The 57671-nt window shown below is 39.4% G+C and carries 54 protein-coding genes (1 of these 54 running past the window's edge); 6 read left to right on the top strand and 48 right to left on the bottom strand.

What is annotated here, in order from left to right:
- The 9 genes from LI149_RS06965 to LI149_RS06925 form a co-directional block, all read right to left on the bottom strand.
- Positions 1-140: the start of an N-acetylmuramoyl-L-alanine amidase family protein gene (locus LI149_RS06965; protein ID WP_117605862.1), read on the bottom strand. 625 nt of this gene lie to the left of the window's left edge; only the first 140 of its 765 coding nucleotides appear in the window; the start codon lies at positions 138-140; its stop codon lies off the left edge, out of view.
- Between the two features lie 164 nt (positions 141-304).
- Positions 305-1759 carry an IMP dehydrogenase gene (gene guaB / locus LI149_RS06960; protein ID WP_005331653.1) on the bottom strand — a complete coding sequence of 485 codons (1455 nt, stop codon included), beginning with the start codon at positions 1757-1759 and terminating at the stop codon, positions 305-307.
- 174 nt (positions 1760-1933) lie between these two features.
- Positions 1934-3559, bottom strand: coding sequence for a chaperonin GroEL (groL, locus tag LI149_RS06955; protein WP_005331654.1), 1626 nt, complete (start codon positions 3557-3559; stop codon positions 1934-1936).
- A gap of 68 nt (positions 3560-3627) precedes the next feature.
- Complete coding sequence (gene groES, locus LI149_RS06950) at positions 3628-3912, bottom strand: co-chaperone GroES (RefSeq protein WP_005337820.1); 285 nt, start codon at positions 3910-3912, stop codon at positions 3628-3630.
- A 120-nt stretch (positions 3913-4032) separates the two neighbouring features.
- Complete coding sequence (locus LI149_RS06945; RefSeq protein ID WP_040015344.1) at positions 4033-4347, bottom strand: hypothetical protein; 315 nt, start codon at positions 4345-4347, stop codon at positions 4033-4035.
- Positions 4348-4374: 27 nt separating this feature from the next.
- Positions 4375-5160: a GTP-sensing pleiotropic transcriptional regulator CodY gene (codY, locus tag LI149_RS06940; RefSeq protein WP_005337824.1), complete on the bottom strand. Its 786-nt coding sequence runs from the start codon at positions 5158-5160 to the stop codon at positions 4375-4377.
- A gap of 63 nt (positions 5161-5223) precedes the next feature.
- Positions 5224-7305, bottom strand: coding sequence for a type I DNA topoisomerase (gene topA / locus LI149_RS06935; protein WP_227143137.1), 2082 nt, complete (start codon positions 7303-7305; stop codon positions 5224-5226).
- A gap of 73 nt (positions 7306-7378) precedes the next feature.
- The gene (gene dprA / locus LI149_RS06930; protein WP_181972347.1) at positions 7379-8473 is read right to left on the bottom strand and encodes a DNA-processing protein DprA; all 1095 of its coding nucleotides are present in this window, start codon (positions 8471-8473) and stop codon (positions 7379-7381) included.
- Positions 8473-10026 (bottom strand): YifB family Mg chelatase-like AAA ATPase, encoded by a 1554-nt coding sequence (locus LI149_RS06925; protein WP_227143136.1) that lies wholly within the window; start codon positions 10024-10026, stop codon positions 8473-8475. Before LI149_RS06925 ends, dprA begins: the two co-directional genes overlap by 1 nt.
- 280 nt (positions 10027-10306) lie before the next feature.
- On the opposite strand from LI149_RS06925, the gene sigK reads away from it, so the two are divergent.
- The 4 genes from sigK to LI149_RS06905 all read left to right on the top strand — a co-directional run bounded on the left by sigK (position 10307) and on the right by LI149_RS06905 (position 14314).
- Entirely contained in the window at positions 10307-10924 is a 618-nt protein-coding gene (gene sigK / locus LI149_RS06920) for an RNA polymerase sporulation sigma factor SigK (protein ID WP_227143135.1), read from the top strand.
- Between the two features lie 58 nt (positions 10925-10982).
- On the top strand, positions 10983-12263 hold the full coding sequence (locus LI149_RS06915) for a HAMP domain-containing sensor histidine kinase (protein ID WP_227143134.1): 1281 nt from the start codon (positions 10983-10985) through the stop codon (positions 12261-12263).
- A complete protein-coding gene (locus LI149_RS06910) occupies positions 12260-13102 on the top strand; it encodes a response regulator (RefSeq protein ID WP_005331664.1) in 843 nt (280 codons plus the stop codon). Before LI149_RS06915 ends, LI149_RS06910 begins: the two co-directional genes overlap by 4 nt.
- Positions 13103-13249: 147 nt before the next feature.
- A complete protein-coding gene (locus LI149_RS06905) occupies positions 13250-14314 on the top strand; it encodes a PTS sugar transporter subunit IIC (RefSeq protein WP_227143133.1) in 1065 nt (354 codons plus the stop codon).
- 128 nt (positions 14315-14442) lie between these two features.
- Here the strand turns inward: LI149_RS06905 and LI149_RS06900 are convergent, their stop codons facing one another.
- From LI149_RS06900 to mtaB, 8 genes are all read right to left on the bottom strand, one after another.
- The gene (locus LI149_RS06900; protein ID WP_005331671.1) at positions 14443-15684 is read right to left on the bottom strand and encodes a U32 family peptidase; all 1242 of its coding nucleotides are present in this window, start codon (positions 15682-15684) and stop codon (positions 14443-14445) included.
- Positions 15685-15757: 73 nt separating this feature from the next.
- On the bottom strand, positions 15758-16408 hold the full coding sequence (locus LI149_RS06895) for an O-methyltransferase (RefSeq protein ID WP_005337843.1): 651 nt from the start codon (positions 16406-16408) through the stop codon (positions 15758-15760).
- Between the two features lie 121 nt (positions 16409-16529).
- A complete protein-coding gene (locus tag LI149_RS06890; protein WP_040015345.1) occupies positions 16530-18197 on the bottom strand; it encodes a ribonuclease J in 1668 nt (555 codons plus the stop codon).
- Between the two features lie 45 nt (positions 18198-18242).
- Positions 18243-18701, bottom strand: coding sequence for a Fur family transcriptional regulator (locus LI149_RS06885; protein ID WP_227143132.1), 459 nt, complete (start codon positions 18699-18701; stop codon positions 18243-18245).
- Positions 18701-18961, bottom strand: a complete 261-nt coding sequence (locus LI149_RS06880) for a DUF1292 domain-containing protein (RefSeq protein WP_005331675.1) — start codon at positions 18959-18961, stop codon at positions 18701-18703. Before LI149_RS06880 ends, LI149_RS06885 begins: the two co-directional genes overlap by 1 nt.
- Before the next feature lie 7 nt (positions 18962-18968).
- A complete protein-coding gene (ruvX, locus tag LI149_RS06875) occupies positions 18969-19403 on the bottom strand; it encodes a Holliday junction resolvase RuvX (protein WP_005331678.1) in 435 nt (144 codons plus the stop codon).
- Between the two features lie 5 nt (positions 19404-19408).
- Positions 19409-19672 carry an IreB family regulatory phosphoprotein gene (locus LI149_RS06870; RefSeq protein WP_227143131.1) on the bottom strand — a complete coding sequence of 88 codons (264 nt, stop codon included), beginning with the start codon at positions 19670-19672 and terminating at the stop codon, positions 19409-19411.
- A 93-nt stretch (positions 19673-19765) separates the two neighbouring features.
- A complete protein-coding gene (mtaB, locus tag LI149_RS06865; protein WP_173785573.1) occupies positions 19766-21052 on the bottom strand; it encodes a tRNA (N(6)-L-threonylcarbamoyladenosine(37)-C(2))-methylthiotransferase MtaB in 1287 nt (428 codons plus the stop codon).
- Positions 21053-21159: 107 nt separating this feature from the next.
- Between mtaB and LI149_RS06860 the strand changes: the two genes are divergently transcribed.
- Positions 21160-21408, top strand: a complete 249-nt coding sequence (locus LI149_RS06860) for an HPr family phosphocarrier protein (protein WP_005331686.1) — start codon at positions 21160-21162, stop codon at positions 21406-21408.
- A 95-nt stretch (positions 21409-21503) separates the two neighbouring features.
- Here the strand turns inward: LI149_RS06860 and thiI are convergent, their stop codons facing one another.
- From thiI to LI149_RS06705, 31 genes are all read right to left on the bottom strand, one after another.
- A complete protein-coding gene (gene thiI / locus LI149_RS06855) occupies positions 21504-22685 on the bottom strand; it encodes a tRNA uracil 4-sulfurtransferase ThiI (RefSeq protein ID WP_005331688.1) in 1182 nt (393 codons plus the stop codon).
- A 21-nt stretch (positions 22686-22706) separates the two neighbouring features.
- Complete coding sequence (locus tag LI149_RS06850) at positions 22707-23864, bottom strand: cysteine desulfurase family protein (protein ID WP_227143130.1); 1158 nt, start codon at positions 23862-23864, stop codon at positions 22707-22709.
- 80 nt (positions 23865-23944) lie between these two features.
- Positions 23945-24691: a 16S rRNA (uracil(1498)-N(3))-methyltransferase gene (locus LI149_RS06845; protein ID WP_227143129.1), complete on the bottom strand. Its 747-nt coding sequence runs from the start codon at positions 24689-24691 to the stop codon at positions 23945-23947.
- Between the two features lie 15 nt (positions 24692-24706).
- Positions 24707-25663 (bottom strand): 50S ribosomal protein L11 methyltransferase, encoded by a 957-nt coding sequence (gene prmA, locus LI149_RS06840; RefSeq protein WP_227143128.1) that lies wholly within the window; start codon positions 25661-25663, stop codon positions 24707-24709.
- 68 nt (positions 25664-25731) lie between these two features.
- Entirely contained in the window at positions 25732-26829 is a 1098-nt protein-coding gene (gene glf, locus LI149_RS06835; protein ID WP_227143127.1) for a UDP-galactopyranose mutase, read from the bottom strand.
- A gap of 91 nt (positions 26830-26920) precedes the next feature.
- Positions 26921-28537: a hypothetical protein gene (locus LI149_RS06830; RefSeq protein WP_227143126.1), complete on the bottom strand. Its 1617-nt coding sequence runs from the start codon at positions 28535-28537 to the stop codon at positions 26921-26923.
- Positions 28538-28588: 51 nt separating this feature from the next.
- A complete protein-coding gene (locus LI149_RS06825) occupies positions 28589-30016 on the bottom strand; it encodes an LCP family protein (RefSeq protein ID WP_227143125.1) in 1428 nt (475 codons plus the stop codon).
- 81 nt (positions 30017-30097) lie between these two features.
- Positions 30098-31015 (bottom strand): glycosyltransferase family 2 protein, encoded by a 918-nt coding sequence (locus LI149_RS06820; RefSeq protein WP_227143124.1) that lies wholly within the window; start codon positions 31013-31015, stop codon positions 30098-30100.
- Between the two features lie 13 nt (positions 31016-31028).
- Positions 31029-32177 (bottom strand): LCP family protein, encoded by a 1149-nt coding sequence (locus LI149_RS06815; protein ID WP_227143123.1) that lies wholly within the window; start codon positions 32175-32177, stop codon positions 31029-31031.
- A gap of 38 nt (positions 32178-32215) precedes the next feature.
- Positions 32216-33619, bottom strand: a complete 1404-nt coding sequence (locus LI149_RS06810) for an undecaprenyl-phosphate glucose phosphotransferase (protein WP_105309810.1) — start codon at positions 33617-33619, stop codon at positions 32216-32218.
- A gap of 104 nt (positions 33620-33723) precedes the next feature.
- Positions 33724-34602: a glycosyltransferase family 2 protein gene (locus LI149_RS06805; protein WP_227143122.1), complete on the bottom strand. Its 879-nt coding sequence runs from the start codon at positions 34600-34602 to the stop codon at positions 33724-33726.
- A 2-nt stretch (positions 34603-34604) separates the two neighbouring features.
- A complete protein-coding gene (locus LI149_RS06800; protein ID WP_227143121.1) occupies positions 34605-35819 on the bottom strand; it encodes a glycosyltransferase family 4 protein in 1215 nt (404 codons plus the stop codon).
- A 9-nt stretch (positions 35820-35828) separates the two neighbouring features.
- Positions 35829-37556, bottom strand: a complete 1728-nt coding sequence (locus LI149_RS06795) for a glycosyltransferase (protein ID WP_227143120.1) — start codon at positions 37554-37556, stop codon at positions 35829-35831.
- Positions 37543-39141, bottom strand: coding sequence for a glycosyltransferase (locus tag LI149_RS06790; RefSeq protein ID WP_227143119.1), 1599 nt, complete (start codon positions 39139-39141; stop codon positions 37543-37545). Before LI149_RS06790 ends, LI149_RS06795 begins: the two co-directional genes overlap by 14 nt.
- A 105-nt stretch (positions 39142-39246) precedes the next feature.
- Positions 39247-40218: a hypothetical protein gene (locus tag LI149_RS06785; RefSeq protein WP_005331708.1), complete on the bottom strand. Its 972-nt coding sequence runs from the start codon at positions 40216-40218 to the stop codon at positions 39247-39249.
- A complete protein-coding gene (locus tag LI149_RS06780) occupies positions 40205-41737 on the bottom strand; it encodes an MBOAT family protein (RefSeq protein WP_227143118.1) in 1533 nt (510 codons plus the stop codon). Before LI149_RS06780 ends, LI149_RS06785 begins: the two co-directional genes overlap by 14 nt.
- Before the next feature lie 16 nt (positions 41738-41753).
- Positions 41754-42362: a dTDP-4-dehydrorhamnose 3,5-epimerase gene (gene rfbC, locus LI149_RS06775; RefSeq protein ID WP_227143117.1), complete on the bottom strand. Its 609-nt coding sequence runs from the start codon at positions 42360-42362 to the stop codon at positions 41754-41756.
- 136 nt (positions 42363-42498) lie between these two features.
- A complete protein-coding gene (gene rfbD / locus LI149_RS06770; protein WP_173785585.1) occupies positions 42499-43449 on the bottom strand; it encodes a dTDP-4-dehydrorhamnose reductase in 951 nt (316 codons plus the stop codon).
- Positions 43449-44480, bottom strand: coding sequence for a dTDP-glucose 4,6-dehydratase (rfbB, locus tag LI149_RS06765; protein ID WP_005331716.1), 1032 nt, complete (start codon positions 44478-44480; stop codon positions 43449-43451). Before rfbB ends, rfbD begins: the two co-directional genes overlap by 1 nt.
- A 68-nt stretch (positions 44481-44548) precedes the next feature.
- Positions 44549-45445: a glucose-1-phosphate thymidylyltransferase RfbA gene (rfbA, locus tag LI149_RS06760; protein ID WP_005331718.1), complete on the bottom strand. Its 897-nt coding sequence runs from the start codon at positions 45443-45445 to the stop codon at positions 44549-44551.
- A 154-nt stretch (positions 45446-45599) separates the two neighbouring features.
- Positions 45600-46784, bottom strand: coding sequence for a methyltransferase domain-containing protein (locus LI149_RS06755; protein ID WP_227143116.1), 1185 nt, complete (start codon positions 46782-46784; stop codon positions 45600-45602).
- 18 nt (positions 46785-46802) lie between these two features.
- Complete coding sequence (locus LI149_RS06750; RefSeq protein WP_168933127.1) at positions 46803-46949, bottom strand: hypothetical protein; 147 nt, start codon at positions 46947-46949, stop codon at positions 46803-46805.
- Between the two features lie 53 nt (positions 46950-47002).
- Complete coding sequence (locus LI149_RS06745; RefSeq protein WP_168933126.1) at positions 47003-47278, bottom strand: AAA family ATPase; 276 nt, start codon at positions 47276-47278, stop codon at positions 47003-47005.
- Between the two features lie 102 nt (positions 47279-47380).
- Positions 47381-47986 (bottom strand): GerMN domain-containing protein, encoded by a 606-nt coding sequence (locus LI149_RS06740; RefSeq protein WP_173785587.1) that lies wholly within the window; start codon positions 47984-47986, stop codon positions 47381-47383.
- A 4-nt stretch (positions 47987-47990) separates the two neighbouring features.
- Positions 47991-49592, bottom strand: coding sequence for a glycosyltransferase (locus LI149_RS06735; protein ID WP_227143115.1), 1602 nt, complete (start codon positions 49590-49592; stop codon positions 47991-47993).
- A gap of 47 nt (positions 49593-49639) precedes the next feature.
- The gene (locus LI149_RS06730) at positions 49640-50245 is read right to left on the bottom strand and encodes a hypothetical protein (protein WP_227143114.1); all 606 of its coding nucleotides are present in this window, start codon (positions 50243-50245) and stop codon (positions 49640-49642) included.
- 16 nt (positions 50246-50261) lie between these two features.
- Entirely contained in the window at positions 50262-50996 is a 735-nt protein-coding gene (locus LI149_RS06725) for an ABC transporter ATP-binding protein (protein WP_005331726.1), read from the bottom strand.
- A gap of 11 nt (positions 50997-51007) precedes the next feature.
- The gene (locus LI149_RS06720) at positions 51008-51784 is read right to left on the bottom strand and encodes an ABC transporter permease (protein ID WP_105309143.1); all 777 of its coding nucleotides are present in this window, start codon (positions 51782-51784) and stop codon (positions 51008-51010) included.
- 83 nt (positions 51785-51867) lie between these two features.
- Positions 51868-54042 (bottom strand): glycosyltransferase, encoded by a 2175-nt coding sequence (locus tag LI149_RS06715; RefSeq protein ID WP_227143113.1) that lies wholly within the window; start codon positions 54040-54042, stop codon positions 51868-51870.
- Positions 54043-54050: 8 nt separating this feature from the next.
- Positions 54051-55757, bottom strand: coding sequence for a glycosyltransferase (locus LI149_RS06710; RefSeq protein ID WP_227143112.1), 1707 nt, complete (start codon positions 55755-55757; stop codon positions 54051-54053).
- Between the two features lie 68 nt (positions 55758-55825).
- Positions 55826-56779: an acyltransferase gene (locus tag LI149_RS06705; RefSeq protein WP_117613685.1), complete on the bottom strand. Its 954-nt coding sequence runs from the start codon at positions 56777-56779 to the stop codon at positions 55826-55828.
- Positions 56780-56947: 168 nt separating this feature from the next.
- On the opposite strand from LI149_RS06705, the gene LI149_RS06700 reads away from it, so the two are divergent.
- Positions 56948-57671: transposase (locus LI149_RS06700; protein WP_227143111.1), on the top strand; the 724-nt coding region annotated here is incomplete at its 3' end.

The raw sequence follows: 57671 nt of genomic DNA, 5'->3' as shown, positions 1-57671 counted from the left end.
AGCCGGATATTCCGCTGGGTCTTTCTTTTCTTCTTTGTCGTGCTTAGAGTTCTTCTTTTTCTGTTCCTCTTCATCTGCACGTTCTTTGCCCCGCCTTTTTCTGATCCAAGAATGCCCCAGGCATTCTTGCTGCCCGCCACCTATAGAGGTGGAGTCATCACTCATCTGATATATATTCTACATATTCCAGCGAAACATTTTATGAATGAATTCTTATTAATTTATGAATTTTATTATCTGCTGTTCACTCAGCCACAAATTCTATCTTTCAATGCAAAAGCAGCTCACCAGTGAATTACTGATCTTACTCGTCTACGCTGTAGTTCGGAGCTTCTTTTGTGATGTGGATGTCATGTGGGTGACTCTCTTTTAATGATGCAGAAGAAATCTTGACAAATCTTCCTTTTTCCTTCAAATCTTCGATTGTCGGTGCTCCACAGTAACCCATACCGGAACGAAGACCTCCCATTAACTGGAATACAGTATCTTCTACGCTTCCCTTGTAAGCGACACGTCCTTCGACACCTTCCGGTACCAGTTTCTTGGCATCTGTCTGGAAGTAACGGTCTTTACTTCCGTTCTCCATAGCGGAGATAGATCCCATACCACGGTAAACCTTGTATTTTCTTCCCTGATATAACTCAAATGTTCCAGGGCTCTCGTCACAACCTGCAAAGATACTTCCCATCATACATACATTTGCTCCGGCTGCAATTGCCTTTGTCATATCTCCTGAGTACTTGATTCCTCCATCAGCAATAATCGGAATTCCATATTTATCTGCTGCTTCATAGCAATCCATAACTGCTGAAATCTGAGGCACACCGATACCTGCGATGATACGTGTTGTACAGATGGATCCAGGTCCGATACCAACCTTAACTGCATCAGCTCCTGCTTTGATCAGATCCTCTGTAGCCGCTCCTGTTGCAACATTACCAGCAATAACCTGAAGATCCGGGAATTTAGACTTGATCATATCCACTGTGCGGATAACATTTGCTGAATGTCCGTGTGCAGAATCAAGAACAACAACATCAACCTTTGCATTGACAAGCTCCTGAGCTCTCTCAATACAGTTTGCTGTAATACCAATAGCAGCACCACAAAGAAGACGTCCCTGTGAATCCTTTGCTGCAAGAGGGTATTTGATCTGTTTTTCAATATCTTTAATTGTAATAAGTCCTTTTAAGTGAAAATCCTTATCTACAATTGGAAGTTTCTCTTTTCTTGCTTTTGCAAGGATCCGTTTCGCTTCCTCCAGTGTAATTCCTTCCGGTGCTGTGATGAGCCCCTCAGAAGTCATAGACTCTTTGATCTTCTTTGAGAAATCTTCCTCAAATTTCAGATCACGGTTCGTGATAATACCGACCAGCTTTCCGTTCTCTGTGATCGGCACACCTGAAATGCGGAATTTAGCCATTAATTCATTAGCATCTGCCAGTGTATGATCCGGTGAAAGATAAAATGGATCTGTAATAACACCATTCTCAGAACGCTTTACTCTGTCTACCTCTTCAGCCTGAGCCTCAATAGACATATTCTTATGAATGATACCGATTCCTCCCTGACGAGCCATAGCAATTGCCATACGATGCTCTGTAACCGTATCCATACCTGCACTCATCATCGGTATGTTAAGGTGGATCTTCTTTGTCAGATATGTTGACAGATCAACCTGATTCGGAATTACTTCTGAATAAGCTGGTACTAAAAGTACGTCATCAAATGTAATACCTTCTCCAATAATCTTTCCCATGATTATTATCCTCACTTTCCTTTGTAATATTTAAAAGCTATGATACAAAAAACAGTCGGCATTTGTCAACCATTTTCTCTATTTTACCACAAATTGTATTAAAAAGAAAACTCCCTAAAGGGGGAGTTTTCATAATACTAATCTATGATTATTAGAATTGCTAATACACTATTCTTACATCATTCCCATGCCTGCTCCGCCGCCTGCTGGCATTGCCGGAGTATCTTCTTTGATGTTCGCTACACAAGACTCTGTTGTCAGAAGCGTAGATGCTACACTTGTTGCGTTCTGAAGTGCACTTCTTGTTACTTTAGCCGGATCAAGGATTCCTGCCTCTACCATATCTACATACTCTTCTGTCAATGCGTTAAATCCTACGCCCGGTTCAGACTCAGATACTTTATTGATAATAACAGAGCCTTCCAGTCCTGCATTTGCAGCAATGTGGAATAATGGAGCCTCCAGTGCTTTGAGAACTACATTAGCTCCTGTCTTTTCATCACCTTCCAGTGTTGCAGCATATTTTGCTACTTCTTTTGCTGCATGGATATATGCAGAACCGCCACCAGAGATAATTCCTTCTTCTACTGCTGCTCTTGTTGCTGCCAGAGCATCTTCCATACGAAGTTTTGCTTCTTTCATCTCAACTTCTGTTGCTGCTCCGACACGGATTACTGCAACTCCGCCTGCCAGTTTTGCAAGTCTCTCCTGAAGTTTTTCTTTATCGAATTCAGATGTTGTATCCTCAATCTGAGCTTTGATCTGAGCAACTCTTGCCTGGATGGAATCTTTGTCTCCACAGCCGTCTACGATAACTGTATTCTCTTTCTGTACTTTGACTGATTTTGCACGTCCAAGCTGATCCATAGTAGTATCTTTCAGCTCTAATCCAAGCTCCTCAGAAATTACCTGTCCGCCTGTCAGAATAGCGATGTCTTTGAGCATCTCTTTTCTTCTGTCACCATATCCAGGTGCTTTTACAGCAACAACATTGAATGTTCCACGCAGTTTATTTACGATCAGGGTTGTAAGAGCTTCACCCTCAACATCCTCTGCAATGATCAGGAGTCTGGATCCTGACTGAACGATCTGCTCAAGTACTGGAAGGATTTCCTGAATGTTGCTGATTTTCTTATCTGTGATCAGAATATATGGATCCTCCAAATTAGCTTCCATCTTATCCATATCTGTTGCCATATATGCAGAAATGTATCCACGATCGAACTGCATTCCTTCTACAAGGTCAAGCTCTGTTTTCATTGTCTTAGATTCTTCGATTGTGATAACACCATCGTTAGAGACCTTCTCCATAGCATCTGCTACCATCTGGCCTACTTCCTCGCTTGCTGCTGAAATAGCTGCAACCTTAGCGATCTGGTCTTTACCGTTAACTTTGCTGGACATGTTCTTAATTGCCTCAACGGCTGCATCTGTAGCTTTCTGCATTCCTTTACGGAGAATAATCGGGTTAGCACCTGCTGCCAGGTTCTTCATTCCTTCATGTACCATAGCCTGTGCAAGTACAGTAGCTGTTGTTGTACCATCTCCTGCTACATCATTTGTTTTAGATGCAACTTCTTTGATGATCTGAGCTCCCATATTCTCAAATGGATCTTCTAACTCGATTTCTTTTGCGATTGTAACACCATCATTTGTAATCAGTGGTGCGCCAAATGATTTGTCAAGTACTACGTTACGTCCCTTTGGTCCAAGTGTCACTCTTACTGTATCTGCTAACTGATTTACTCCTGCTTCCAGGGCTGCTCTTGCTTCTGCTCCGTATTTAATTTCCTTTGCCATGATTAAACTGCCTCCTAAATTAGACTTTACTGATTTCGCACAAACTATTTAAAATCAACAAACATTCCTTATTCGATGATTGCTAAAATATCATCCTGTTTCACAACAATATATTCTTCGTCTTCAATCTCAACAGATGTTCCTGCATATTTAGAATAGATAACCTGCTGTCCTACTGTTACGTTCATCTTCACTTCTTTTCCATCAACAGTTCCGCCTGGTCCGACTGCCACAACTTCTGCCTGCTGTGGTTTTTCTTTAGACTGTCCAGGTAATACGATTCCTGACTTTGTAGTCTCCTCAGCCACGATCTGTTTCAATACGACTCTGTCTCCTAATGGTACTAATTTCATATTTATTCCTCCTTGCTTTAACATCTCTTTTATGTTGTTAGCACTCATAAAAAGAGAGTGCTATTAAAAACTCTAGGTATAAAATAGCACTCTCTTTCTCTTTTGTCAACACTCTTTTATTTATTTTATCTTGTTTATATTTTTTTCATAAAAGCCGTTTTGTACACGAAATACTAAGACTTTTCCGACTTTATTACAGTATCTTTCACGTATGACGCCCTGGCACCAGATTTCTTTTTTTTCACTATTGATCGTACATCTATATACTCCGTCCAGCAAAAAACTTGTGATATCTGATTTTCCTGCAATTAAGTATATGTTCTCTTCTTCCGGATCATACCGGATTACTTTACAATGATGAATGATTTCATCTTTTTCTCCATCTTCCAAAAACGTCCGCGTCATCTGAAGCAGCGCCGGACACTCTTCATACATGTTGTCCTTCCTCCGATTTTTCAAAGTTTAACCTCTGTTCTTTTCTTCCTTGATGTGCTCCAGTTCTGTAAATACATAATCATTTACAACTTTGATATAAGTTCCTTTCATTCCTGATGAACGAGATTCAATCACGCCTGCACTTTCAAACTTGCGCAGAGCATTTACAATTACAGAACGGGTGATTCCAACTCTGTCTGCAATCTTACTTGCAACCAGAATTCCCTCTGAGCCATCCAGCTCATCAAAAATATGAATGATCGCTTCAAGTTCTGAATAAGATAATGTACTAATCGCAGACTGTACAATGTGTTCTTTTCTTGTCTCCTCTGCACTTTCTTCGTTAACAGAACGGAGCATCTCCAGTCCTACAACTGTTGTTCCATACTCGCTGAGAATGATATCATCAATCTCATATGGTTTATCTACTTTGTAAATGAACAATGTTCCGAGACGCTCTCCTGCAATATTGATTGGCGTGATGATTGCCTGATATCCTCCGCTTGCCTCAGCAGAAAATCCCAGTGTCTGAAGATTTACATTCTCCTTTGTTGATAAGATACTAAGCAATCTCTCGTTCAACATACCATCAATATGCTCGCCAACCTCACAGGCAATCAGTTCTCCAATCGGCTGTACATTCAGGCACCGACTTTTTCCAAGCACCTTTCCTTTTTTACTGACTACCAGAACATTTGACTCCAGTATCTCAGTCAAGACATCACAAATGTCATTAAATACAACCTTGCTCGAATTATTGTTGTGTAGTAATTTGTTGATTTTTCTAGTTTTATCTAATAATTGTACGCCCATATGCAATTCCTCCATCTATGAGTGTATATTATCATACAATTCACGCTTATTCAATAAATTTCCTTAATTTTCTTTCTCTTTTTTTATACTTTCAGTGTAACCACATTGTTCATTGCTACAAAGAAGTTTATTTCCTTTTTCTACCATATAATTTCCACACTGAGGACACTTCTTTTCAGACGGTTTTTGCCAGGACATGAACTCACATTCCGGATTATTTTCACAACCGTAATAACGTCTTCCCTTCTTCGTTTTGCGAATTACTACATCTTTTCCGCACATCGGACATTTTACACCAATCTTTTCCAGATACGGCTTTGTATTCCGACATTCCGGGAATCCCGGACATGCCAGGAATTTTCCATGCGGACCGTATTTGATAACCATGTTTCTGCCACATTCTTCACAGATTACATCCGTTACTTCGTCCTCGATTTTTACCTCTTCCAGTTCTTCTTCCGCTTTTTTCACGGCTGCGTCCAAATCCGGATAGAAATTTTCAATAATCGTCTTCCATCTGACTTTTCCTTCCGCAACACCGTCCAGAAGACTTTCCATATTTGCCGTAAAACTGACATCCACAATACTTGGGAATGAATGCATCATTATATTATTAACAACTTCTCCAAGTTCTGTCATATAAAGGTTTTTATTTTCCTTCGCAACGTATCTTCTATTTATAATCAATGTAATTGTCGGTGCATAAGTACTTGGGCGTCCGATTCCCAGCTCCTCCAAAGTCTTTACAAGAGACGCCTCTGTGTAGTGTGCCGGCGGCTGTGTAAAATGCTGCTTACTGTCAAACTGTTCCAGAGAAAGTTCACTGTTCTCATCCAGTCCCTTTAAAAGCACACCCTTCTCATCTTTTTCTTCTCCCGCCTCCGTATAGATCAGACGGAATCCTTCAAATGCAATCTTTGATGTTGCAACATTGAAACGATATTTTCCTGCTGCGATTTTTACAGAAGTAGTCTCATAAACTGCAGGCATCATACGGCTTGCAACAAAACGTTTCCAGATCAGCTGATACAGGCGGAACTGGTCACGGGACAAGGAATCCTTCAACATAGCCGGAGTGCGGGTAACATCCGTCGGACGAATTGCCTCATGAGCATCCTGAATCTTCTGACTGCCACTTTTCCTGGCGCCTTCTGCTGCCACATACTGACTGCCATACTGCTCTCCAATATAGCTTCTTACATTCGCATCTGCCTCTTCGGAAATACGGGTAGAATCCGTACGAAGATATGTGATAATACCCACGGTTCCACTTCCCTTGACATCAACTCCTTCATAAAGCTGCTGCGCAATACGCATCGTCTTGGAGGTTGCAAAATTCAAAGCTTTGGAAGCTTCCTGCTGCAGTGTACTTGTCGTAAATGGGACCGGTGCCTTTTTTGTACGCTCTCCTTTTTTGATCTCACTCACTTCATAGTCCGCACCATCAAGCTCCTTTAAAATCTTATTCAAGTGTTCTTTCGACTCAATCGTCATCTTCTCTTTCTCTGTTCCGTAGAACTTCGCGATCAGAGGCTTTCTCTCACCTTTTACGTTCAGCTCTGCATCCAGAGTCCAGTATTCCTCTGGAATAAATGCATCGATTTCCGCCTCACGATCTGCTATAATGCGAAGCGCTACAGACTGCACACGACCGGCACTTAAACCTCTCTTTACTTTGGCCCAAAGAAGGGGACTGATGTGGTATCCAACCACACGGTCCAGCACACGTCTCGCCTGCTGTGCATCCACCAGATCCATATCGATATCCCGCGGGTTCTTAAGAGATGCCTTCACCGCATTCTTGGTGATCTCATTGAAGCTAATACGATAAACCTTCTTATCCTCCAGTTTCAATGCTTTACTCAGATGCCAGGAAATCGCCTCTCCTTCGCGGTCCGGGTCAGTTGCGAGATAAACTTTATCTGCTTTTTTCACTTCTTTTCTGAGATTTGCAAGGATCTCACCTTTTCCACGTATCGTAATATACTTCGGTTCGTAGTCATTCTCCACATCTACACCAAGCTGACTTTTCGGGAGATCTCTGACATGTCCATTTGACGCAGCCACCACATAATTACTTCCCAGAAACTTTTTGATTGTTTTCACCTTTGCCGGTGACTCCACTATCACGAGATATCGTGCCATATCTGTATCTAACCTCCATGTTATCTGTATCGGGCAAATTCCCGTACACTATTTTCGTTCAAATGCAAATGTTTCATCTCACATCTGACATTCTGACATAATAATTCTTTGCCGTTTCTTTTATATATCCTTCCATCTCCAGCGTCATAAGTGTCTCCATAAGAATCCGTGCATCAAGCCCGGTCTTCACCTGAATCTCACTTACATTTCTGGGGAACAAATCGAGACAACTATACACCACTTTTTCTGTTGTTTCAAGCATTTTTTCATTTTTTAATAATTCTGTAGAGTTTTCAGAAACCTCAATCTGCAGTTCTTTCAGGAATTCTTCCGGCGAGATTAATATGCCCGCACCTTGTCTGATCAGCCTGTGGCACCCCTGACTAAGAGTACTTGTGACAGGCCCTGGAAGAGCATATACGTCCCTCCCCTGTTCCAGTGCCATATCTGTAGTAATCAAAGATCCGCTTTTTTCTTTCGCTTCCATCACAAGCACTACATCTGCCAATCCACTGATGATACGATTTCTCAGTGGAAAATGATATGACATAGGTGGTTCTCCTGGTATTTGCTCCGAAATAATCCCTCCTTCTCTCTGAATATCCATATACAGACCGATATTTTCTCTCGGATAACAAATGTCCACACCGCAGCCTAACACGCCATAAGTTGTTCCCCCTCCATTTAGCGCACCCCGTTGTCCGGCCCCGTCAATACCAAGTGCAAGACCACTGATAATCTGTACCCCGGCTGATGCCAGACATTTTCCATATTCCAGCGCCTGCCCTTCCCCGTAATTACTACATCTTCTTGCTCCGATAATCGCTACCGAAGGCCGGTCTTCTTCCGGCAGTTTCCCTTTTACGTAAAGTGCATACGGTGCACCGTCAAGCTCCGACAACCGTTTCGGATATGTTTTTTGAAAATATGGCACAAAGTCAATTCCTTTTTCTTCCATATTATAATATTTTTCTTCTAAATCTTTCTGCTTTCTCGCCATTTTCAGCTGTTCTATATCCTTTTTTGTCAGGAAATTCTGTAATCTGAGTTGAGTTTCTTCTATATAATATATCTCTTTTGCAGAGCCATATGCCTCTCTTAGTTTTTTCTTCTTATTATCAGAGATATTTTTCATTCTGGCAAACCAGTATTCATAAATCACCCACATTACCTCCCCCAGTATTTTTTATCCAGCATACGGTATCCAAGCGCCTCTTTCAGATGACTGCATCCAATCTGTTCTTCCCCGTCCAGATCAGCGATCGTTCTGGCGACTTTCAATACTTTATGATAAGTCCGGGCAGTCAGATTCATCGTTGAAAATGCACATCGCATCAGTTTTTCTTCTTTTTCTCCAATTTGGCAAAATTCTTTCATCTGCCGTACTCCGATTCCGGAGTTTGTCCGGATATCGGTCCCCTCATAACGCTGCTCCTGGATTTTTCTCGCTGTGCAGACACGGTTACGTATTTCTGCTGATGTTTCCTCTTTTCCAGTCTTGTGTAATTCCCCATATTCTACCCTTGAAGCCTCTACACATAAATCCATACGATCTAAAAAAGGCTGGCTTACATGGCCCAGATATTTTTGAATCTGCGTTTTTGTACAATTACATTTGTTCAAATCCGGATAATTTCCACAAGGACACGGATTCATTGCCGCAATCAACATAAAATCAGCCGGATACTCATAACATCCACTGTTTCTGGAAATCCGGATTTTATGTTCCTCCAGAGGTTGTCTTAAAACTTCCAGCACTGGCTTATGGAATTCCGCCAGTTCATCTAGAAATAAGACACCTCCATGTGCAAGACTGATTTCCCCCGGATTCGGTATCACACCACCACCAATAAGTGCTGCTCTCGTTACCGTATGATGTACACTTCGAAATGGACGTTTTGTAATCAACGGATGTTCCCGGTCTACCATCCCTGCCACGCTGTAAATCTTTGTCACCTCCATACTCTCTTCCAACTGCATCGGCGGTAAAATGGTCGGGATTCGCTTTGCCACCATGGATTTTCCGCTTCCCGGCGGACCTACAAGCAACAGATTATGACCACCCGCTACTGCAACTTCAACCGCCCGCTTCACCATATCCTGTCCACAGATATCACTGTAATCCACATCATATAACATCTCCGGTTCCCATATCTGTTTAAACTCAGTGATTGCTTTCGTCTCTGATATTTTTTCCCCTAACCTTTCCTTCTTATTTAAATCCCGGCACAATTGTTCCAATGTCCCGGCACCTATAATACGGATTCCCGGAACAAGACGCCCTTCTCTTACATTTTTTTCAGGCAAAATACATGTGTGAAATCCCTGCAGCTTTGCCTCCAGAACGATTGGCAGAACTCCCTCTACTTCACGTACTTTCCCGTCCAGACTAAGTTCCCCGGCTACAAGAACTCTCTCCAGCGCTTTTGCAGGAATATTGCCAACAGCTTCTAATACAGATAATGCGATTGGAAGATCATAAGATGCTCCTTTCTTTTTCACCGTTGCCGGCGACAGATTTACTACGATTTTCTTAGGTGGAAGCGAAAATCCACTGTTACGGATTGCAGTCCGCACCCGCTCAGCAGCCTCCTTCACTTCCGACGAAAGATATCCCACCATATGGAACATCGGAAGACCATTACTGACATCTGATTCTGCATGGATCACTTCAATGTGAAGTCCCTGAACACAGGCAGACGCAATTGAACTAAATGCCATTCATACACCTCATTTCTAACTGAACTATACTTTTTATTCACATTTTCATGTTCAGTCACTCATAGATTTTTTCGATAATCAGGTAACAATTAATAACAATCAATCTCAATCAAAATCGTTGGATTCTCCGGCGGATACCGCCCGATACAACAGATCTCCTGCAGACGGAAGAATTTCCTGTCTGAAGTAGCATCAGTATAGCACACTTTTCCACATGGGAAAAGCACAAATTTTCATTTTCCATCATAAACTATATCAAATCTGTCTCGAGGTGCATTTCTTGAAATCTTTCCCCCTTCCCCTGACTGCTTCTGAAGAACAATATTACCTGCAAAAATATATCGAGGGCGACTTAAATGCCAAGCATATCCTGATTGAGCATAATCTCCGGCTCGTAGCTCATATTGTCAAAAAATATCAGGCAAATGTAGAAGAAGCTGAAGATTTGCTTTCCATTGGCACCATCGGGCTGATCAAAGCAGTCGTTACATTTAATCCGGAAAAAAACGTACGTCTCGGAACTTACGCTGCACGCTGTATTGAAAATGAAATTCTGATGCATATGCGTGCCAGAAAAAAAACTTCTCGGGAAGTCTCCCTTTATGAACCAATCGGCACGGACCGGGAAGGCAACGAAATCCAGCTTTTCGATGTAATTGAGACAGACGATCAGGAGGCCCACCGGAAAATCGAGGAAAAAGATGATATTTTGAAATTATATCAACACGTAGAGTCTAAATTATCCACCCGGGAACGTCTGGTCTTAAAAATGCGCTATGGTCTGTATAACGAAGAAGAATATACACAGCGCGAAATTGCAAAGCTTCTTGGCATCTCCCGCTCCTATGTATCCAGAATCGAAAAGAGCGCTATTGAAAAACTGCGTGGGTATTTTTAATACTTGCGCAGTCTTCTTTTTTCCTGTACTATATTAGGTATAGGGTGTGGTATATATTATGAAAGATATATTGAAAAAATCTATATTTTACAGTTTCGCAATTGCTTTAACTTCGCAGCTCAGTATTAACTGGTTCACAGCAAACTTTAAAATATCCATTGCAGTCGTTATTCTGGCCGCTTGTGGATTATTAATGTCCAATTTCCCACTGATTCCGGTTACATTTTTATCCGCAATCGGTGTATTTTCTATGCGTATGATCGTCTACTGGATCACCCACGGGCACTGGACGAGTCCTTCTCACTATATGCCGGAGATAGCTTTCTATCTTTGCTACGGACTTCTTCTACATCTGTATATCAGACGGTTTGATCACTTGTCGGCTGCTACTCACGAAAAGCGGAACCTGACACTGGGAGCTCTGATTCTGATCGATTACTTGGCAAACTTTATCGAGCTTCTCGTACGACTGGAACTCAGTTCCCTTGTGCTTCACATGCAGTCCGGAATCTTTCTGGCTGCTGTTATGCGTTCCTGTCTCACATGGCTTGTCATGTTGCTCTTTGAAAAATACCGGATCTTTTTAATTAAGAAAGAACATGAGGAACGTTATCAGAAACTGGTACTTCTCTTCTCCAAACTCAATGGGGAAATTGTCTGGATGAAGAAAAATACTACATTAATCGAAGAAACTATGAATAATTCTTACCGGCTCTTTGAAACACTGCGTGACTCAGGTGCCGATCCTGCCCTTGCCTCTTCTGCGCTTACTACTGCAAAAGATATTCACGAGATAAAGAAAGAATATCTGTTGATCATGCGTGGAATTTCCGAAGCACTGGAACAGGAACTGGAAAATGACGGTATGTATCTGGAAGAAGTGCTCTCCCTTTTAAAATCTTCCATCACCAATCTGGCGGAATCACAGGGAAAGACACTGAATCTTACTTATGAATATCAGAAAAATTTCTATACTTCCAGCCACTATGCCCTTCTTTCCATCTTCCGTAACCTTTTTGTAAATGCTTTGGAAGCTTCGAAGACTGACACAGTTAATCTTTCTGTCACAGAGGTCATCGAAGATGGGCAGGCTATTTTTACCGTTACTGATGACGGCCCGGGAATTCCGGCTGAATACATAGGAGAAGTATTTAAGACTGGATTCTCAACCAAGATTAATTTCCAGACAGGGGAAGTCAGCCGGGGACTTGGGCTGAATCTGGTACAAGATCTTGTAGAAGGGGAATTACATGGAACAATTGGTCTGACCTCTGTTCCTGGTCGGACAGTTTTTACCATCTGCATTCCTTTAAATGAATTGGAGGTAATGTCAAAATGATGTCTTTCTATTTTATAGACGATGACAAAAATATTTGTAACATTTTGAAACTAATTATAAATGAACGAGGACTTGGGGTATGTTGCGGCAGTGCTAATAATGCGGCTGAAGCACTGGAAGATCTTCCTTCAGCTAAACCGGATATTGTAATTGTAGATCTGCTCATGCCTGAGATGGACGGAATCAGCTTTGTAAAACAGGCTCGAAAAATAGTACCAGATGCATCTTATATTATGCTGTCTCAAGTGTCCTCCAAAGATATGATTGCTTCTGCCTATGAAGCCGGGATTGAATTCTTTATCCAGAAACCAATTAATAGTGTGGAAGTAGAAGCTGTCATCAAAAAAGTTTCCGATGGCTTATCTATGAAACGAATGGTCCGCAAAATGCAAAACATTTTTATGGAAGATACCAGCCCTGCAACTGTGACTGTACCTGACAATAGTGAGCAGATTGAGAATTCCCTTCGCACGATCCTTACAAGAATCGGTATTATCGGGGATATTGGCAGTAAAGATATCATTTCTATCGTCAAATATCTGGTCGACCACCAGGATCATGCTGACTCACTGACAGTTAGCGATCTGTGCAGCCGCTTCTGTGATACACCGAAATCTATGGAGCAGCGCATACGCAGAACAGCATTTAATGGCCTTGTAAACCTGGCTCACCTTGGTCTTGAAGATTATAGTAACGAAATTTTTGTAGACTATTCCAGCACATTATACAATTTTGAGCAGGTTCGCAGAGAAATGGATTTTATACGTGGAAAGACTGATAAGCACGGCAATGTAAGGATTAAGCAGTTTTTGAACGCATTGGCCTCTTATTGTCAATAATGCACAAAGTTATCGTGATTTGTTAAATTTTTAATGGTATTTTGACACCATTTGATACTTTTTGTAACCATGCTTATATATTAATCTCATCAATAAACACGGCGATGTTATTAAAATAACAAATCAAAGAAATGTGAGGTACAAAGTATGGTAACAATTTTATCTGGTGTAGGTTTACTACTCGTCACTCTGGCAGTCTTCTCTATTTTCAGTCTGAAGATGCCAAAAGGATCTCTTGCAATGGGCGGTATGGCAGACGCAGCCGTTGCAACATTCCTTGTTGAAGCAATTCATAAGTATATTTCCGGTGATCTGATTGGCATTGCATTCTTACGTGAAGTTGGAGATATCTCCGGAAGCATGGGCGGCGTTGCCGCAGCTACTCTTGTTCCAATTGCAATGGGTGCTAACCCGTTATTCGCAGTTGTAGCCGGTGTTGCTGTTGGTGGATTCGGAATCCTTCCTGGATTTATCGCAGGTTATGTCATCGGATTCATCGCTCCGATTATTGAAAAGAAACTTCCTGTTGGAATTAACATTATTGCAGGAGCACTTGTAATTGCTCCAGTTGCCCGTATTATTGTAACAGTTGTTGATCCTGGTGTAACATGGATTCTGTCACACATTGGTGCTACTATTTCTGCTGCTACAGACCAGTCTCCAATCGTTATGGGATTCCTGTTAGGTGGAATGATGAAGATGATCTGTACATCGCCGCTTAGTTCTATGGCGCTCACAGCTATGTTAGGACTGACCGGTCTTCCAATGGGTATTGCAGCCATCGCATGTTTTGGTGGATCCTTTACAAATGGACTTGTATTCCACAAACTGAAACTTGGTAACAAAGGTAATGTGATCGGCGTTATGCTTGAGCCATTAACACAGGCTCCAATCGTTACTTCTAACCCGATTCCGATTTACGGTTCTAACTTCTTCGGAGGTGGATTTGCCGGAATTTCAGCAGCAGTATTCCACATTGTGAACGATGCACCTGGTACAGCATCTCCAATCCCTGGACTGTTAGCACCATTTGCATTTAACCCGGTTCAGAATGTATTACTTGCTCTTCTGTTCGCAGCTATCGGAGGAAGTGTTGCAGGACTTGTAGGTGGAACAATTTTCAAACACATTCGTATGAAAAACGGAACTTACGAGAAAGCATCTGAAGCAGCCGAAAAAATGGCAGAAGCAGAGCTTGAGCCTGGAATGTAAGTATCGCACTCCATCGATATTGACATTGATACATATTAAAAAAGATGCGCTTCGCCAGCGCATCTTTTTTTTATTACACAAGAAATGAAATTCATGATATTCTATGCAACAAGTTCTCATTTACCGCCTTACTGAACTTCTGGCTCCTGCCTGCGCAAAATATCATATGGACTTGCCTGACCGCCTTCTAACTCAATATAGAGCACTTGTTTAGAATGTGGTGCACTCTCCTGGTCTTCACCTTCTTCGTTGATAATCCGTTTGACTGTGACTTCTACATTTTCTCCATCCGGTTTCATAATCTCAATTGTCTCACCGACTGAGAATTTGTTACGTTGCTCAATCTTGCAGCGCCCGTCACAGATTTCTCCTACAATTCCAAGATAAGTATATTCTTTTACATAAGTATTGCTGTCATAGATCTGGCTCTCTTCGGTTGGTTTTCCAAAGTAAAATCCTGTAGTGAACTGACGATAGGTGCAGTTAGATATCTGATCCAGATACCAAGGCATGTTATCTCTGTATTTCTGTGGATCTTCCAGATAGTCATCTATCGCTTTGCGATAAGTTCTTGCAACTGTTGCAACATAAAGAGCCGTTTTCATACGCCCTTCAATTTTAAAGCTGTCGATTCCGGCATCGATCATTTCCGGAATATGCTCGATCATGCATAAGTCTTTTGAGTTGAAAATGTATGTTCCACGCTCATTTTCATAGACAGGCATATACTCTCCCGGTCTCGTCTCTTCCACGATGGAATATTTCCAGCGGCACGGATGCGTGCATGCTCCCTGATTTGCGTCACGACCGGTAAAGAAATTACTAAGCAGACATCTTCCGGAATATGATATACACATTGCTCCGTGAATAAAGCTTTCAATCTCCATCTCAGCCGGGATCCTTTCACGGATTTCTTTGATTTCTCTCAAGGATAATTCTCGGGCAGATACTACGCGGGAAGCTCCCTGCTTCCACCAGAACTGATAGGTCGCATAGTTCGTGTTATTCGCCTGCGTGCTGACGTGGCGCTGAATCTCTGGGCAGATTTCCTTTGCCAGCTCAAACACACCGGGATCTGCGATAATAAGCGCATCCGGTCCAACTTCTTTTAATTCTTTCAGATACTCTTCTACTCCCGGAAGATCATCATTATGCGCAAGAATATTGACCGTCACATGTACTTTTACACCATGTGCATGCGCAAATTCCACACCCTTCTTCATATCTTCCATGGAAAAATTCTTTGCTTTCGCACGAAGCCCAAATGCTTCGCCACCAATATATACTGCATCTGCACCAAACATAACCGCAGTCTTCAATACTTCCAGACTGCTGGCCGGGATTAATAATTCCGGACGTTTCTGACTCATACTTCTCTTCTCCTTCTCTTTTTATTAATTTTCTATTCTTCTTAAATATCACTGCTTAAATATCTATCACTATTTAAATATCACTGCGCTTTACACTTAATGCCACGCCGTCTCCCAGTGGAATAATCGATGTCTGCAACTGATCATGATGCTTTAACTCATAGAGATATTCCCGCATACGGCTGTGAATAGTCCGGTTCCTGCGCTCCACCGCGAATCTGGATTCAATAATATCACCTTCCTGCAGCACATTATCTGACACAAGCACTCCATCTGTCCCAAGAAGCCGCATAACTTCCGGAAGGTAATGAATGTACTGCCCTTTTGCCGCATCCACAAATATCAGGTCATACGGCCCTTCCAGGCCATGCATCACTTCCAGGGCATCTCCCTCAATCAAATCAATCTGCTCTTCCTTCCCTGCCCGTTTAAAATTCGCCCGGGCTATCGGAATTCGTTTATCATAATTTTCTATTGTTGTAATATGCCCGCCTTCCGGCATATATTCACTCATAAGAATTGACGAAAAACCAACCGCAGCTCCTACTTCCAAAATCCGCATCGGTCTTTTGATCATCAGCAGAACCTTCAGAAAACTCTGCATTTCCTTCCGGATAATCGGCACACGGTCTCTTAAAGCTTCCTGCTCAATCGCTTCAATTACCGCGCTTTCCGGCACCTCCAGCGACCGGATATAAGTCACCATCCGCTCATCTACGATCATTTACAACCACCTCTCTCCTCAATCAGGGACACCCCACCTCGCAATTGGAGACACCCCTCTTCGCAATTGGGGACGTAGCACTTCTTCAAAGTACTACGTCCCCTTTTAAATAAATATCACTTTATACATCCATAATAATCGGCAAAATCATCGGACGACGTTTTGTTTTTTTCCAGATAAATTCGTTCATTGTATCGCGGATCACTAATTTTATCTTGCTCCAGTCAGCATTTCTCTGATGATTCAGGCAATCTTCTACTGCGTCAGTTACGACTTGTCTTGCCTCTTCCATAAGATCTTCTGACTCACGAACATAGACAAATCCACGGGACACAATATCCGGTCCTGCCAGGAGTTGGTTGCTTCCGCGCTCTAACGTCAGGACTACAATCATAATTCCGTCCTCTGCCAGATGCTGTCTGTCTCGAAGTACGATATTTCCCACATCACCGACACCAAGTCCATCTACAAGAATCTCTCCCGTATGGACTTTATCTACGACTTTTGCCTCTTGTTCACTGACTTCCAGTACGTCTCCGGAATGAAGCATGAAGACATTCTCTTTTGGAATTCCAAGAGATTTTGCCAGGTTCGCATTCGCCTTTCTGTGACGGTACTCACCATGTACCGGTACTGCATACTTTGGTTTGACCAGTGAATAAATCAGCTTTAATTCTTCCTGACACGCATGTCCGGATACATGAGCATCCTGAAAGATAACATTTGCACCTTTCTCAGACAGCTCATTGATAACTCTGGATACGGATTTCTCATTTCCAGGGATCGGGTTAGAGCTTAAAATAACTGTATCGCCTGGCATGATCGTTACCTTCTTGTGAATGTCTGCCGCCATTCTGGAAAGAGCCGCCATAGACTCACCCTGGCTTCCGGTCGTAATCAGAACCGTCTTCTCCGGCGGATAATTCTTAAGCTGGTCAATCTCGATCATCGTGTTCTCCGGAACATTCAAGTATCCAAGTTCCTGTGCTACCTGAATGATATTCACCATACTGCGTCCTTCTACCACAACCTTACGGTCATACTTGCACGCTGAGTTGATGATCTGCTGTACACGATCTACATTAGACGCAAATGTCGCAATGATGATTCTTGTATTCTGATGTTCTGCAAATATATGATCAAAGGTAATACCTACCGTACGTTCAGACTGTGTAAAGCCTTTTCGTTCTGCATTGGTACTGTCTGACAAAAGTGCCAGTACTCCTTTTTTTCCAATCTCTGCAAATCTCTGAAGATCGATAGCATCTCCAAAGACTGGTGTATAATCTACCTTAAAGTCTCCTGTATGCACAACAATTCCTGCCGGGGAATAGATTGCAAGTGCTGCTGCATCCTGGATACTGTGGTTCGTCTTAATAAATTCTATCCTGAACTGTCCAAGGTTGATAGACTGTCCATGTTTTACTACTTTTCTTCTCGTTGAGCGAAGCAGATTGTGCTCTGTCAGCTTCTTCTCTATAATACCCATCGTAAGCTTTGTTGCATAGATTGGGATATTGATCTCCCGTAAAATGTAGCTTAATGCTCCAATATGGTCCTCATGACCATGCGTGATAACAAATCCTTTTACTTTCTCAATATTGTTTTTCAGGTATGTCACATCTGGAATAACAAGGTCAATTCCAAGCATACCGTCCTCTGGGAATGCCAATCCGCAATCCACAACAATAATACTGTCTTCGTACTCGAAGGCAGTAATGTTCATTCCGATTTTCTCGAGTCCCCCGAGTGGAATGATACGCATACTTCCAATATTCTCTTTTTTCAAGTTTACACCTCCACGTAATTACAGACCCCCAGTGTAACAAAGGGTCTATTTCTGTTTCTTTCTACATTCACTGCACTGTCCGTAGAACTTTAATTCGTGGTCTAACACATGAAATCCTGTCTCTTCCTCTATATGCCGCTCCAGTTCATCCAACAGGTCGTCTTTAAAAGGCAGTACTTTTCCACATGTTTTACATATCAGATGGTGATGATGGTGCTTTCCTGTGCCATCCAGCGTTTCCCCGATCTCATAACGCACACATCCATCATCCAGATTAATACGATCCACCAATTGCATTTCCAGTAACAACTGCACTGTTCGGTAAATGGTTGCCAGCCCGATCTCCGGGTAATCTTCTTTTACGAGCTCATAGATATCTTCAGCAGTCAGATGTCTGTCCTTATTCTCTGCAAGAACCTGCAGTACAAGCAGTCTCTGATTCGTCACTTTAAGCCCTTTTTCTTTTAACTTTTTCTTAAAACTCTCCTGACTGACATAATTCATTACCTTTCAATTTCCACATCTTCCAGAAGTTCTTCAAAAACTCCCATTATCCCATTCAGTTCTTTTTCATCTTCCACAAACTCATAGATTGCCTCGGATGATTCCTCCGGTGACGTGTCTTTTAAAATCCAACATTCTGCATCGTCTTCTTCCGAATCCGTGACAAGAATATAAGATACTCCATTTAACTTTGTCTGCTCCAACACAAAAAACTCTTCATTTTCCTGTGAATCTGCAGACGCAAATGTAATCTTTTCCATAAATCTTCTACCCTTCTTTATTCAGGTGTGCGGAGTCCAGGTATCCCTGCAATATAAAAACAGCCGCAATCTGGTCAATATACTTCTTGCGGTCTTCTCTTCTTACCTTATTCTCGATTAAAGTCCGCTCTGCTGAAACAGTAGTCAGACGCTCATCCCACATCACGACCTCAAGGCCGGTCCGTCGTCCGATCATCTCACCAAATTGCATAGATTTTTCCGCCCGATCTCCAATATCATTGTTCATATGCTTCGGAAGTCCGAGCACAATCTTCTCAACTTCATACTCTGCCACCAGTTCCTCGATGCGGGCACATGTCTTCCGAAGCTTGTTCTCGTCCTTACGGCATATAGTCTCTACAGCCTGCGCAGTTATCCCCAAAGGATCACTGACAGCCACCCCGACTGTACGCGAGCCGTAGTCCAGTCCCATAATCCTCATATATATTATCCCCACTTATTATGCTCAATATACGTCTTGAACATCTCTTCAACCAGCTCATCCCGTTCCATCTTCATAATCAGACTGCGGGCACCATTGTAACTGGTAATATAAGTCGGATCACCTGACATAATATAACCTACGATCTGGTTCACCGGATTATACCCTTTTTCCACAAGAGCCTTGTACACAATTTCAAGAATATCTTTTGCCTGAATCTGTGGTGCACTCTCTACCTGAAAAAAATGTGTATTGCCTAATTCTTTCATACTACTCACGTCCTTCACATTACTTTGTAATTATTCTCACATCTTCATAATTACATTTCTTCAATCTTATTCTAACCTATCATTTGTCAAAATTCAATGAATTATTTGCTTTGTATCTTCGATTTTAACATTTTTCAGTTGATTTGATAGATTTTCTTCTGTTTTTAAACCAATTTTAACATATTCTTTCGTATGCCCGACCTGGTAAATGCCGTCTTCCGTCTCAACTGCCTCTTCCATCAGCACTTCCTGTGTCGTTCCAAGGAGTTTTTCTTCATAAGCTTTCTGTTTTCTATGTCCAAGCTCGATCATTTTCGCGCTTCGCTCACTTTTTATTTCCTCCGGAACCTGATCCGACATCACGGCTGCTTTTGTTCCTGCTCTTCTGGAATATTTGAAAATGTGTGTCTCATAGAAATTCACGCGGTCTACAAAATCCATGGACTCGGCAAACTCTTCCTGTGTCTCCCCCGGAAATCCTACAATCACATCTGTTGTCAGTGCCGGATTGTGGAAATATTTCCGCAAAAGATCACATTTTTCCATATATTCTTCTGCACTGTAACGACGATTCATACGCTTCAGGGTCGCATTGCAGCCACTCTGTAATGACAGATGAAAATGTGGACACATCTTCGGAAGTACCGCAATACTGGAAGCAAATTCTTCTGTAATGATCCTCGGCTCCAGAGATCCAAGCCGGATTCTTTTAATGCCGTCAATTTCATGTACTTTCTGAATCAGTTCCAGAAGGCTCTCCCCGGTATCAATTCCATAAGAACTCAGATGGATTCCTGTCAGCACAACTTCTTTATATCCAGAAGCTGCCAGTGTCCGCACCTCTTCTAATACATGTTCCAGGTTACGGCTTCTGACACGTCCTCTCGCATACGGAATGATGCAGTAAGAACAGAACTGATTGCACCCATCCTGGACCTTGATATACGCGCGGGTATGCTCTGCTGTATGGGTGACCTGCATCTCCTCATATTCTTTCTCATGGTTGATATCAAGCAGCTCTTTTTTTACTTTATGCTGAGCATTGTAATACTCGTCCAGAATCGCAATCAGGTCTTTCTTTTTATTATTTCCAACTACGATGTCCACACAAGGGTCGATATCTTCTCCTCTTGCCTGCACATAACAGCCTGTCGCCACAACTACCGCATCCGGGTTCATTTTCCGTGCTTTATGAAGCATCTGCCGGGATTTGCGGTCTGCAACATTGGTGACTGTACATGTATTGATAATATAGACATCTGCCCCTTCTTTAAATGGCACGATCTCATATCCATTCTGCTCCAGAAGCTCCTGCATAGCCTCTGTCTCATATGCATTTACTTTGCAGCCCAGATTATGGAGCGCAGCTTTCTTTTTCATTTTACACATTCCTTTCAAAATATTTGGTAATTTGTTTCTTGACTTTTATCTGTCATACTTTTAAGATAGAGATGATAGAAGTATGATAAATAAGGAGGTAACGTACAATGAAAACTGTACAGGTTTATTTAAATTCAATCCAAAAGGTGAACTCTTTTTCTCACGAGCTTGAACAATTCGACAACGACTTTGATCTTGTTTCCGGAAGATATATCGTAGACGCTAAGTCTGTTATGGGAATCTTCAGTCTGGATCTGAATGAGCCAACAACTCTGAATATCCACGCAACAGATTCTGAGATGGGTCCTATTCTTGAAGCAATCAAGCCTTATATTGTAAGCGAAGATCCTAAGTAGGATTCAGGCCAAAAAGCATATATCAAAAGCAAAGCAGCAAAGATAACAGGGCAGTTCTTCCTTTCGAAGGGCTGCCCCTTTTTATTTCACTTTTTCTATTTCACTTCAATGATCTCTGCTGTATCTAACGCTGTCTGCATAAGTTCATCGATCTTCTCTGCCAGATTCTCCTCAGAACGGCGGATAACCTCGATATTCGGCTTTGTGACCGGATGCTTTGCCACGAAAATGGTACAGCAATCCTCAAATGGAAGAATGGAGGTCTCGTAAGTATCGATCTTCTCTGCCACATCTACAATGTCCTGCTTATCAAATCCGATCAGCGGACGATATACCGGCATCGTACATACATCATTCGTTGCAGCCAGGCTCTGCATAGTCTGACTTGCCACCTGTCCGATACTCTCTCCCGTCACCAGTCCAAGGCATCCATCACGTCTTGCGAATTCTTCCGCAATACGCATCATATAGCGGCGCATAATAATAGTCAGCTCGTCATGCGGGCATTTGTCATAAATATACAACTGAATATCTGTAAAGTTCACAACATGTAATTTAATCGGTCCGGAATATCTTGCCACAATCTTCGCAAGATCAACAACTTTTTGCTTTGCACGCTCACTTGTGTACGGCGGTGCATGGAAATAAGTTGCCTCAAGACCAACTCCTCGTTTGGATACCATATAACCTGCGACCGGACTGTCAATTCCGCCGGATAACAGAAGCATAGCGTTTCCATTGGTTCCTACCGGCATTCCGCCTGCTCCTGGAATAATCTCAGAATAAACATAGATTTCATTTCTCACTTCTACATTTACCAGTACATCCGGGTGATGTACGTCTACTTTGATCTCCGGGAACGCATAGAGAATCGCCTCTCCAAGGTCACGGCTTATTTCCATAGAGTTCTTCGGATATGACTTTCTGGCACGGCGTGACTCTACCTTAAATGTAAAGTTGCGGTCCGGATACATCTCTGCCATATAAGCTACCACGTCTTTTTTCAATTCCTCGAAACCTTTATCCTCCATACGGACAACCGGGCAGATTCCGACCAGTCCGAACACTCTTTTCAAATGTTCCACCGTATCCTCGTAATCATAATCACCCTCACAGTCCACATAGATTCTTGCCTGGGATTTGTGGACATCAAAGTTCCCGTCTACATCCTTTAACGCATAACGCACCTGTCTTACAAGAGCATCTTCAAAAAGATAGCGGTTCTTTCCTTTGATACCAATCTCCCCGTATTTCAATAAAAATGTATGAAATCTCATCGATCTTCTCCTCATTTATCTCTAATGTCTGGTATATTTTCTAAGCATCGGTACTATATTATACAGAGTATCTAATGTATAGTCAATCTCTTCCATCGTATTAAACTCAGAAAGACTGAATCTAAGCGTTGCATCCAAAAACTGCTGACCGGCTCCGATTCCTTTTAACACGCCACTGATCTGCGGATGGTTGGAAGCACATGCAGAACCACTGGATACATAGATGCCTTTATCTTCCAGCGCATGCAGAAGAACCTCGCTTCGGATTCCCGCAAATCCAACACTGATAATGTGTGGCGCACTGGTCTCATCATAAAGACCATGGATGGTCGTATCCGAGATCTGCTTCACGCCTTCAATAAAATGCTCCTTCATCGCACGCATCGCTGCAACTTTTTCATCCAGATTTTCATAAATCATCTTCGCAGCAAGACCAATCCCTGCAATTCCAGGTACATTTTCCGTACCGGAACGGACATTTTTCTGTTGTTCACCGCCAAATACGATTGGTTTTATCTTCACATGTTCATCAATATAAAGCACTCCGATTCCTTTTGGTCCATGAATCTTATGTCCACTGATGGAACACATATCCACCTTCAGGCGCTTCGGGTAAATGTGATACTTTCCAAATCCCTGCACGGCATCCACATGGAACAAAATGTTCTTATTATACGCTTTTACCATGCTGGCAGCCTCCTGGATCGGCTGTACGGATCCCACCTCATTATTCACATACATCACAGATACAAGGATCGTGTCTTCACAGAGTGCATCCTTCAATGCATCCAGACTGATTCTTCCAAAGCGGTCCACCGGAAGAAATGTAACACGAAATCCTTCCTCTTCCAGATAACGCATCGTATTAATGATCGCCGGATGCTCAATTCCGGATGCGATCAGATGATTCCCTGCTCTTCGGTTCGCTTTTGCTGCCCCGATCAATGCCAGATTATCACTTTCCGTACCTCCGGAGGTGAAAAAAATTTCTTTCTCCTGCACCTTTAAAAGCTTTGCAAATGTCTCTTTCGCTTCTTTTATATATTTTTCAGCCTCCACGCCCTTACGGTGCATGGAAGATGGATTTCCATAATCTTCACACAATACCTTACGGACCAGATCTCCCACTTCTGGGTATGCCTGGGTCGTCGCAGAATTGTCCAGATATACTTCCTTCATTCTATCTCACTTCCTGTTTTCTTTTTTCCAATAACAGTTGTTCACTGTCTCTTCTTATCATCAATATATGTCCCTGCAATTTAATATGTAACTTGCTCCAGTTGAAACATCAGCACAGACAATAGCGCAAGTCCCGCTGTCTCTGTCCGTAAAATACGCTTTCCGAGAGTTATGACCTGACCGCCCGTCTCACATGCAAGCGCAATCTCATCCGGATCAAATCCGCCTTCCGGTCCGATAAATATTCCAACAGACTGTCCCGGCTTTATGGACTGTATCAGTTTCTTTGTGTGATCCATACCTTCTGCACACTCATAAGGCACCAATACAACATCCAAATCTTTTGCCATCTCAAGGGCTTCCTTATAAGTCTTCACAGACATCACTTCCGGCACGATTCCCCGCCCGGACTGTTTGGCTGCGCTGGCTGCAATTGTATTCCAACGCTCCACTTTCTTCGCCCCTTTTTTCGCATCCAGCTTCACCACACACCGCTTCATGGAGACCGGGACTACCGCATAAATTCCAAGCTCCACACATTTCTGCACGATCAATTCCATCTTCTCCTGCTTCGGGAGACCCTGAAACAGATAGATTTTTGATGGGAGTTCCGCATCTGAAGCTTTCGTCTCTACGATTTTCAACTGCACCTGCTCCTCTTCAAAATCCCGAACCTGGCAGAGATATTCTTTTCCCTGACCGTCACTGACCGTCACTTCCTCACCAATCCGCATACGGAGCACATTTTTCATATGATTTACATCAGTGCCTTCGATCCGGATTGTTTCTTCCGATACCTGAGAGGCATCTACAAAAAAATGCTGCATTTTCTCTTTACTCCTCTAGGCATTCTTTCTTGCTACAACAGATACCCACTCGCCCTGGTGATTCACTTCCAGAAGTTCCAGCCCGGCAGCCTTCACAGCTTCTACTACAACATTTTCTTTATCTTCGATAATTCCACTTGTAATATATACAGCACCCGGCTTCATCTGATGAATGATGACCGGCGTCAGCGGAACAAGGACATCTGCCAGAATATTTGCTGCTACAATATCATATTTTTCATATCCAACCGCATCCTGAACAGCCTTATCGTCAATGATGTTTCCAATCATGACCTCATACTGATCCTTGCGGATTCCATTCACTTCCATATTCTCGTGAGTCGCATCAATGGCGCATGGATCAAGATCTGTTCCAAGAGAATGCTTTGCCCCGAACTTAAGCGCCAGCATTCCAAGAATCCCGCTTCCACAACCAACATCTAAAATCTCCGTCTCGGATGTCACATATTTTTTCAACGCCCGGATGCAAAGCTGTGTCGTCTCATGCATACCTGTTCCGAATGCTGTACCCGGATCAATATGAATGACCATCTTGTCGCTGTCCTCCGGCTTTACTTTTTCCCAGGATGGGATTACAAGAATGTCGTCTATATAGAACTGATGGAAGTACTGCTTCCAGTTGTTGACCCAGTCTACATCTTCCGTCTCAGATTCCTCGATGGTGCACTCCCCAACATCAAGAAATGCACGCATATCTTCCAATTCTTTTCTCACGTTCATAAGAACCGGCGCCACATCTTCTTCCTCATCCAGATAAAATGTCAAATATGCTGTCCCGTCATCATCTGGAATATCCGGCAGAATATCCACGAACATCTGCTCCTTATCCTGTTCTGTAAGCGGAATCTTATCCTCAATCTGCACACCTTCAATTCCAAGATCTGCCAGCATACTGCTCACAATGTCCTCCGCCTGTGTCGTTGTTTTTAAACGAAACTGCTTCCATTTCATAATACTTTCTCCTTCTTTGCGTTCATTATCTTCCTTTGATGATACCCGGTTTCTAACCTCGTTATCATTTATTTCATTTCTTTTCTTACAGCCTGTAACGCCGCATCCACTACATGATGCATATCCATATAACGGTAAAGTCCCAGACGCCCTCCAAAGATTACGTTCTCTTCCTTCTCTGCCAGCTCTTTGTATTTTGCATAAAGTGCTGTATTCTTCTCATCATTGACCGGATAATAAGGTTCGTCCCCTTTCTTCCATGTCACCGGATACTCTCTGGAAATAACGGTCTTCTCCTGGGTTCCAAATTCAAAATGCTTATGCTCAATGATTCTTGTATATGGAACTTCATACTCTGTATAATTGACCACCGCATTTCCCTGATAATTGTCTGTATCCAGAATCTCTGTCTCAAAACGAACCGTACGATATTCTAATTCACCAAAACAATAGTCAAAATATGCATCTACAGGTCCAGTATACACTACTTTTTTACCGAGTGGGCGAAGATTTTCTTTTTCTTTCAAATAATCCACATTCAAACGGACCTCCGCGCCTTCCAGCATCTTCTCAATGATCTGCGTGTAGCCTCCCACCGGAATCCCCTGATAAAGGTCATTAAAATAATTGTTATCATAAGTCAGGCGGACCGGCAGTCTCTTAATGATCTCCGGCGGCAGCTCTGTCGCACGCCTTCCCCACTGCTTCTCAGTGTACCCCTTGATCAGGATCTCGTAAATATCTTTTCCAACCAGGCTGATTGCCTGCTCTTCCAGGTTCTTCGGCCCCTTTACGCCATATTCCTTCACCTGTTCCTCAATCTTAGCCTTCGCCTCTGCCGGTGTGATCACACCCCAGATCTTATGAAATGTATTCATATTGAACGGCATATTGTACATCTGGCCTTTATAATATGCCACCGGGCAATTCGTATAACGGTTAAATGTTGCAAACTGTCCAATGTAATCCCACACCTCTTTATTACTTGTGTGGAAAATATGTGCTCCATACTGATGCACCTGGATTCCTTCCATCTCTTTTGTATAAATGTTTCCACCGATATGCGAACGCCTCTCTACAACGAGGCAGCTCTTTCCTGCCTTCATAGCCTCATGGACAAAGATTGCTCCATAAAGCCCAGACCCTACAATAATATAATCGTACATAACCCCTCCTGCAGCCTTTTAAGTTCCATTTATTAAGAGAGGAATGCATCTTACATTATGCATTCCTCCCTGGTTACTCATTTCACTCTTATTAATCCAGATCAATATAATCTACCTGGAATGTGTCATCCTTCTCAGAATGGCTGCGTCTCTCCTTCGGACGCTCACTGAGCAGATCATCTAAATCATCTACCATATCATCCTCTTCTTCCTCATCCATCACAAATGATTCGAAGTTCTCATCTTCATATAAAGACATATCCGTAATGGTATTAAAATCATCGAATTTCACTGTACGAAGCGGTGCTTCTCTGACTTCATCAAATTCCTCTTCTTCAAAGTCATCATCTGCATAATCATCTTCGTCATCATAACGCTTGCTATCATAACGATCATCATCGCCATCATCGTCAAATTCGTCAAATTCGTCATCATCGTAGTCATCAAAATCATCTTCGTCTACGACTTTTTTCTTTTTGCCTTTTTTCGGAGCCGGCTGAGCTTTCTTTTTATTTTTCTTCTTCGGAGCCGGTTCCGGTTCTTCCTCTTCTAAGTCAATTCCATACTCATCATACAGATCATCCAGCTCAATATCACGGTTACGAAGCTTCACACGAACCACAATCAAACGGATAATGAGAAGAAGTAAAATAACAATAAAGATAATCGTAAATACTTTAAAATGTCCGTCAATCACATTCTGCATCTTGTCAAAGAAGCCATTTGCCTTTTTCTTAGCATTGCTTGCTCCGGTATCCTGCTTTACATCACATCTCTGATACGTATTCTCCTGAGAATCATACTCGTAGAAATTCTTCGTACCATTGTTGTTTACAGCATACATCAGATAAAATCCATCTTTGTCATTATCCTGCCATACAGGGAATTCCTGTCCGTTCAGCGTCAGTGTTGTCTGCACATAATTAGATGGCAGCTTCACACTTGTATCACTTAACAGAACAATCGTTGTTGTATCGGAAATATCAATCTCTTCATATGGTGCAAATGTTGCATTTGAATCATCATATAAGAAGAAATTGGAATTACCATCCGCTGATGTCAGATAAGCAAGGTAAATACCATTTGTCTCGTTATAAGCCATTGGGCGGTCAGCGCCCTCATAATTCATTGTTGTCTTTGTAAATCCTGCCGGAACAGAAGCTTCTACAAAATCACTCAGCGTATAAGATGTACCATTCACCTCAACTGTAACATCGCCACTAGCTGCTGTGTCAGCACCTTCTGCTGCCTGAGTATCATTCACGATCTTAGAAGGATCTCCGGCAGCGATTGTCACTGTAGATTTCCCTTCTGTCAACTTAACCTCTGAACCAGAACTGGATTTCACATCCTGAGATGCTACCGTAATCTCTGTAGAACCTTCTTGCAGTGCCTGGAATGTCATGGTAAATGACACTTCTGAAGAACCACCATCTCCTGAGTATGTCAGGGTTCCATCGCCACCGGTCACTCCATCTCCGGAATTAAACTTCAATGCACTGGCATCATAAGAAAGTGTTACTGATGAACTTCCAAGAGATCCACTGCTGGATTTTAAAACACATTTTACGTCTACCATATCTCCCACAGCCGTACTCGGATCTGCAAAAGAAATTCTACCGCCAGCTGCATGGGATGTCAGTGTCACGCTGGTAGCCAGCACACATACACAGGCAACTGCAGCCAGTACTTTCTTTAAAAACTTCATGTACTTTACCTCTTTTTTCTATAGTTTCTGTATTTTAAGAATGGTTATACATTATTCTGCACTTTCACCACCGGAAGATTCTCCACCACCGGAGCTACTTCCACCAGATTCACTTCCTCCACCGGAACTGCTGCCACCGGAGCTGCTTCCGCCAGATTCACTTCCGCCACCGGAACCGCTGTTGCCTGAACTACCGCTGCCGGAGCCGCCGCCTGATCCGCTGTCTGATTTACTGCCACCGGAGCTTCCACTGCCAGAGGAATTGCCGCTACCGGAGCTTCTACTTGAAGTTCCTGAAGATTTATTGGAACTGTTTCCTGATGAACCCTTAGAAGAACTGTTGGAGCTGTCATCGTAATAACTGTCATTATCTTTTGTTGTACCTTTACCAACATCAGTTGCTTTCTTTTTAACACCTGCATCAATACTCAGCACAACATCTGATGGGGTGTAGCCATCATCTCCAAAGAAGAATTGATGAAGCTGTTGCACATCTCCTGCTAAATCAGTAGGAAGTACGGAACTTCCAATTCCACTTAATGTTCCAGTTGATTTATTAAATGGGAATCCCGTAGTTTCTCCCAATGTATACTTTTTAAAATCTTTTGCATAAGAAAGAATTTCCGGTAATGTAAAGTTAGTACCTACCTCTGCAAATACGTCGTCTGCAATTTTATTGATTGTTGCAAGATTAGCTGCCTGTAATTTTTCTACAATCTTCTCAATCACAAAGCGCTGTCGCTCAGTTCTTTTGAAGTCATCGCCTTTCGCGTAACGAATACGACAGAAAGAAGTAGCCTGAACACCATCTAGATGATGCACCCCAGCACCAACCAGGTCTTCTTCAAATGGACGTCCTGTTACTACAGCAGTCTCATCACAATACATGTTCGTATACTTAACTTCTTCTTCTGTAAGTTCAATATCCAGACCACCAAGTGTATCAATCACATCAATCATAGCATTAAAATTCACTGCAACATAATGTTCAATATTCAAATCCAGATTTTTGTTCAACAGTGCAACTGCCTCTTCTACTCCTCCAAAGGAATATGCTGCATTCGCTTTATTGTATGTACCATCTGACTGTTGCAAAATCGTATCACGATATACGGAACTAATCTTTACTTCTCCAGTCTCCTGATTCAGGCTTGCGATCATGATTGTATCACTTCTGGTACCTTTTCCCAAAGAAGCCTCTCTGGAATCCACTCCAAATAACGCAACATTTAAGTATCCCGTCTTATGTTCTACTTCTTTATTAATTTCCAGCTTATTCACATCTAGCTTCTGGACTTCCATCTTGTCCACCTTGCTGGTCACATAAGCAGCTGCTGCTGCTCCTCCACCAATCACGAGTACTAATAGTATGCTAACAGCAATCACACCTATCTTCTTACCTAACGACCAGGTAGAAAATCCTCTTTTTTTTCTTCTACCTCTATGTACCTTACGATTACTTCTTCTTTTCTTAGCCATCGAAACTTCCTTTCTTTGAACAGAATTAAACAGATTAATAATATCCTATTTTTTTACAAATTTCAACAGAAATTATGTTTCTTAAGATTTTTTCCAGTATTTTGGACTTGATGTACATTTTAATACGAGCCATTTTGGTAATTTTTCATATCTCTTTCCTAAGAAATATCCCATATATTTACATCCTGACTGATATATCAAATTCCATATTCTTAAAGGTTGTCTGCTCCGGATCAGGTATTTTGCAGTCGCTTTTACCATACGGATTCCTTCTCCTTCTGACGGAACTCCTTCAAACACTTCCGGATGTTGCGCCTGTGACACTGCAAGATCAAAATTACGATGAAACTGTTGGTTTCCCGTATAATTATGTGAATGTATCACTTTCGCTTCTGCCACATATGCCACCTTATCTCCAGCTAATATCCTCTTTCCGGCAAAAATCATATCTTCATTAAATATAGTTGGATCTTCAAATCCTCCTGCACTCAAAAGATAGTTTCTTCGATAAGCTGCACATACATCTGAGCAAAAAAATGTTTTAATTCCAAGCTGTGATAAATCAACTTTTGATTTGATTCTGCTTTTTTCCGGGTAATTAAACCTTCTTGTATATCTTTCTATTATATTGCAATCCTCTCTTGGCAATTGTCTTCCATATGCAATCCCAATCTCTGGATTACTTTTAAATATTTCCACAAATCTTTCGATCAACTGATTATCTGCCGGAATCGCATCCTGCGTCATATAGAGAACAATATCTGCCTGTGAAATACTAGCTCCCATATTTCTTGTTCCCCCATGATCAAACTCTTCTTGTCTGATGTGAGTAACTTCAATCTGATATGGTTCTGATTCAAGCATTTGTGGAAATTCTCCTACTTCCGTATTAATTATGATAATTTTATGAATCGGATATTCCTGCTTTTGTAACTTGCTAATTAATTGTCTAAACTCACTTCCCGGTCTGTATGTTGGAATAATTACATCCACCTGCATTTAAAAATCCCCTTTATTTACTATTTTGCTTTTCTGAAGTGTCCGATTCTTCTCCTCCACTCTTATAAGTAAAGTCTGTAGTTTCTTTATAAGTTTCCGGATCAACCCCTGTCAATTCTATAATTGCATCATTTGCTTCTTTCACTTCATCAGAAGGATCATAATCTTCTTTTCCAAATAAAAATTGATGTAATTCTGTTACATTTTTAGCCAATCCAACTGGAGCGACATAAGACCCTTTGTGTCCTTTTACATTGTCACATGTTGTCACTTCAAATGGGAATCCAGACATCTCACTAAGTTTGTAATTTGTTGCTTTTGATGCAAGCGCCAGGAAATTACCTGTTGTCAGATTTGTAGAAATCTGTGGAACGATTTCATTAATCAACTTGTTCAATGTAATCACGTTTGCACTCTGTGCTTTTTCAACTATTTTTTCTAATACAATTCTCTGATGATGTGTTCTCTCAAAATCCATTCCACTTGTATATCGAATTCTCGTATACGCTACTGCCTGAATACCATCTACGTGATGTGTTCCTGCTCCTTTAAGTCTGGAAGTTTCACGACCTACTACAATTTCAGTTTCATCGCAATACATATTGGTATATTTAATTTCATCTTCTGTAAAATCGAGATCAATTCCGCCCAACGCATCTATAATATCTGCCAATGCATTGAAGTTGACGCTGATATATTTTTCAATATCAAGATCTAAATTACGATTCATAAGCGCAATTGCTTCGGCTGGTCCTCCCATACGGTATGCAGAATTAGCTTTCTGATATTTCCCATTTTCCTGTTTCAAAAGTGTATCTCGATAGAGTGAAATTAATTTCACCTCATTGGTCTTATTATTAATACTGGCTATCATCATACAGTCACTCTGTACTCCGCCATCCAGCTCGCCTTCTCTGGAATCCAGACCAAATAATGCAATATTCGTATAATCTCCTGTACTCTTATAAATATTAAGATCATCTGTGTTCAGCGTAGTCGTATCCATCTTATCCATAACGAACATTCCATAAGCTACAACTCCAAGACCTGCCAGGATTAATAATTCAACCATAATAATGATGATCCTTTTTCTGCGTTTCTTTTTAAGCCTGCGTTCACGTTCCAATCTTTGCTGTCTTTTATTCAATCTCTTTCTATCCATACTTCCACTCCCCTTATTCGATTCTTCCCATTTCCTGTTTAATATGCGTTCCTGTTAATAAAGCCTTTAAAAAATGTCAGGAAAATAATTTTAAAATCAAATCCCATTGTCCAGTTTTCAATATAATAAAGATCAAATTCTATACGCTTCTGAATAGATGTATCTCCCCTGTAGCCATTCACCTGCGCCCAACCTGTAAGTCCAGGTCTTACCTGATGCTTAATCATATATCTTGGGATTTCCTCTTTGAATTTTTCAACAAATTGCGGTCTTTCCGGTCTTGGTCCGACAAGACTCATGTCTCCTATTAATATATTAAAAAGCTGTGGCAATTCATCAATACTTGTCTTACGAATAAATCTTCCAATTGGTGTCACACGTGGATCATTTTTCGTCGTCCAGCCTTTCTTTTCATCTTTTTCATCCTGAACAACCATAGAACGGAACTTATACATATAAAACGGACGATTATGCTTTCCAATTCTTTCCTGTTTAAAAATAAGTGGTCCCGGTGAAGTTACTTTAATAATGATTGAAGTAACAAGCATTACCGGCGAAAACAATATAATCGCAACCAATGCTCCAAAAATATCCACACAACGCTTTGCCACTGCGTTTAACATATTATTCAAAGGTACCCGTCGAATATTTATGACCGGCATTCCCATCAAATCTTCGGTGTACGGTTTTGTCGGAATAATATTATTATAATCCGGAACAAATTTCGTATGCACACCAGACTTTTCGCACATATTAACAATCCGTCCCAGTTTATGATACTCAGCCAGTCCAAGCGTAATTACAATCTCATCCAATTGGTTCTGCGGAAGAATTTCTGCCAGTTTATCTGTTCCGCCAAGAATCTTTATTCCTCGATATTCCTCTCCTTCAGGCTTATTATCTGCCAATATTCCTTTTACAATATATCCCCATTCTGGATGTGTTACCACGCGATCCAGATATCCTTCTGCTGCACGGCTATATCCGACCAACAAGATATGTTTCTGATTATATCCCTGCTTTCTATACTTTCTGAGAATCCATCGTAACACATTTCTAAACCCTATCTCAGCAACTACATTTACACAGAAAAATACAAACAACATCTTTCTGGAATAATCTGTCATTTTTGCGAGATAAAGTATTAGAATAAATACTAAGAGACCAATAATATTAGCCTGTACGATATGCCACGCTTCAATTCTTCTTCCCTGTCCACGCTTTGGAGTATACAATTGAAATGCATAATATAGAATCAAATAGATAGGTACTACAAACACCAGCACTTTCATATATTGGCTCAAAGAAAGATACCATGAAGACAGCGCGAATAATCCACTTTTAAAACGGATAAACCACGCTGCTCCATAAGAAAATATAATAATAAGTGCATCTATCAACACATGTAATCTATTAAATAACTTTTGATTATCTTTAATCACAATTTTCACCTGACTTTTCAAAATATAGCTCTTTATTCTACAAATTATACTATATCTTTAAATTGTCTACAACCCTAATCAGATGCATAATTCTTAACATTTCTTTAATATTTACGTAATATTTTTATATAATTTTCATTCAAATATTGAATAATTTGATTCATACGCTCTGCTTTTTGATTCTTCAATACCTTATAAACCATCCTTTTTAGTTTATAATATCTGTATTCAAAACGAATCTTCTTCTTATAATCCAGTCCATATTTTTTTCCATAATAAATACAAGAATCCATTTCGTGCCCAATCATATTCATAGACATCGGCGTACTCTTCTTTTCCAGATGAATCATTCGAATTCCCGGTTCATACACAATCTTACAATCTTTTTGCACCTTTCGAAGTCTTCGAATCAAATCCGGCTCCTCATAATACATAAAAATATTCTCATCAAATTTTCCCGCCTCACAAAAAGCATCTCGTCTTACAAACAAATCTGCCCCAGCAATATACATGTTCTTTTCATCATAACGGTCTTTCCGATTCCATAATTTTAATGACCATTTTTTTATTATAGAAGGCTTGTAATCAAAGTAAAATGAAAAGCCCGGTTTTAGATCTTCAAACAAAAGTTTCCCTCCCATGAGCATCAGATCTTTTTCCTTCTGGAATTTCTCCCAGACTTTTTTAAATATTGGTTCAATTAAAATAATATCCGGATTCAAAAATGCAAGGATTTCCCCGGTTGATATATCTACTCCCTGATTATTGCCGGCACCAAATCCTCGATTGTCCGATGGAATATATCGATATTTTTTATATTGTGATTTTGCTAAATCTCGTTCTATTCTTTCATCTTCTGGACTATTGTCTACCACAATCACTTCCAACTCATCTTCAATATCATTGTATTTTGCAATAGAATCCAGACATTTCACAAGAATGTCTCCACTTTTATAAGCTACGATAATGACCGAAATTTTCATTTCTAGACTCCCTTTTCATAAATCTGCAGCAGATTTTTAATGTATACATCATTTGAATAACTTTTTTCATCGAACGATTCAAATGTATTATATGACATCTTCGCTACGATTTCATCATTCGCCATCTTGGCAATTGCGCTGCACATTTCTTTTCCATCTGCTTTTACAATCAAACCATTTTTTTCTGTCACAATATTATCAACTGCCGCACTGCAGTCTGTCACGATACATGGAATACCATAAGCTTGAACTTCCGGTACCGTAAGTGGTGATCCCTCATACCATCTTGACGGAAATATCAGACATCTGCTTTTTTCAATCCATTGATCTATCTGTGCTTTTTCCAGCCAGCCTGTAAACGTAATGTCTGGATACTTTTTTTCCAAATCTTTTTTTAATCCGCCATCTCCGACTACAACTGCTTTTACTCCCGCATTTTCTACTGCCTCACAGAAAAGTGGTACTCCTTTTTCTTCAGATACTCGCCCAATGTACAGATATATCTCATTCTTTTCTGCCAATACTCGTTTTCTTTCTGAAAATGTACTTGGGTTTTTTAGCATAAACTGCCACTTAGGTTCACCAAAACGTCTCACCAATTGCTTTTTTTCAAATTCAGATATAAATATATACCGAATATTTTTGCAATTTCGCATAACCCGATTCTGTCTGAACTGCCTCATGCATCTCCAGACTTTATAATAATAATGCCTGGAATCACAATTGCAAACAACACAATTAAAAGACATTGGCTTCCTCTCACAGATTTCATTTTTTACATAATCGTAGCAGCCTCCATTGGGACATGTAAGAAAATAATCATGCACAGTCAAAAATACTGGGATATTTTTTTTATCCGCAATAGCAAAGATTGCACTGGATAACACTTTTGTCCATGTATGCACATGGATAATTGTTTCATTTTCTTTCAAAGTATTTAATAAATCTTCCAGCAATTTTCCAGCTTTCCGATTATAAATTCCTTTTTTCATAGCATCTAATTTGCTTGGATTTCCGAGCAGATCATACATTCCCAGCGAAATCACCTGTACAGAACTTTGAACTAACTCCTGGCATGGTTCACCACAACCTGCAAAAAAATAAACCTTCAAGTTACTTCGCTTCGACAGCTCAACTGCAGTCTGAACAGCCACTCTGGCTGCGCCTCCTTCTATATAGGCATAATCACAAGCTACTATCACATTTCGTATTGTCATTTTTTACTCCTACTCCAGAATATAAAGTGCTCCCTGTTTTGCATAATTAGAATTGTAATAAGAATCTCCCATTCTTAAAACTTCCTGCCATTCTTCATAAAATCTTTCACGTTCTTCATCATTGATCATACCAGTTTTCATCGAACCTTTTGATTCCCAGACTGTTGATGCCTGCATGACACATCTTTTTCCATGCATTCTCAGTTTTAAGCAATAATCTGCTGCCGCAAAACTTAAAGAAAAATGTTTATTAAATCTGCCTAATTCTTCAAATGTATTTTTGTGTGTCATGAAACAATTCAAAGATAAAATGCTATAATTGCTCATTACTTTTGCCCGAAACATATCTCCATAATCGCAATCTCCAATACCATAATTCGCTTTGCACAAATCCCCATTTGTTCTAAACACAACTCCTACATCTTCTACAGTATGTTTTCGCCCAATCACCTTTCCGCTCACGGCACCAACATTTTGTATCTGTAAAACTCCAGCCATTTGTTGCAATGCGTCTCTTTCTACACTCTCCAGATTTTCTGAAACAAAAAACAGATAAGATCCTCTCGCTTTTTCTGCAAGAGCATTAATTTCTTCAACGTTTATTCCTGCAGAAGCTAAAATTTCCAAATTCGAATAATCTTTTCTTTTGAACCACTCTGAACATCTTTTCTTTTTTTCATCATCTTCCCCATATATAATCACAGATATCAAAGGCTGCTTTATCATCTTGTATTCTGTGTGATATAGTCCCAGCCGCTCCATATGCTCTACATTAGCCTGAATACCAACTCTATCATAATGTGATTGAATTGCTTTCTTGCCCGCATCGTACGCATACATTTTACTTGTTGGATTTCCTGCTACTGAGCCTCCATGCATCCTCCAGTGATACAAAACTTTAGAAACGTGTCCTACTTTTTTTGCAAGTTCTACACACCGAAAGATAAAATCATAATCCTGAGATCCATCATATTCCTTTCTGAATCCTTCCAACCGATCTACAATTGATTTTTTAGCCACAAAAAAGTGAGTGATATAATTATTAGCACATAACAATTCCGGGCTGTAATCCGGTTTAAACACTGGCTTTTTATAATCGTGACTATCTTCTGAGATTTTGTCCTCATCTGTGTACAACACATCATAATCATAGTCATTAATTGCCTTTACAATCTCATATAAAGCGTCTGGCGTCAGCATGTCATCATGGTCAAATAACCCGATATACTCTCCTGTAGCGAGCGCTAGTGCCTGATTTGTGTTCTCTGCAATTCCCTGATTTTCTTCCAGATAAACTACTTTAATTCTTTTATCTTCCATGGAATAACGATTTAATTCTTCTCTGACGCGAATGACTTTTGTGTCATTTTCATCTCCGTTCAAACTTCCATCTGCAATACATAGTTCCCACTTTTCATAAGATTGTTTTCTTACCGAATCAATCATATCTTTTAAAAAAGGAATCGGAGTCTGGTATGTTGGCACAACAATACTAATAAGAGGCTGAACAGAAAATTCAACCTCTCTTTGACGCATCAGCTCTTCTTTTGTCGGACAATGCTCTTCATACCACTCTTTATAACTCTTTCCTGCCGGAAAAGCTTTTGCTTTCGCAAGCGTCCAAAATCTGCTGACACCATTTCTACGAATATATTCAAAACCTTTTTTTACATTCTCTTTATTCAATCTTTCGCTGATTTGCTTTACATTCATCTTTTTATTCTTACCTTCTGACATGTACATTCAATCGGAAATCTTTTTCATCCAGCCTGAAATTAGGATTATAATTAGGATCCCCTTTTTCTAATTCCTTTCCCCAACGCTCTTCAAAAAGTGCTACCTCCGAATCAAAACGTTTCACCTTTTCACGAGAATCTTCTAAACCTCTTGATTTAGATTCATAATGTGTCAGTCTTGCATATGGAGTATAAACAATCAGATATCCCGCCTTCCGGATTTTCATACATAAATCCACATCATTAAACGCAACCGCATACTCCGGCTCAAATTTACCAACTTCAAAGAAAACCGTTTTTTTCACCATCATACATGCCGCCGTTACTGCACTTAAATCCTGAATCATATGAACTCTTCCCATATGCCCTAACGTTTCTTCTGCTTCGGCTGCATAAGGATGTCCCGCAATTCCTCCGAGCCCAACAATCACACCTACATGTTGAATTGTTCCATCTTCATAAAATAAGCGGGCTCCGACAGCTCCTACCTCTGGTCTGCTGCAATGTATGAGCATTTCCTCAAGGCAATCCGGATTCTGGATCTCCGTATCATTATTCAGGAATAAAATATACTCTCCTTTTGCATACTGCACTCCATAGTTATTGATTTTCGGATAATTAAAACCTTTTTCTTTCCAATAAACTACTTTGGCTCTTGGACATTTTGCTTCCAATTCTTTATAGTAGGCAAATGTCTGTTCTTCTGTACTGTTATTTTCGACAATGATATATTCTCGATTGTCATAGGAACTCTTTTTTTCCAAAGAATCAATACATTTTTTTAAATCTTCCACATGATCTTTATTAGGAATTACAATGGAAATAAGCGGTGTTTCTTCCATCGTATATCTGACACGATAAATCCCTCTATACTCTGTCTTTTCTACATTCCCTTTTATATTCATTCTCTTCAGATGCATATCAATTGCTTTGCGTTCTTGTTCGTCACACACTTGAACATGCTCTACATTCCTGTGATACAACACTTTTGCAATATGATGGATTGAGTGTTTTTCTTCTATGCATCGAAATATAAAGTCATACTTCCAGTCAATTTGTCCATTCCAACTTTCCAAACACTCCTCAAACAATTCCTGGCAAAGTTTCTTTTTTACCAATAAAAAATTATGAATATAATTACAACTTCTAAGCATATCCAGATTTAAATCCGGCTTTATAGCTGGTTCTTCATATTCTGTCTCATTTTTTATTATATCATCATCAGAATAAATTGCTTCAATTGTTCTGTCTGCATTCAATGACTTCACACACTGAAAGAATGCATCCGCTGAAAGTTCATCTTCCGGCTGCGTAATCAACACATACTCTTCTTTCGCTTCTTTCAGAATTTCCACTACATCATTTAATTCTCTTATTTTGCAAAGCTTCCACCTTGAATAAGTCTGATTTTTCAAAGAGTCAGCCAGTCGATGAGATCCACTCTTATTCTCCAGCACAATTACCAAAATCTCCGGCATATATGGAAATGTTGTTTCTCGCTGTATTTTGAGCACCTGTTTTGTCGGCTTTGTTTTCTGATACCATGTCATATAATCTACACGAGACTGTCCTGTCAATTTATCCATAATACGGACTATCGTTGCATGTAATCCATATCGTTTATAATAAGTATTTATATTCTTCCAAAATTCTGACATATTCATTCTGCCTTCCATATGATTCTCAAAGCTCTACTTTCCAGCAAGCATCTTTCCAAGCTCAGCGCTGAATCTTTCAGCTTCATCTTCATACATATGTCCTTCATAATCTGAAAATCCATTCAACGATTTATCCAGACTTTCTGTATCTATATAATTGTAATTATAATATGGAATCCCCTGTTTTGCCATATATTCCGCAAAATATGCATTCGCCTCTTCAAAGTTGTCCTGATACTTCTCCATTGTTTCCTGTGGAATCGGTGTTGTAATTACCACAAGCTCTATATTATTTTCTTCGCATAATTTCTTAAGTTTTTCAAAATATTCTTTTACTTCCGGCAAAATTTCCTGTCTGTCCCAGAGTTTCAAATTATCCTCTGTCTTCACGGCATCTGTTCTGTGAATGCTGACATGCCCTTTTCCTCCATAGTTCTGAACATCACTATTCCAGAAAGAATCGTCAAAGTTTTTATATGCTTCCCCAAGCTTTGTCTTGATTCTTTCAAATGGGTTTTTCAATCCGGTTCTACAAAGATACCATGGAAAAATTGTCATTCTCCAGTCTTGTCCCCACAGCAGTTGATGATAATACTCTGCTTTTACCAATGATTTTGGAAACTCGTCATACATTTCTCTATATTCTGCACCCTTGCTTTTTTCTGCCACCCAATAACCTGGATCCAGTTCATAAACCACTCGTTTCGGATGACCGACACGTATTGCTTCTTTTACGATAAAATAACTATCTGAAAGATACTCGCCCCCAAGACACATATTGATACTGTTACCGCCAGTATACTGATCTACAACTTCCGGCGCAATTGCAGCTTTTCCATGAGAAGTTCCTACAAATATATCTGTGTACTCCTCGCCGTTTTCCAGATTATGCATATCAAACCGAAAAAAGCTATACGGTTTTGCTGCAAAGCAAAGCATTTCATTCACACAAATAATAATTATCATCAAAATTACCGGACTGACAAGTTTTTTAAAATTGTGCATAAATAAAACCTCCTGCTGTATCTGGCATTCTGCCAAGCAATGGCATTGCAAAAATCATTGCAAAATAAATTGCCCAACGAATTACCCATATCTTTGTAGAAAGAGACTGTCGAATCTTCGTTCCTCGTTCCTGTAAAAAACTGACTACAAAGCAAATTGCACAACATACTAACAGCACAGCAATAAATACAGGTGTATACTTTAAATTCATCTGTCCAAACTGTATATTTAATATCTGTGCAGGTTCAAAATATGTTACAGAATTTTTCATCATTGTAAGAGCCTGTGGAATTGTGTCCGCCCGATCAAAGTACCAGCTTATATTCACAAGTAGAAATGTCCGGATAATCTGAAATATATGCCAGCCTGTAGATTTATCGTCAATATGAAGCTTTTTCTTCCACTCTCTGTAATTTTTTGTCATCAGACCACTAAATGCAATAATCACTCCATTATAAATACCATATACTATAAACTTCCAGGCTGCTCCATGCCAGATTCCTACCACAAGGAACACGATCAGATTCGCTACACAGATTGGTAATGCTCTTCCATAAGTTTTTCCAAACTTCTTCTTTGCGAATTTACCGAATTTTCCCATCCAGCCAGATAATGATACCGGGTAGAATACATAATCTTTCATCCATGTTCCCAATGTAATATGCCAGCGATGCCAGAAATCTGTAATAGAAACCGCAAAATACGGGCGTTTAAAGTTTTCATCCATCTCTACGCCAAATAATTCTGCCACACCAATAACTACATCTACACCTCCTGAAAAGTCCGCATAGAGCTGTGCAGAATATGCCAGTACACCTAATATTGCAATTCCATTATAAGTCTGATACTGATTAAAAATTGCATCAACAAATACTGCTGCTGTATCTGCAATCAACATTTTCTTAAAAAATCCCCAAATTATCCGCTGAACACCACGTTCAATTCTCTGCCAGTCAAATTCATGTTCTGCGTACAAGGTCTTTGTCAATCGGTCAAATCTGCCAATCGGTCCCTGCAAAATCTGAGGGAAGAAAGAAACAAACAAAGCAAAGCGAAATACATTTTTTTCCGGTTCGCAACGGTTCCAATAAACATCTAAAATATACCCTGCTGACTGAAATGTGTAAAAAGACAATCCAATCGGAAGTAATAAATGAAATGGGCCAAAATCTGTATGAAATAACTGATCAATATTCTGTACAATAAAATTCGTATACTTCAATACTCCTAACAGACCAAACACAAATAGAAGGGCAAGTATTAACACGCCCTTCTTTTTTTGCTTCGCATCTTTTTTATGTGCTTCATCTGTCTGGTCTATTCGATGAATTACAAGCGCTGTTCCATATGTCACAAGTGTTGTATATAGAATAAACCCTAAATACTGTATTCCGGCAGATGCATAATAAATGTAGCTGAAAAGCAACAGCCACATCCATTGACAGCGTTTCGGAATGATATAATATCCAACTACTGCCACAATCACAAATACCAGAAATTCTATTGATGTTAATGACATAAATATTTCCTCTTACTTAAAAATGAAATGTATCTTTCAGTCCTACCCAAAGCTGATCTTTGTCGCTTAAGTTCAGTGCTGTTCCATCTTCCAGATGATATCCTTCTACGGAAGCATTGCCCTTATACTCCCCTACAAGCTGTGGCCATTCTACACCAATCTCAGGGTCGTTCCATGCGAGACCACCTTCATCTCCTGGATGATAGAAGTCTGTACACTTGTAGCAGAACTCTGCAATCTCACTTAAAACAAGGAATCCATGGGCAAATCCTTCCGGAATATAGAACTGTTTCTTGTTCTCTTCTGTCAGCTCTACACCGAACCATTTTCCGTATGTCTCACTGTCACTTCTAAGATCAACAGCTACGTCAAATACTGAACCTTTTACGACACGTACAAGTTTTCCCTGTGGAAACTCTTTCTGGAAATGTAATCCGCGAAGAACACCTTTTGTAGAACAAGACTGATTGTCCTGTACGAACTGCATCGTAAGTCCTGCCTCTTCCATATCCTTCTGATTGTATGTCTCCATAAAGTATCCTCTTGCATCACCATGAACCGTTGGCTCAATGACACAAAGTCCCTTTATTCCACCTGCATTTTTTTCTACTTTAATCTGTCCCATCTTACATATCTCCTTTTGTGTGATTATGATGCATACGGGCACACATATATTATGTGCACCCGTCCATTTCATTTTCACTCTTTTTATTCGTCTTACAATGTCTCTTATCTGAGTCTATACGCATCTCATGAAACTTTTAGAGTTCACCTATGTTCAACTCTTTCAGATAACGTCCAAGTGCATCCTGCCAGGTCGGGAGTGGTGTAAAGCCATTCTCCACCAGTTTTTTCTTATCCAGTCTGCTGTTAAATGGTCTTGCAGCTTTGGACACTCCGTACTCTGCAGTTGTAACCGGATCAACTGTAATTCTGTCTTCTCCGTACTCTGTATGTCCCTGTTCTACAGCCTGACGGAAGATTTCTTTTGTAAAATCATACCAGCTGATGTATCCGCCTTCGTTTGTCGCATGATAATAACCATACTTATCTGTCTCGATCATGTCTACAAGCAGTCTTGCCAGATCAAATGTGTAAGTCGGTGTACCGATCTGGTCATTCACTACACGAAGTTTATCATGATTTTTTCCAACTTTCAACATGGTCTTTATAAAGTTGTTACCATTCTTTCCAAATACCCACGCAATTCTCACGATGAAGTATTTGTCCAGTGTCTCAGAAACTGCCAGCTCTCCATCCAGTTTTGACTGTCCATAAACATTTAACGGCTGATAATCCTTACAGTCCGGCTGCCATGGTTCTTCTCCCTGACCATTGAATACATAGTCCGTACTGGTATAGACCATCTTACTGTCAAGCGTCTTACATACTTCCGCAATATTTTTCGTTCCTTCTGCGTTTACTGCATGAACCTTATCCTTTTTATCCTCATCTTCTGCAAGGTCAACTGCCGTCCACGCTGCACAATGTATCACTGCGTCCGCATTTACTTCTGTAAGTACTTTCTCTACAGATGCTTTATCTGTAATGTCCATCTGCACATATGGCATAGATACAACCGGTGTACCGTCCTGGATTCCATTATAGCTTTCCGCGATATCGGAACCGATTCCTTCGTAGCCACGCTTTGCCAGTTCATTCATCACATCATGTCCGAGCTGACCTGCTACTCCAGTTACCAGTACTTTCATTATTTCATTCCCTCCCGGTTTGCATACATTTTCTCATAGTAATTCTGATACTCTCCGGAAATGATCGTCTCCCACCACTCCTTGTTATCCAGATACCATTGGATTGTCTTTTTGATACCATCTGCAAATTTTGTCTCCGGCAGCCATCCAAGCTCATTGTGGATCTTTGTCGGGTCGATTGCATAACGCATATCGTGTCCTTTACGATCTGCCACATATGTGATCAGGCTTTCCGGTTTTCCAAGCTCTTTACAGATCATCTTAACGATGTCAATGTTCTTCATCTCGTTGTGTCCACCAACATTGTAAACTTCTCCGACACGTCCGTTATGGATGATCAGGTCGATGGCTCTGCAGTGATCTTCTACATATAACCAGTCACGCACATTTTCACCTTTTCCGTATACAGGAAGTGGCTTATCATTCAGTGCATTTGCAATCATAAGCGGAATCAGCTTCTCCGGGAAGTGGTATGGTCCGTAGTTGTTAGAGCATCTGCTGATTGTTACAGGCAGTCCGTATGTTCTGTGGTATGCAAGAACAAGAAGGTCTGCACCAGCTTTTGATGAGCTGTATGGGCTGCTTGTGTGGATTGGTGTCTCCTCTGTAAAGAACAGGTCTGGTCTGTCCAGTGGAAGATCTCCGTAAACCTCATCTGTAGATACCTGATGATAACGTTTGATACCATATTTTCTGCAAGCGTCCATAAGAACTGCTGTACCTTTGATATTGGTGTCCAGGAAAACTTCCGGGTTCTCGATAGAACGGTCTACATGACTCTCTGCTGCAAAGTTTACAACCATGTCCGGATGCTCTTCCTCAAATAATTTGTAAACAGCCTCACGGTCTGTGATGCTCTCTTTGACAAAACGGAAATTCGGGTTGTCCATCACTGGTGCAAGTGTAGATAAGTTACCTGCATATGTCAGGCAGTCCAGGCAAACGATACGATAATCCGGGTATTTGTCTAACATGTGAAAAATAAAGTTACTTCCGATAAATCCAGCTCCGCCGGTTACGATAATTGTCATAATTAAAAATCTCCTTTGAATTACTTAGTCAAAATTTATAAAAATTCTTCGTTTTTTATTCTTATATCTTAGTACAGATCCTCTCGGTATTTTCCGTCTAAGACATCTTTCAGATATTGACCATACTGGTTCTTTTTCAATACCTCGTAAACTTCCAGAACTTCTTCTTTTGAAATCCATCCGTTTAAGTATGCAATCTCTTCCAGACATGCAATCTTACGATGCTGATGTGTCTCAACTGTCTTTACAAAGTTTGTAGCATCTACAAGGCTCTCGTGTGTACCAGTATCCAGCCATGTGAATCCCTGTCCGAGAAGTTCTACATTCAGGTTGCCCTTCTCAAGATATACTCGGTTCAGGTCTGTGATCTCCAATTCTCCACGGGCACTTGGTTTCAGGCTCTTTGCATACTCTACAACTTTGTTGTCATAGAAGTAAAGTCCTGTTACACAGTAGTTGCTCTTTGGATGCTCCGGCTTCTCCTCGATGGAAATTGCTTTTCCTTCGTGGTCGAACTCAACAATACCGAAACGTTCCGGATCATCTACATAGTAACCAAATACCGTAGCACCTTTGCCTGTCTCAGCATTTTCTACTGCTGCCTTCAGACGCTTGTTCAGTCCGTGTCCTGCGAAAATGTTATCTCCAAGAACCATAGCAACTGTATCATCACCGATGAACTCCTCGCCAATGATAAATGCCTGGGCAAGTCCGTCCGGACTTGGCTGAACTGCATAAGAAAGATGCACACCAAACTGATGTCCGTCCCCTAACAGTTCTTTGAATCTCGGTGTATCCTGCGGTGTAGAGATAATCAAGATATCACGGATACCTGCATTCATCAGCACAGACATCGGATAATAAATCATCGGTTTATCATAAATAGGTAATAACTGTTTTGATGTTACCATAGTCAGAGGATAAAGACGTGTTCCAGATCCTCCTGCCAAAATAATTCCTTTCATATAGGAACCTCCTTGTAATAAATACAATACATAGTTTCACCATATCTTCTAAAGTTATGGCATGTTCATGATTGCATTATAAAAGGTGACCCTAGGTCACCTTCAAGTACTTTTTACAAAAAATGTAACTTTTTTGTAATATTTAAGAAAATCTTCAGAAACTCCATGCTATAAACACCCCTGCGTCTTTTGTAATCCGGAAGCCTTTTTCCGTCTTTTTCCGCACATAAGTCTGGAATTCTTTATACCGATCCAGTATATACTGGCTTTGATTTCCATGACAGGACAATATATACGATATCAACGGCTCCGGATCTGGAATTACGAGTTCATCTTCGTATGTCTTCCAATGAACATCCGAAAAATATTGCTCCAGTATCTCAGTCCCATTCTCTCTTCCAAATCTTTCATACAGTTTTTCTGCCGAAAGAACAATTCTGTCATCAAAGCTCTGTACCAATTCACTGACTTCTTTCATATGCTCGCTACCATAAGTGCTGCACACAAATCTTCCGCCAGGCTTTAGTACACGCTTCACTTCCCGGCACACCTGTGGTATATCCTCACAGTAAAACAATACATGTCCGGCAACTACCAGATCAAAGCTCTGATCCTCATACGGAATTCTGTGGCAGTCAAAATGCCGAAACCGGAACCTATGGTCTCCAATCCCTACATTACGTCTCGCATCCCGAAGCATACCTTCCGATGTATCTGACAATGTAATCTCTATATTCTCTGGAAGTTTATCTTTATTTTCCTTCCAGAGCGTTCCATCACCACAGCCGATTTCCAGTACCTTCATGCCATCTCTCACACAAAGCTTCTCATAAATCCACGGAAACCATCCCTGTTTATTCACGGAATAAAGGCTGTGCAGATTAATTCTGGCCGATATATTGGACGCATCCTGATACTGGTTCTTCATGCTCTTCTCCATACCTGTCAAATGGATCAGATTCAGCATCTGGCTCCAGTCAATGGTATGTTCTTTCTGAATCAACTCAGATGTATCCTGTATTGCTTTTTCTACAAGCTGCATCTGCTCAATCTTATCTCTCACAAGTTTCAATTGAATATTCAATGAATTCAACATAAAATGATAATCCGCATCATCAATGGTCATCTCTCTGATATCATCCAGCGTAAATCCCAGGTACTTTAAAAGAAGAATCTGCTGCAGTCTGGCAAAATCTTCATCTGTATAGAATCTGGCTCCCGCTTCCGTCACATACGATGGTTTCAAAATATTCTGTTTGTCATAATACCTGATTGTCCGAAGCGTCACATGCGCCATCCGCGCAAACTCTCCGGACGAATAATAACCTGGCTTTTTCATTCTACCTTTGTTACACCTTTATTCTTCATATCTGCCAACTAAACAACTCTTCCGATAAAATGCGACTCCATACTTTATCACTTTTTGATACCCCTGAACATACATACCATCCGCATAACGCATCTCTTCTATCTGGTTCAGCGCTCTTTCTTCTGCCTTTTGCATACTCTCCGCACAGATTCCCCACCTGCATCTTTAAAGCTAAGAAAAATCACAGGTCATTGATTCATCCACAATTCACACAGTTTCTGATCTTCAGCAATCTTCAAACCTTCAAACAAATCTTTACTATCTCTGCGAATATCAAAGAAAGAAGCCAGCATACTCATCACAAGCGTCTTTCCAAATCTGCGAGGTCTTGTAAAAAGTTTAATCTCCGCAGGCTCTGTCTTCACCAAAGCCTGAATCAGTTCCGTCTTATCCACATAGTAATAATCATTTTTCCTAATCTTCTCAAATTCAGAAATACCAATCGGGATATTATATCGAATCACTTTTCCACCTCCATGCCAAATCTATTTTTATTATAAAGCAACTCCCGGCTTTCCACAACGGAAAACCGGGAATTCATATTTTTACCATGTTTTTATATATTCTTATTCAAAACGATTCATATATCCAGGATATTCTGCATGTCCTGTCTCTAAAGTATTTCCTTCCACCGTAATCTTGACTTTCTCACAACCATACGCATCTAAAAATGTATTTACAACACTTCCGATTGTATAATACTCTCCTGTTGTTCCCATACTACAAACATATGCGCCAAATGCTTCATTGAAATCTATCTCCAGACTTTCCACACCATCTACGGTCTGTTTATCACACTTTAACACTTGAACGTCTGAAGACAGCACCGATTTCCGAACTAATATGTTCACAATATTCTCTGGTGTCAGTTCATCAATCTTTACACTCTCAGATACAAATGCAGTTGCATCATCATTGCTAGTATAAATAGTAATTTCTGTTGATTCATCTTCCCGTACTGTTTGATTTTCTTTTTTGTCAGAATCATCTTCCACCTGATCAGCCTCACTCTGTTCATCTTGTTTTTCATTCTTCTGGTTATCATTATCTGATTTCTGTTGCTCATTTTTCTGGTTATCAGACTGCGATGCATCTGTACTTGAAGAATTGCTACAAGCTGAAACTGACAATAAAACTCCTGTTAATAAAACAATAAGCATTTTCCTTTTCATTACGTTATCTTTCCTTTCTAACCACGGATTCCGCCCATGGTGTATATACCAATAATAAATCATTCCCACGAATTTTGGTACATATTTCTACATCTCTTTGCAAACTTTTAGATTTTGATATTCCATTTTTTATTTTTTCCCACAAACTTTTCTTGAACATAATGTCATCAAATGTTATTGCCTGCATATTTTGTTGCATAGATTGTCGGTTCATATACCCCACACATAATCGAGGTAGTTTTTTAAATACTTCTTCAATAGTTCCGTCTTTTTTTATAAATAAACCTGCATTTTTGATTGTTCCATTAGAAAAATACATTTTCCCACCAACTGCTCCCACATTTTTTCTCATAGTATTGGAAACAAATGTTTCAATATAATTATCTGACACTTTTATTATATAGGAAGACAAAACTAATATATATTCATTTTTCGTTTTTTCAATCCCGTAATTTAACATCTCCGTATTATTACATTCCTTTTTCCATGGTAGAGTATTGATTGAGATTCCATCAAATTCGATATCCCCTTTGTAGTTTCCATCTACAACACAGAACTCTACCCTATCTCTTCCATAATCATCAGCAATTTTTATCAATGTATCTTTAGGAATCATATTTTTTGTCTCTTTGACTATCACAACAGACACTCTTGGCTTTTCTTTAATTGCATATTTTACCCGATAGAATCCTGGGTATTCTGTCATCTCTACTTCTGCACTTTCTCCACAACGTTTCAAATGATCCTCAATAACTTTCTTGCCAGCATCGAATGCATACCTTTTACTTTCAGGATTTTCTGCTGTAGATTGCTCGTGCATTCTCCAATGATATAATACTTTAGGAATTCTAACAATATTATCCGCTCGCTCTGTACATCGAAATATCATATCATAATCTTGAGCCCCGTTATATTCACCTCTAAATCCGCCAATCTCCTTCATTAAAGATGCCTTGGCTATAAAAAAATGACAAATATAGTTATTAGATCTTAGCATATCTAAATTATACTCCGGTTTAAAATTCGGTTGAAAATATTTTTCTCCAGACATGGTTATTTTATCTTCATTTGTATAAATAACATCTGCATTTTTGTCATTGATAGTTTTTGCCACTTCAAACAATGCGTCCGCAGCAAGCATATCATCATGATCCAAAAGCCCAATATAATCTCCTTTTGCAATACTTAAAGCTTTATTGGTATTTTGTGCTATTCCCAGATTTTCAGGCACATTTACAACTTGAATTCTTATATCCATTTCTATATATTGGTTTAAAATTCGGGCAACGTCTTCATTCTCCGGATTTGCATTCGCAATACACAATTGCCATTTTTGATAAGTTTGATTTCGAACTGAATCAAGCATTTCCCACAAATAAGGGATTGGTGTATTATATACTGGAACTAAAATGCTAAATAGAGGCATATATGGGAATTCTTTATTTCGCTGTTTCGCCAGTTCTCCCTCACTAACTTTGTTCTTTTCATACCACATAGCATAATTTTTATCCTTTATCTGACCTTGTCCTGTTAAAGTAGCAATTCCACCACGTATTCCATATCTTTTATAAAACTGAATTCCCTTTTTTATAATTCCTTTTTTCACTTTTTCACCTATGCAAAACAAGGGCAGAAGTACTTCTGCCCTCTTCCTTATTCAAATAATTTATAAAGCCATCTCATAAATAATATTATATATGCTGCAAAGCATAATGTCACAATAAATGTTTCTAAATCGAATCGATGTGTTAATGACCTAATAACACCAACGCCTTCTATTGTTTGACTAGCATAAATAAGTGTTTCATTCTCATTAGAACCTGGTGTGTAAAATACTCGAATACTTCCTGTCGGACATTCCTGCACTGACATCTCCAGCATATACTTTTTATCTTTAGTTGCATCAATTCTATCAAATTTAATTTTAAAAAATTTACCATTTCGCACTTTCTTTAAATCTGTTTTTCCTTGTGCAACTACTTCTTTTGAATCCTTTTCTATTATTTTATACGCCATTATCACCTGGCTCTTGTCCAAAACTCCATCTGCCGCAACTTTCAACGAAATACCATCCATATGATTCTCTTTACATACAAATGATTGTTCTAACTTTTTCCCTTGTTCTAAGGTAATTGATTGGAATGCACTTGTATCACAAGATGTATCATAAATAGATACTGCTTTATCAATAATTGCATATACACCTGCCAGACAAAGAATAATCAAACCAATCACAATAACTTTTATTTTTGATTTCATCTTTTTAACTCCTATCCTATGAAGCACTGTATATCTCAGCAATGTTCTTTGATTCACCAAACATCTTCACTACACCTTTATCCAGCCACACTACTTTATTGCACAGTTCTTCTACCTGCTGAATGCTATGTGAAACAAATAATAATGTTGTGCCCGCATCCAACATACGTTTTATACGATTTTGACATTTTTCCTGAAATCTAAAATCACCTACTGATAAAACTTCATCTACGATTAAAATATCTGGCGTACCAATTGTTGCAATTGAGAATCCTAGTCTTGAAACCATTCCTGAAGAAAAATTCTTAACAGGTACATTCATAAAATCATGAAGCTCTGAAAATTCAACGATATCATCGTAATACTGCTCCATCATTTGTCTTGAATATCCAAGCAATGCTCCATTCAAAAAAACATTCTCTTCTGCAGTAAGATTCATGTCAAATCCTGCACCCAATTCAATTAGCGGCGCAACAGTTCCATTCACAGATACGCTTCCTTTTGTTGGTTTTAGCACTCCGGCTATAACTTTTAACATTGTACTTTTCCCACTACCATTCAAGCCAATTAATCCTAATGCATCTCCACGATTAATACTAAAGCTTACATCTTTCAAAGCCCAGAATTCTCCATACGATAATTGTCGCTTTATCGTTTTAATAACATATTCTTTAAAATTATCTACTCTTTCTGATGCAAGACTAAAACGCATTGATACATGATCAACACGAATCACTTCTTGATTCTCCATACTTTCTCTCCTTATATATACAATATAAAGTCATCTTGATTTTTGTAAAACACATATAGTCCAAATACCAGCATAATCGAACATTCAACAATGGCAATTATCATTGATGCAATACTTGGTAATGAATTATATATCATAACATTTCTAAACATTTGCAATATGTTCGTTATAGGATTCAATTTTACAATCGGTGTTAACCATGCCGGTAAAATCGACATTGGATAAATAACTGGCGTTAAATACATAAGTGCTGTCACAAACACAGAATATAAATGCATAATATCTCTGAATTTCACAGTAATCGCTGATAGTATTAATCCTACTCCCAATGAAAATAACACAATAAATATCAGTGGAATAGGTACTAAAAGTACTGTATAGTGCAATTCTACTCTCATTGCAAGCATCACTAAAATCAAAGCCGTAAATGATGCCAACAGGTTAATTGTACTTGAAAATACTCGAGATAATACAAACAAATATTTCGGTACATATATCTTTTTCAACAATGGTCCATTGTCCATAATTGCTGACATAGATGCCGTTGTGGCTTCTGAATAAAAATTAAATATCAATTGTCCGCTTAATAAATAAACCGGGAAATATTCCACATCAAATTTAAACAAATTAGAAAACACTACTGACAAAATAATCATCATAAACAGTGGATTTAACAATGTCCATAATACTCCTAACACTGATTTTCTGTATTTTGTTTTTATATCACGTGCAATAAGTTCTCCCAGCAATGGACGAAACTTCTTAAAATTCTGTATATATATTGACACTTTCTTTCCTCCACTTTTTCTTAATATGGTCAAACAATCTTTTTTAGTATATCATTATTCCTCTCATTTAACAAGTTCTCAATTTAATTAACACGATACATACTTAAAATATTATTTTCAATATTCTCCCATTTTCGCTCTTGCGCCGTTTTTTGACCGTTTTCGTATAATACTTCTTGTAATACTCGATTCTCCTGCAGCTCTTGTAATAACAGTTTTGCTTTTTCTATATTCCCAGCATCATATAATAAACAATTTTCTCTATCTTTTAAATATTCAACATTTCCACCATTCGGCACAGCAATAACATATCCACCTGTAGCCATCATTTCAAGCGGAGGATAAGAAAAGCTTTCTAATAAGCTCGTTTTTAAAAGCACATCACATTGGGTATATATCTCTGGAACTTTTTCATATGGAATCTTGTGCAGAAATCGTTCTACTTTATACCATGATTTAGGCTCTGCATTATAAGACATATACCATACTTCATATTGATTTCGGTCTAATTCATTTGTTATTTCAAAAGCCTCGTCCACATTTTTATAATCTACCGCACAATCCCCTTCAATAAGTATCCTGATTTTTCCGGTCATCTCTCTTTTATGACATGCAAATCGTTCCGTCTCCAGACCATTCGGAGCATAGCTTGATTCATGTCCATACTGCTCTTTTAACCACTGCTGACACCATTTTGAAATAGTTAAAAAATTCATATCTTTCCCTGGCATATAGGATTGATTTGCTCTTATTCTTAACGGATCTCCTTCGGTATAAAATCCTGTTTCCCAATTTTGCACAAGATACATCTTGATTTCTGCTCCAATACATTGCTCTACAATATCTACCGTTGTCCACATCGTAGCTATCATATATCTTATTCTCCCACGTATCTCTGTATCTTCCAAATTAATTACTGGAATTTTATATTCTTCAAATTCGCACCACTTCTGTTCTCCACTTAATAAAAATAATCCAACATCTTTTCCAGCTTTTTTTAACATAGTGGCATGTTTCAGTGCTACTTTTATTCCACCACTGATTTCCAGCCCCGGCAATACAAATATATAGTTATCATTCAATTCATTCCCCATGATTCTTGTCAAATAGCTGCCACTACGAACAGTTGAAGAATGTGTAATACAATATTGATATGCTTGTTCTCCCAATTTTTTTCGATATAACGAATCTGTAATCAAACGCTCTAACTCTACTTTCCATTCGTCATTATCTTTACATAAAACTCCTGTCTCGCCATTCTTGATACAATCATGAAATGCTCCAATATCACTAGCTATTGTCACAACCTTTACCAGTGCAGCTTCCGTCCATTTATTTTCCGACTTTGCTTTATTAAAAATTGTATCTTCCAATGGTGCAAGATTAATATCCATCTCTGCTAATATCTCAGGAAGTTTTTTCCAGTCACCAAATGGATATTTTTTTATTCTTTCTTTCCATGGATTTAACTCTACCGGCAAATCCAGTTCTCCTGCCAAGTATAACTCAACATTTTCATACTTTTTCAAGACTTCTATAAGAACCGGTTTTATCATTTCAAAATCTGCATTATGAGTAATACTTCCACTAAAATAACCTATTTTTACTTTTGTATTATCTTTTTTAATCTTAACAATTGCTTCTTTTGATAATTGAATCATTTTTTCAGAAGCGACATTACGATTAATATATACCTTCGGAATATATTTTCTCAACTCTTCTGCCAGACAATCTGTCGATGTAATTGCAAAATCACACTTTCTAAGCAACTTCTGCATATTCATAACATTATTATCATATGCCTTTTTATCTTCTTCTGGCATTGCCATCACATATTTTATCTGATCTGTATATTGAGTATCTATTACCAGATCATCTATATCATAAATGATTGTTTTATTTAACTGTTTTGCCAAATCGACAAATGTGCCTATTGTCTCTGTCATTGGGCATCTAAAAAATACAAATGCCCGATAATATCTGATTTGATCAATATCTAATTGTGTAAAATATACCTCGTCTGTGGAATAATTGTATGCTTCCAATTGTTCTCTCTGATGCTTTACGCGATAACGCCATGGATGTGGCAAATCTTCTCCGCAGCCACTTATAAATAATATGTCCTTGTATTTTTTTTCGATTTTCCGTCTTAATCTTTTTTGATTTTCAAGATAACTCTTTGTTTTTTTTGCACAGCCTTGTATTCCTTCTTCTTTCACTGCCTTTATTGCTTTTTTTACCAATTGTGTTGTTCCCATTTTTCCACCTATATCTTACCAAGTTTTTTCAATAATGGATGATAATAATTATCTTCTCGTTCAATTCTGTCTTTCCATCGCTCAAAAAGTAAATCATCATTGTTCCAAAAATCTTTGATACTTTTATCTCCAGTATACTTCATAACTGCAAAACAATTCCATACATTCCAGTAATGTTTCTCTAGACATTTCAAACATATATCTATATCAGCACAGTCACCTAAATCAGTTTGAAATCCTCCTGCTCCATCTAATTTTTCTTTTGCTATCATCATACACACACTTGTCAATAGCGTGGTATTCCGTACATGTCGCATGTTTGCCTCGTATCCTTGTTCTCTCCACTCTAAACCTTCATTCATAATATGAATTCCTTCTTCTTTGTCAAGAATTCCCCCTCCAAACACAACCTGTTCCTCACTATTTTTTATGCTCACACCTACTACACCTACATCCTGACGGCTTGCATACATTAATAACTCTTCTATCCATTCTTTCCTTTCAGGAATACACTCACAATTCATGTACACTTCGTATTGTCCAGTCATACTTTTTCTTGCATTTTCAAACCATTCATACCGGTTCTTATAATCATTTTTTCTCAAAGTTATAATTTGTATCTGCTCTTCATCATAATCAAAACTCATCTCTGCTGTTGTAATAATTTCCAAAGGCCTATAACTTGTTTTTTTCAAAAGTTCTTTGATATATACTTGATAATCTATTTTTTCTTCTGTCCACAAACACAAACTGACTACTGGTGTTTGCGGAACTTCATATTCTATTCTATATATGGTTTCATATGGCAAATTACATTTTACAGTTCCTTTTTCTCCGCTTCTTTTTAATTGATCCGATATGGCTTTGATAGCTGCATCTACTGCATATTGTTTTACTGAGAGATTCTGAGCAACAGATCCTGCATGGACTCTCCAATAATACAATATCTTAGGAATATGGACGATTTTCTCTGCTTTTTCAGTCAATCGCAACACCATATCATAATCTTGACTTCCTTCATATTCTCGTCGATAAAATTCAGTCATATTATCTAGCAACTGTTTCTTAAAAACAACAAAATGACAAATGTAATTATGAGACCTTAATTCATCCTTTCCAAATCCAGACTTACACACAATATCAATTGAATCTTCTATTTTTTTTTCAAACTTCATTTCATCTGTGTATATAAAGTCTGCACTATTCTGTATCTCTTTCATGCATTCATATAATGCTGATTCATGCAAGATATCATCATGATCTAAAAGTCCCAAATATGTTCCTGTTGCCATCTGTATTGCTTTATTTGTATTGCCTACAATACCTTCATTTTCTTCTAATTTTTTATATATAATCCGATTATCTGCCTCCATATATTTCATACATATCTCTCTCACATATTCATGATCCAAGTCGCTTCCATCTGCCAGGCACAACTCCCAATTTGAATACGTTTGCTTTTCCACAGAATCTATCAACTGTATTAAAAAATCTTTAGGTGTATTATAAAGAGGTGTAATAATACTAATCTTCTCTTCACATTCAAACTTAAACTCTTTCTGTTGCTTTCTTTCCTCTTCGTTTATTAAATGATAGTCACGTATAATCTTTAGTTCTTTTTTTAATGTTGCTTCCTTATTCACATAATTTTGTATTGCATTTATCAAACCTTCACGTTTTATCTTACCAAATATTTTTTTTGATTTATTCTGCACTGTTTTTCTTCCCCTTTAACGTATATTAGCAGTATCTTCTGATACTGCTAATATACCTCAACTACACTTTACATTTCAATCTTTTTTGCTCTAATTATATTTTCATTTTTACAAATAACTCTACATATTCTAATATCAGTTTTTTTCAAATATTTAGGAAGTAAAAACCAAAATCCAGTAGCACCATATTTTTTGTCTTGGTATGCAGCAGCTACATCTTCTCGTCGCTCTTTGTTAGTCGAAAATGTTATATGTTGATCATCTGTCATGATAAATTCTAAATAAATATCCGTAAACTTACTATCTACATCTTTTAAAAATCCCCATCCTTTAATCATGTCATTATCACAGTGCTCCTCAATATTTACCACCACATCTTCGTTTTCTATAACATTAATAAAATTATCACATTGTGACGCTACTAATAATTTAGGCGATTCTCTTACCCACTCAATATCTTTTTTTATAATTCTAGCAGGGGTTCCTCCTATCATAACATTTGCCGGAAAATCTGCTGTAACTATTGCCCCCGCAGCAACAATACACCCTTCATTTAAATGAACGTTCTTCATAATCATACTTTTTGCTCCAAGCCAGCAATGATTTTTTATCACGATCTCTTTCGCACGATTCGTTACTTTATAAGATTTTTTGTCGATGATTCCATGCATATCTGTTCCCCAAACTTCAACTTCATCTGATATCATACAATCTTCTCCAATCTCCAATCGACTACCATCTTCTGCAAAACGAATAATAGCTTGACCAATTGTAGTTCCTTTTCCAATCTCAACATAAATGTTAGAACCCCCTATAAAAATATCAAGTTCTTTTGTTATCGCTACATCTTCCCCTATTCTTACACAATTATTATCACCTCGAATAGTAAGATTTAACGTGTGTGTTAATTTTTTTGATTTAATACACACATTATTATCATTACCTTCTATATCAATTATAATATGTTTTGTTATTTTATCCATCACCACAATATTTTTATTATTGTCTCTCAACTCATCCATTGTATATTCTCCACTTATACTATTATTTAATTAACTCAAACTTCCCACACCAATAAGGTGTGCTGAACCTTGATAACTCTATATTTCAGCCAATAAAAAAGGCATAAGTCCGGTCCATTTGGTATAATGGAGTTGACTAGAAACCAATAACCAAGGGGGATTTATGCCATGTCCATTGTATCACAGAACAACACAAATGAGGTAGCCTTAGTTGATTGCATTCAGAGATTTTTTTCAAAACACCAGGTCGGTAAGCTTCTGAAGAAGTGCAACGGAACGAAAGAAAAAGGTGTTCCAGCCATTACACTGCTTCGCTACAAGCTTGGAAATATCTTTGTTGGCAAAAGTATGTATATGCAGAAGAAAATCGGATCGTTTAAAGAGGAGTTTTCCAAGAATACTTTCTACCGTTTCCTGAATTCCACTAAAACAAACTGGCTTCGCTTTACTACTTTGCTTGCTGCCGATATCATCAACAACGACTTAAAGGATCTGACTTCTGAAGACCGCAAAGATGTATTCATTATCGATGACAGTCTTTTTAATCGTAGCAGCTGTAAGAAAACCGAGCTTGGCTCCAGGGTATTTGATCATGTCGATATGACTTACAAGAAAGGCTATCGAATGCTTACCCTCAGCTGGAGTGATGGAAATACTCTGATTCCGGTTAACAGCTGTCTGGTTGCTTCTTCGAAAGAATCCAATGTAATTGGCCCGGTTAAATCCTTTGACAAGCGAACTATCGCAGGTCAGAGACGAAAACTGGCTCAGACAAAGGCTCCCGAAGTGATGCTGACACTAATTGATACAGCCCTGAAAGCAGGAATCTCTGCCTCCTATGTGCTTTTTGACTGTTGGTTTGCGAATCCGGCACAGATTCAGGCAATCAAAG

This window comes from Dorea sp. 210702-DFI.3.17 (assembly GCF_020560825.1).
Taxonomy (GTDB): domain Bacteria; phylum Bacillota; class Clostridia; order Lachnospirales; family Lachnospiraceae; genus Dorea; species Dorea formicigenerans.
Note: the sequence above shows the minus strand (reverse complement) of the source record. Positions and strands in the feature narration are given on the sequence as shown.

Excerpts from the sequence above, each read along its gene's own strand:
- LI149_RS06785 (WP_005331708.1), bottom strand. The coding sequence starts at position 40,218 with ATGCACAATTTTAAAAAACTTGTCAGTCCGGTAATTTTGATGATAATT.
- LI149_RS06845 (WP_227143129.1), bottom strand. The coding sequence starts at position 24,691 with ATGCAGCATTTTTTTGTAGATGCCTCTCAGGTATCGGAAGAAACAATC.
- ruvX (WP_005331678.1), bottom strand. The coding sequence starts at position 19,403 with ATGAGGATTATGGGACTGGACTACGGCTCGCGTACAGTCGGGGTGGCT.
- LI149_RS06945 (WP_040015344.1), bottom strand. The coding sequence starts at position 4,347 with ATGTATGAAGAGTGTCCGGCGCTGCTTCAGATGACGCGGACGTTTTTG.
- rfbC (WP_227143117.1), bottom strand. The coding sequence starts at position 42,362 with ATGGGACAGATTAAAGTAGAAAAAAATGCAGGTGGAATAAAGGGACTT.
- LI149_RS06910 (WP_005331664.1), top strand. The coding sequence starts at position 12,260 with ATGATGTCTTTCTATTTTATAGACGATGACAAAAATATTTGTAACATT.
- codY (WP_005337824.1), bottom strand. The coding sequence starts at position 5,160 with ATGGGCGTACAATTATTAGATAAAACTAGAAAAATCAACAAATTACTA.
- rfbB (WP_005331716.1), bottom strand. The coding sequence starts at position 44,480 with ATGACAATTATCGTAACCGGCGGAGCTGGATTTATCGGAAGTAACTTT.
- LI149_RS06870 (WP_227143131.1), bottom strand. The coding sequence starts at position 19,672 with ATGAAAGAATTAGGCAATACACATTTTTTTCAGGTAGAGAGTGCACCA.
- guaB (WP_005331653.1), bottom strand. The coding sequence starts at position 1,759 with ATGGGAAAGATTATTGGAGAAGGTATTACATTTGATGACGTACTTTTA.
- thiI (WP_005331688.1), bottom strand. The coding sequence starts at position 22,685 with ATGAGATTTCATACATTTTTATTGAAATACGGGGAGATTGGTATCAAA.
- groES (WP_005337820.1), bottom strand. The coding sequence starts at position 3,912 with ATGAAATTAGTACCATTAGGAGACAGAGTCGTATTGAAACAGATCGTG.
- LI149_RS06805 (WP_227143122.1), bottom strand. The coding sequence starts at position 34,602 with ATGAAAATTTCGGTCATTATCGTAGCTTATAAAAGTGGAGACATTCTT.
- LI149_RS06915 (WP_227143134.1), top strand. The coding sequence starts at position 10,983 with ATGAAAGATATATTGAAAAAATCTATATTTTACAGTTTCGCAATTGCT.
- LI149_RS06825 (WP_227143125.1), bottom strand. The coding sequence starts at position 30,016 with ATGGCTAAGAAAAGAAGAAGTAATCGTAAGGTACATAGAGGTAGAAGA.
- LI149_RS06900 (WP_005331671.1), bottom strand. The coding sequence starts at position 15,684 with ATGAGTCAGAAACGTCCGGAATTATTAATCCCGGCCAGCAGTCTGGAA.
- LI149_RS06705 (WP_117613685.1), bottom strand. The coding sequence starts at position 56,779 with ATGGATGAGTTGAGAGACAATAATAAAAATATTGTGGTGATGGATAAA.
- LI149_RS06755 (WP_227143116.1), bottom strand. The coding sequence starts at position 46,784 with ATGAAAAAGCCAGGTTATTATTCGTCCGGAGAGTTTGCGCGGATGGCG.
- groL (WP_005331654.1), bottom strand. The coding sequence starts at position 3,559 with ATGGCAAAGGAAATTAAATACGGAGCAGAAGCAAGAGCAGCCCTGGAA.
- LI149_RS06780 (WP_227143118.1), bottom strand. The coding sequence starts at position 41,737 with ATGTCATTAACATCAATAGAATTTCTGGTATTTGTGATTGTGGCAGTA.
- rfbD (WP_173785585.1), bottom strand. The coding sequence starts at position 43,449 with ATGAAAGTACTGGTAACTGGAGTAGCAGGTCAGCTCGGACATGATGTG.
- glf (WP_227143127.1), bottom strand. The coding sequence starts at position 26,829 with ATGTACGATTATATTATTGTAGGGTCTGGGCTTTATGGAGCAATCTTT.
- rfbA (WP_005331718.1), bottom strand. The coding sequence starts at position 45,445 with ATGAAAGGAATTATTTTGGCAGGAGGATCTGGAACACGTCTTTATCCT.
- topA (WP_227143137.1), bottom strand. The coding sequence starts at position 7,305 with ATGGCACGATATCTCGTGATAGTGGAGTCACCGGCAAAGGTGAAAACA.
- prmA (WP_227143128.1), bottom strand. The coding sequence starts at position 25,663 with ATGAAATGGAAGCAGTTTCGTTTAAAAACAACGACACAGGCGGAGGAC.
- LI149_RS06795 (WP_227143120.1), bottom strand. The coding sequence starts at position 37,556 with ATGTCAGAAGGTAAGAATAAAAAGATGAATGTAAAGCAAATCAGCGAA.
- mtaB (WP_173785573.1), bottom strand. The coding sequence starts at position 21,052 with ATGAAAAAGAAAGCTGCGCTCCATAATCTGGGCTGCAAAGTAAATGCA.
- LI149_RS06815 (WP_227143123.1), bottom strand. The coding sequence starts at position 32,177 with ATGGATAGAAAGAGATTGAATAAAAGACAGCAAAGATTGGAACGTGAA.
- LI149_RS06730 (WP_227143114.1), bottom strand. The coding sequence starts at position 50,245 with ATGAAATCAAAAATAAAAGTTATTGTGATTGGTTTGATTATTCTTTGT.
- LI149_RS06895 (WP_005337843.1), bottom strand. The coding sequence starts at position 16,408 with ATGATCGTAGATGAGCGGATGGTGACTTATATCCGGTCGCTGGAGGTG.
- LI149_RS06800 (WP_227143121.1), bottom strand. The coding sequence starts at position 35,819 with ATGACAATACGAAATGTGATAGTAGCTTGTGATTATGCCTATATAGAA.
- LI149_RS06750 (WP_168933127.1), bottom strand. The coding sequence starts at position 46,949 with ATGCAAAAGGCAGAAGAAAGAGCGCTGAACCAGATAGAAGAGATGCGT.
- LI149_RS06905 (WP_227143133.1), top strand. The coding sequence starts at position 13,250 with ATGGTAACAATTTTATCTGGTGTAGGTTTACTACTCGTCACTCTGGCA.
- LI149_RS06880 (WP_005331675.1), bottom strand. The coding sequence starts at position 18,961 with ATGGAAAAGATTACATTTGCGTCTGCAGATTCACAGGAAAATGAAGAG.
- LI149_RS06740 (WP_173785587.1), bottom strand. The coding sequence starts at position 47,986 with ATGAAAAGGAAAATGCTTATTGTTTTATTAACAGGAGTTTTATTGTCA.
- LI149_RS06830 (WP_227143126.1), bottom strand. The coding sequence starts at position 28,537 with ATGAAGTTTTTAAAGAAAGTACTGGCTGCAGTTGCCTGTGTATGTGTG.
- LI149_RS06860 (WP_005331686.1), top strand. The coding sequence starts at position 21,160 with ATGAAAACTGTACAGGTTTATTTAAATTCAATCCAAAAGGTGAACTCT.
- LI149_RS06820 (WP_227143124.1), bottom strand. The coding sequence starts at position 31,015 with ATGCAGGTGGATGTAATTATTCCAACATACAGACCGGGAAGTGAGTTT.
- LI149_RS06850 (WP_227143130.1), bottom strand. The coding sequence starts at position 23,864 with ATGAAGGAAGTATATCTGGACAATTCTGCGACGACCCAGGCATACCCA.
- LI149_RS06790 (WP_227143119.1), bottom strand. The coding sequence starts at position 39,141 with ATGGATAAATTGACAGGACAGTCTCGTGTAGATTATATGACATGGTAT.
- LI149_RS06725 (WP_005331726.1), bottom strand. The coding sequence starts at position 50,996 with ATGGAGAATCAAGAAGTGATTCGTGTTGATCATGTATCAATGCGTTTT.
- LI149_RS06885 (WP_227143132.1), bottom strand. The coding sequence starts at position 18,701 with ATGAATTATGTCAGTCAGGAGAGTTTTAAGAAAAAGTTAAAAGAAAAA.
- LI149_RS06715 (WP_227143113.1), bottom strand. The coding sequence starts at position 54,042 with ATGGGAACAACACAATTGGTAAAAAAAGCAATAAAGGCAGTGAAAGAA.
- dprA (WP_181972347.1), bottom strand. The coding sequence starts at position 8,473 with ATGTGGGTGATTTATGAATACTGGTTTGCCAGAATGAAAAATATCTCT.
- LI149_RS06925 (WP_227143136.1), bottom strand. The coding sequence starts at position 10,026 with ATGGCATTTAGTTCAATTGCGTCTGCCTGTGTTCAGGGACTTCACATT.